Here is a 40,546-nt window from a genome sequence, read left to right as displayed (position 1 = left end):
TCCCCCAATTGGGGCGCGCCCGGTTTCAGTGGGGGCCCGATCCGCCTGCCCGCGGGGGCCGCCTCCGCTCGCCTGTGGCCGGCCCCCGCGGCTTCCCCGCGGGCGGGGGCCCCGGGCGTCTGCCCGGGCCCCACCACGTCTTACTCCTTGGGCTCGACGTAGCGCGGGAACACCGGCTCCGGCGCGGGCAGGTCGATACCGGGGACAAGGGGAGTGGCGATATCGGCGAAGGTGCGCCCCTCCTGGGCGAGCAGGTCCAGGATCTTGGCGGCCGAACCCGGCATCACCGGCTGCACCAGGATCGCGACGATGCGTACCACCTCGAGGGTGACGTAGAGGACCGTGGCCATCCGGGCCAGGTCTTCCTCGGTGCCCGACTTCCGCAGCGCCCACGGTGCGTTGGCGGAGAAGTAACGGTTGGTCTCGCCGAGGGTCAGCCAGATGGCCTCCAGCGCGAGATGCATCTGCTGGGCGTCGTACTCGGCGCGGCACTTGTCCAGCAGAGCGTTGGCGCGATCGAGCAGGGCGCGGTCGTCCTCGGTGCACTCACCGGGCGCGGGGGCCTTCGCGTCGCAGTTCTTGTTGACCATGGTCAGGCTGCGCTGCACCAGGTTGCCGAACTCGTTGGCCAGATCGCTGTTGATCCGGCCCGCGATGGCGTCGTTGCTGTAGCTGCCGTCCTGGCCGTAGGAGATCTCGCGGAGCAGGAAGAAGCGCACCTGGTCCAGGCCGTAGGTGGACACCAGCGCGAGCGGGTCGACGACATTGCCCGTCGACTTCGACATCTTCTCGCCCTTGTTGTACAGGAACCCGTGCACGAAGACGCGGTCCGGCAGCTCGATGCCGGCCGACATCAGGAACGCGGGCCAGTACACCGTGTGGAAGCGGGTGATGTCCTTGCCGATGATGTGCAGGTTCGCCGGCCAGAACTTCTGGAACTTCGCCGAGTCGGTGTCGGGGAAGCCGACGCCGGTCAGGTAGTTGGTGAGCGCGTCGACCCACACGTACATGACGTGGTCGGGGTGGCCGGGCACCGGAACGCCCCAGTCGAAGGTGGTCCGCGAGATCGACAGATCCTTCAGTCCGGCCTTGACGTAGCTGACGATCTCGTTGCGCCGGGTCGCGGGCGCGATGAACTCGGGGCGCTCCTCGTAGAGCGCCAGCAGCTTGTCCTGGTACTCCGAGAGCTTGAAGAAGTAGTTCGACTCCTCGGTCCAGGTGACCGGGGTCTGGGTCTCGGTCGAGACGCGGGTGCCGTCGTCGAGGAGGGTGGTCTCCTCCTCGGTGTAGAAGGCCTCGTCGCGCACCGAGTACCAGCCCGAGTAGTTGCCCAGGTAGATGTCGCCGTTGGCGAGCATGCGCTCCCAGATGGCGACGCTGGCGGCCTTGTGGTCCTCGTCGGTGGTGCGGATGAAGCGGTCGAACGAGATGTCGAGCGCCTTGTCCATCGCCTCGAAGACGTCGGAGTTGCGGGCCGCGAGCTCCTGCACCGGAATGCCCTCGGTGGCCGCGGTCTGCTGCATCTTCTGGCCGTGCTCGTCGGTGCCGGTCATGAAGAACACGTCATAACCGTCGAGTCGCTTGAACCGGGCGATCGCGTCGGTCGAGATGTACTCGTACGCGTGCCCGATGTGCGGCGCACCGTTCGGGTACGCGATGGCGGTGGTGACGTAGAAGGCGGGCGCCTCGGCGCCTTCAGATGCGCTCATGATGCGAACTACTGTAATCCGCGTGCCAAACACGAATCGTCCGGCTCCGCCTGTTCCGCCCCCGCTCGCGCCGCTGATCGATGCGCATACCCACCTCGATGCCTGTGGTGCGACCGATGCCGAGTCGACCGCGGTGATCTTGGACAGGGCTGCCGCGGCAGGTGTCGGGCACGTGGTGACGGTCGCCGACGACCTCGCCGCGGCGCAGTGGGCGGTCGAGGCGGCGAACTGGGATCCGCGGGTCTACGCCGCCGTAGCGCTGCATCCCACGCGGGCGAACGCGCTGGACGACAAGGCCAAGGCCGAGCTGGAACGCCTGGCCGCCGACCCCCGGGTGGTCGCGGTCGGCGAGACCGGTCTCGACTACTACTGGCCGGGCAAGCTCGACGGCTGCGCCGACATCGAGACCCAGATCGAGGGTTTCCGCTGGCACATCGACCTGGCCAAACGCGTCCGCAAGCCGCTGATGATCCACAACCGCGAGGCCGACCACGACCTGCTCACGGTGCTGCTCGACGAGGGCGCGCCGGACACGGTGATCTTCCACTGCTTCTCCTCCGACGCGACCATGGCCGAGGCCTGCGTGGCGGAGGGCTATGTGCTCAGCTTCTCCGGCACGGTCAGTTTCAAGAACGCGCACGAACTTCGCGAGGCGGCCCAGCTGGTGCCCGACGATCAGATCCTGGTCGAGACCGACGCGCCGTATCTGACGCCGCACCCGTATCGCGGTGCGCCGAACGAGTCGTACTGCCTGCCGTACACGGTGCGCGCGCTGGCTGAGGTTCGCGAGCAGGACCCGGCGGAGCTGGCCGAGATCACCACCGCGAACGCGCGACGGCTGTACCGCATCCGCTAGTCCGTTTCGTCTGATCGGTAGGGGGCTGGACGGCAAACGTGATTCGGCTCACTTTCTCCTGCCCAGGTTGTTATCTACCAGCGATGTCTATACCGAATCGTGATCTGCGATCCCGCTGATCGGGCGCATCGGTGTTGTCTGGCGCAAACCTTGTCGTTATCGTTCTGTAATCATGTCGGCTTTTGCGCGGATCAACTCGTCACGCTCGCCGCTGCTGTACGCGGCGGTGGCGGCTTTGCTGTTGACTCTCCTGGTCGGCGCCTCGATGGCCATCGTGAACCACAAGACGGTCGCTCTCGTCGTCGACGGTGAGCGCACCGAGCTCACCACCATGGCCCGAGATGTGCGTGCCATCCTGGCCGACGCGGGCTACGAGCTCTCCGAGCACGACGAGGTGAGCCCCGCCGGGCGCGCCAAGGTCGGCGACGGTGCCACTATCACGCTCCACCGCGGCCGGGAGATCACCATCACCGTCGACGGCACCGAGCGCAAGGTGTGGACCACCGGCACCACCGCGGGCGACGCGCTCGCCCAGATGCAGATCCCGTCCGACACCCACGTCGTGCCGACCCGCACCGAGAAGCTGCCGCTGGCCGGTGCCGCGCTCAGCGTCTACACCCCGCGCACCGTCTCGCTCGTCGACGGCGTCGCCGACCCGGTCGACGTGCGCCTGGCCGCCCCGACCGTCCGCGAATTCCTCGCCGCCGCAGGCATTCCGCTCAAAGACCAGGACTTCGCCGTCCCGGCCGCCGATGCCCCGCTCACCGACGGCATGCAGCTCACCGTCACCCGGCAGCGGATCGAACAGCGCACCGAGACCCTGCCGCTCGATCCCACCGAGCTGGTGATCGAGGACGTCACCATGAACATGAGCCGCACCGTGGTCGAGAACCCGGGCGCGCCGGGCCTGCACGAGGCGACCTTCGCGGTCACCATGACCAACGGCGTCGAATCCAGTCGCGTGCAGACCAACTCCAACGTCATCACCCCCGCCCAGCCCAAGACCATCCGCAAGGGCGCCAAGCCGGGCACCGAGGTCCCCCCGGTCCGCGACGGCGCGATCTGGGACGCACTGGCCCGCTGCGAGTCGACCGGCAACTGGGCGATCAACACCGGCAACGGGTACTACGGCGGCATCCAGTTCGACCAGAGCACCTGGGAACGCCAGGGCGGCTTGAAGTACGCGCCGCGTGCGGATCTGGCCACCCGCGAAGAGCAGATCGCCATCGCCGAAGTGACCCGCGCCCGTCAGGGGTGGGGCGCCTGGCCGGCCTGCACGGGGCGTCTCGGCCTGAGCTGAATCTTTGGAGCGCTGGCGCGCTCGAGTTCGCGGCCCCCTAGTCCCGGCCGGACCCTCCTCGGGGTCGGGTCGTGCGGGGCTGGGAGTGCGGTCATGGCGGTCTTCAGTCGTGGCGCGGGGCTGGGAGTGCGGTAGGTCGCGACTTCGCGGTGCGCTCGGCGGGTCGGGTTGACCAGGTGGCCGTGCAAGGTACCGTGCACTCGGTTTCGCCGGGTCCGCTTGTGCTCGTGCGGTGGTCTCGGGTCGTCGACGAGTCGAGGGTGGTTGTGATGCTTGGGGTTTCGGCCTGGCGGTGGGCGGCTGCCACGGTGGTGCTGGACGCGATCGACGATCGGGTCGCGGATCTGAGTCTGGGACAACTGCTCTCGCGTTCCCTCTCCGGAAAACCGTTGCGCTCGGCCATGGCCGACTACATGTCCGTCCCGACCAGCGGCTACGACGCGCCGAGCTGAACCAAGCGATGATCGCCGCCATCGATGAATTCCTGGCCCGGGCACGCTGATCGGCCCGAAAGGTGACCCCCTGATGCCGAAGACAATGAGCCGCGCTGTGATCGCGGCCGCCATCACCGCTGCCGCCCTGGTGACCGCCGCCCCCGCCGCGGCGGAACCGGGCAGCGTGCTCGCCACCGAATCGCGGCCCGTCGGCTGGCACGGCCTGGCCCGTGGCTCGGTGATCGAGTACACGACCACCGATTCGGCGGGTGCCGAGCGTCCGGCCAGCGGCGCGCTGTTCCTGCCCGAGGGCGATGCGCCGGCCACCGGCTGGCCGGTCATCGCCTACGACCACGGCACCCTGGGTTCGGGTCCGGGCTGCGGCGGCCAGGCCGATCCCGAACTCGCGCCGCTGCCGGTCAATCGTGCTGCCGAGAACCAGCTGATCGCGCGCCTGGTCGAGCAGGGCTACGCCGTCGTCGCCCCGGACTACCTGGGCCTCGGCCGATTCGACACCGGCCCGCACCCGTACCTCGAGGTCCGCAGCGAGGCGACCGCCACCATCGACCTCGTGCGCGCCGCCAGGGCGGCCAACCCCGACCTCTCGCGCACCTGGACCGCCGTCGGCGCCTCGCAGGGCGGGCACGCCGCGCTGAGCACCGGGTCCGTGCAGCGGAGTTACGCGCCCGAGCTCGACTTCCGCGGCATCGTCGCCGTCGACCCCGCCTCCGATGTCGAGAAGGTGCTGCCGCTGCTCGGCCCCGCCTTCCCGGAGATCGAGGGCACCGCGGGCCTGACCGGCTTCACCGTGAGCATCCTGGCCGGCCTGCGCGCCACCCACCCCGAGGCCGAGGTCGACTCCTACCTCACGCCGAAGGGCAAGCAGATCCTCGACGCCGCGGGTGGACAGTGCATCGACACGATCGTCGCGAACGTCAAGGGGCTCGCGTTCGGCGACCTGGTCGCCCGGCCGCTGTCGGACGGCCCGCTGCGAACCGCGCTGACCGAGTACATGACCGTGCCGACCAGCGGGTACGACGCGCCGATCCTGTTGCTGATCAACGCGACCGACACGATCGTGCCGTCCCCGCTGCACGCCGCCCTGGTCGCGCAGTTCGCGGCGGGCGGGGTCGACTTCCAGACGGTGACCGGATTCGGTCAGCACACCGTGCTGAGCCGGCGGATGTGGGATGCGCTCGACGGATTCATCGCGCGTGTGAACGCGACGCCGCCACGGCGCTGACCGCTGAATAGTGGAGGAGCGGAACGGTCGCTGATCTGTACACTCGTCCAGGACGTATGTTGCCTGGTGGAGAGCTGGATCCGTTGCCGAAGACACCGATGCGCGCGGCGGTCCTCGCCGCTGTCACCGTGAGCGCGCTGCTCGCCGCAGGATTCGCCCCCGCGGCGGCGGAAGCGCCGGGCGCGATCATCTCGGTGCAGCCCGAACCCGTGGGCTGGCACGGGATGGCTCGCGGGTCGGTCGTCGAGTACTGGATGACCGACTCGGCGGGCACCCCGCGCCCGGCCAGCGGCGCGCTGTTCCTGCCCGAAGGCGACGCGCCCGCCACCGGCTGGCCGATCCTCGCCTACGACCACGGCACCTCGGGCTCGGGTCCCGGCTGCGGCGGCCAGGCCGACCCCGAGCTCGCGCCGCTGCCCCTGCATCGCGGCGCCGAGGACGCGTTCATCAAGCGGTTCGTCGACCAGGGCTACGCCGTCGTCGCCCCCGATTACCTCGGCCTCGGCCGCTTCGAGACCGGCCCGCACCCGTACCTCGAGGTGCGCAGCGAGGCCACCGCCACCATCGACCTGGTCCGTGCCGCCCGCGCCGCCGACCCCGACCTGTCGCGCACCTGGAGCGTGTTGGGCATCTCGCAGGGCGGGCACGCGGCGCTGAGCACCGCGCACGTACAGCAGAGTTACGCGCCCGAGCTGGACTTCCGTGGGACCGTCGCCGTCGACGCGGCCTCCGATGTCGAGAAGGTGCTGCCGTTCATCGGTCCCGAGCTGCCGGAGCTCCCGGTGCTGTCCTCGGCCACCTCGTTCGTCGTCAGCATCCTGGCCGGGCTGCGTGCCACCCATCCCGAGGCCGACGTGGACTCCTACCTGACGCCGCTGGGCCGCTCGCTCGTCGACGCCGCGGGGGACCGGTGCCTGGACGAGATCATCGCCTCGGCGCGGGGTCTGTCGGCGCGTGATCTGCTGGCGCGCCCGCTCGCCGGGCTGCGCGACGTGCTCGCCGCCTACATGACCCTGCCGACCAGCGGATATGACGCGCCGATCCTGCTGACCATGAACGTCACCGACACGATCGTGCCGTCCCCGCTGCACGCGGCGCTGGTCGCGCAGTTCGCGGCCGACGGCGTCGACCAGCAGGTGGTCCCCGGCAACGGACAGCACGGGTCGATCTCGCCGGAGCAGCGCGCGGCGATCGACGCCTTCCTCGCCCGTGTCCATGCCGCCCCGCCACAGCGCTGAGCTGCTCGATCGGCCGGGTTGGTAGGTTCTAGCGGTGCCCGAACCAGAGATTCCCGCGCGCGGTAGCGCCGCACTGCTCGGTCCCGCCGAGGTGCGGACGCTGGCCGAGCGTTTCGGCGTCCGGCCGACCAAGCAGCTCGGGCAGAACTTCGTGCACGACGGCAATACGGTGCGCCGCATCGTCGCGGCGGCCGGCGTCGGCGCCGAGGACACCGTGCTCGAGGTCGGGCCGGGTCTCGGCTCGCTGACCCTGGCGCTGCTCGATGTGGTCGACCGGGTGGTCGCGGTCGAGATCGACCCGGTGCTGGCCAACTATCTGCCGGAGACCGTCGCCGATCGGGCCCCCGCCCTGGCCGACCGCTTGCAGGTGGTCGAGGCCGACGCCCTGCGGGTGCGCCCCGACCAGCTGCCCGTCATGCCGACGGCGCTGGTGGCGAACCTGCCGTACAACGTGGCTGTCCCGGTGCTGTTGCACCTGCTCGCCGTGCTGCCGAGCATCACGGTGTCGCTGGTGATGGTGCAGGCCGAGGTGGCCGACCGGCTCGCGGCCGAACCGGGTAGCCGGGTGTACGGCGTGCCGAGCGTCAAGGCCGGTTTCTTCGGCAAGGTGCGCCGGGCGGGCGCGGTCGGCACGCAGGTGTTCTGGCCGGTGCCGCGCGTCGAGTCGGGCCTGGTTCGTGTCGATCGCTACGCCGAGCCGCCGTGGCCGATGGACGAGGCGCATCGCCGTCGCGTGTTCGAGGTGATCGACGCCGCGTTCGCACAGCGCCGAAAGACGTTGCGCGCGGCTCTGTCCGGCTGGGCAGGTACACCCGCGGAGGCGGAGCGCAGGCTGGTGGCGGCGGGGATCGCGCCCACCGCGCGGGGCGAGACGCTGGATACGGCCGCTTTCGTCCGCCTGGCGGCGCAGAGCTGAATCGCGGGTTCCGGCACGGGAACCCGCAGTACACCGGCTGTTCATCGGTCCACGGAATTGCGGCCTGTGAAAGCAATTGTGGACAACCGGTTTTCGCCGCTCCCGGAGTTGATCATGGTCTGTGGGCCGCGTGCCCGGTAGCGGGCGAATATCCGCTCCGTCGCGCTCGTCGGCACAGATGTGGATGACGCTGTGGATGATTCGCGGCGCCCGCGCGGTGGATGAACCGCTGGTGAACGCGCGTGCGGCCCGCGCCGAGGGCGCGGGCCGCAGATGACTTCGCGGTGGTGGGGTCAGCGCGCGAGCTCGTAGCCCGCCTCGTCGACGGCGGCCGCGACATCGGTCTCGGACAGCTCGCTCGCGCTGTCGACGCGGACGAGACCGCTCGCGAGGTCGACGTCGACGCTGGTGACACCGTCGATCTTGCCGATCTCCTGCTTGACCGAACTCACGCAGTGTCCGCAGGTCATCCCCGTGACGGTGTAGGTGGTGGTGGCCATGGCCGACTCCTTCGCTGTTCGATCATACGGTCCTGGGGTATGCCCCCGGCACGTATGAACATACCCCCCATGGGTACCTTGCGCAACCCGGTCTCGCGTCGGTGTGTGTGGGATCGCTTGTCCCGGTCGATCGAGCCGGGCATTCAGCGTGCGTACTCGTCGGTGTAACCCGTTACGCTTGGTGATCGTGCTGTCAGTTGTGCCCAGCCCGGTCGTCGTGCGCGCGCCTTCGAAGGTGAACCTGCATCTCGGAGTCGGTGATCTGCGCCCGGACGGCTATCACGATCTGACCACCGTCTTCCAGGCGCTGTCGCTGTCCGACGAGCTCGAACTCGCACCGTCGGCCTCGCTGACCGTGCGGGTCAGCGGCGAAGGCGCCGCCGAGGTGCCCACCGACCGGACCAACCTCGTCTGGAAGGCCGCGGTGCGGCTGGCGCATCTGGCCGGGCGCGCGCCCCTGGTGGAGATCGCGATCGCCAAGGGCATTCCGGTGGCGGGCGGTATGGCGGGCGGCAGTGCCGACGCCGCCGCGACGCTGGTCGGCCTGAACGAGCTGTGGGACCTCGGCCTCGGCCGCGACGAGCTCTCCGCGGTGGCGGCCGAGCTCGGCAGCGATGTGCCGTTCGCCCTGCACGGCGGCACCGCACTCGGCACCGGCCGCGGCGAACGGCTGCTCCCGGTGTTGTCCCGCAGCACGTTTCACTGGGTGCTCGCACTCGCCAAGGACGGCCTGTCCACCCCGTGGGTGTTCCGCGAACTCGACCGGCTGCGCGCCGAGGGCGATCCGCCGCGCCTGGGCGACCCGCAGAAGCTCATGCAGGCGCTGGCCGCGGGCGATCCGCAGACGCTCGCGCCGCTGCTCGGCAACGACCTGCAAGCCGCGGCGCTGTCGCTGAAACCGGAACTGCGGCGCACGCTGCGGGCCGGTGTCGGTGCGGGCGCGCTCGCGGGTCTGGTGTCGGGGTCGGGGCCGACCTGCGCGTTCCTATGTGACACCGAGGAAGCGGCGATCGCGGTCGCGGCAGAACTGGCGGGCGCCGGGGTGTGCCGCAGTGTGCGGACCGCGAGCGGCCCGGTGCCCGGCGCGCGCGTGCTCGACACCGAGGCCCACGGCAAGCGCTGACCGGCGGTCCTGCGAGGTCACCGAGCCGGCCGGCGTTGACAGGTGACGTCGCCGATTCGGTGGCGGGATCGGCTGATGATGTCGGCGCGGCGGTCGACCTGGTTCGCGTGGTTGTCGCCGTGGCCCCACCTCGTTCGTAGCGCAAGGCGGAGCGGACCGGACCGGCTACGACCGGGGCAAGTAGGCTCGGACGGCCGGATAGTCACGCGGAAGGCGGGCGAGCAACACCCATGTCCAACCTGATCAACCTTGAACAGGTCTCCAAGAGCTTCGGCGTCAAGCCGCTGTTGGACGACGTCTCGCTCGGTGTGCACGCGGGAGAGCGGATCGGGGTGGTCGGTCTCAACGGTGGTGGCAAGACGACGCTGCTCGAGGTGCTGACCGGTCTGGAGGCGCCCGACAGCGGCCGGGTGAGCCGCGTGGGCGGCCTGCGGATGGCCGTGGTCACCCAGCGTGGCGTGCTGCCCGACGGCGCCACCATCGGCTCCATCGTACTCGCGGGCCTGTCCGACGATCTGTCGACCGCCGACATCGCCGAACACGAGTGGGCCGCCGACGCGCGCATCCGCTCGGTGCTCGACGGCATCGGCATCGCCGACCTCGGCCTGGACACCCCGGTCACCAACCTGTCCGGCGGCGAACGCCGTCGCGTCGCGCTGGCCGCCGCGCTGGTGCGCGACCTGGACCTGCTCGTCCTCGACGAGCCCACCAACCATCTCGACATCGAGGGCGTGCAGTGGCTGGCGCGGCACCTGGTGGATCGGCGCACCGCGCTCGTCGTCGTCACCCACGATCGCTGGTTCCTCGACACCGTCGCCACCCGCACCTGGGAGGTCGTCGGCGGCAAGGTGGAGACCTACGAGGGCGGCTACGGCGACTGGATCTTCGCCCGTGCCGAACGCGCCCGCCAGGCCGACGCCACCGAGTCCCGCCGCCAGAACCTGGCCCGCAAGGAGCTGGCCTGGCTGCGCCGCGGCGCCAAGGCCCGCACCTCCAAGCCGCGCTACCGCGTGGAGGCTGCCGAAGCGCTGATCGCCGATGTGCCGCCGCCGCGCGATTCGGTGTCGCTGGCCGCGTTCGCGCGCAAGCGGCTGGGCCGCGTGGTGATCGAACTCGAGGACGCCACCCTCACCACCCCTGACGGCCGCGAACTGGTCGGCGACCTGACCTGGCGGCTCGCACCGGGCGAGCGGGTCGGTCTGGTCGGCGTCAACGGCTCGGGCAAGACCACGCTGCTGCGCGCGCTGGCCGGTGATGCCGAACCCGCCACGGGCAAGCGCGTCCAGGGCCAGACCGTGCAGATCGGCTGGCTGCGCCAGGAACTCGACGATCTGCCCACCGATATGCGGGTGCTCGAGGCGGTCCAGCAGATCGCCCAGCGAATCATGCTCGGCGACAAGGAGATCTCGGCGGGGCAGCTGGCCGAGCGGCTCGGTTTCACCCCCGCCCGCCAGCGCACCCCGGTCGGCGACCTCTCCGGTGGTGAACGCCGTCGCCTGCAGCTCACCCGCATCCTGATGGCCGAACCCAACGTCCTGCTGCTCGACGAGCCGACCAACGACCTCGACATCGACACCCTGCAGCAGCTCGAGGACCTGCTCGACAACTGGGCGGGCACGCTCGTGGTCATCAGCCACGACCGCTACCTGGTCGAGCGCATCTGCGATTCCACCTGGGCCCTGTTCGGCGACGGCAAGCTCACCAACCTGCCCGGCGGCATCGACCAATACCTCACCAAGCGCGCCACCCTGGCCACCTCGGCCAAGCCGGCCACCGCGAAACCGGCCGCAGCGACGACGGATTCGGCCGACCGCCGCGCCGCCCGCAAGGAACTGTCACGCCTCGAGCGCACCATCGCCAAACTCGACGAGCGCGAACAGAAACTCCACGTCGCCCTCGCCGACGCCGCCACCGACCCGGACAAGCTGGTGAAACTCGGCGGCGAACTCAAGGAAGTCGTCGCGGAAAAGGAAGCCGCCGAGGAACGCTGGATGGAACTCGCTGAGCTGGCCGAGAGCTAAGTCGCGGTTTCTCGGCTGTCGCCGATGACTACGGGTAGGCAGGTCTGGACGAAGTCGGCGCCGAACTCGGTGAGCAGGATGCTGCGGTAGCTCACCTTGGTGCCGAAACCGCGCTTCATCGCGTCGCGGACCTGCTCCTGTGCCTCGATTAGCTGGTAGCGGCTGGGGTTGCCGACCGGTTCGCGGGTGAACTCGATGAGTCCGAGCCTGCGCAGGTTGGGCAGGTACTGCGGGACGCGGTTCGGGAAGCGCAGGCCGGCATGCTCGCCGATCAGGGTCAGGCCGCTGATCAGGCGTTCACCGCCGAACGCGCGCTGACGCCCGGTGCGGACGTCGAGTGCGGGCTGCGGACCGTCGACGTGCATGAACCGCAGGATCCGCGCCTCGTCCGGGGTGATCTCGGCGAGGATGCCGGGGTAGGCGGGGTGCGTATCCGGCTGGGACGCATGGGTACTGGCGGACAAGCGCAGCAGGTTGGCGCCCTGTTCGCGCAGGGTCGGCGTGGCGGGGTCACCGTGGTGCTCGGCGCCGGTCGGCAGGCCGAGCGCGTGCCGGAGCCGGTCGCGCACTTCGCCTTCGGCTTCGGCGAGGACTTCCTTGGGCGGGTTGCCTGCGATGCTGCCGCGCAGCACGGTGACGGTCACCCCGAGCGCGGTGTCGAGGGTCCACAGCGTCACGCCCGAGGCCGCGGTGAGCGCGACCCGCGCGACACCGGTCGCCGCCCGCACTGTGCGCACCGGCGAGACGGGCAGCACGCCGCGTCTGTCGCCGGTGGTTTCGATCGCCGGTACCGGCCGTCGCACCAGCTCGGTGGACGGGGTCCCGTCGTCTACATCCATGTCGTCGCTACTCCTGTTCCGAAGACCAGGATGTGAGCGTATCCGGCGAGCAGCCCCAGCGCGCCGCCATGGACGAAAAGCAACCATTCGTCCTGTTTGATGGCCGAACGCAGCATGTCCACGAAGTCGTGCGGCGAAAGTGCGGACATTTGCCGGGCGATGTATTCGTTGACCTGCCTGCCCTGTTGGACGTTGAACGCGGGATCGGCGAAGGCCATCGGGGCGATCGTCATGGCCTCGGCGGTGATCGTGGACTGCAGCGAATCGTATTCGCGGCTGCCGAGCATGAATTTCACCGCGGGCCTGGCCGGGCCGAGCGCGCGATCGGCGGCCGGGCGCAGGGTGTCCTCGAGCATCTGCAGGGTGCGGTCCGAGCGCGGACCGTTGAGCAGCTCGTCGCCGATATTGGCGACGGTGACGACCTCGGTTGAGACGAGTTCGGCGTAGCCCGCGGTGATCTCGGGCTGGCGCTTGATCAGCAGACCCTGCCGCCACGGGCACCACCACTTGGGCAGCGCGGGGGCGAAGATCATGTTGATGCCGACCCAGTTCACCACCCAGCCGATGATGATGCCGCCGATCGGCAGCACGATCAGCGGCGAGAGGCCGGTGGTGTGCAGCGCGAGGACGAGCAGCAGGCCGCAGGGCGCGCCGAAGTAGAAGCCGAAGTTCTGCATGAACCGCAGTTCCTTGGCGCCGAGCACCTGGAACAACTGGTTGAGCAGTTGCGGGCGGGCCTGGAAGTAGCGGATGACCATCTGCTTGACATCGAGCAGCTGATCGATGTTGGTGCCGAGCTCGATGGTGAGTTCGCGCAGGATCTCCGGCAGCTGCGAGCGCACCCGCTGATGCACCATCTCGCGCACCTGGGTGGGCAGGTTGTACCAGAGCTGTGGGTGCTCGCGACGCAGGATCACCTCGACGATGTCGCTGATCTGCGCGTCGGCGACTTCGGCCAGATGTTCGGCCAGCTTCTCCGGATCGAGCTCGCGGTAGAAGTCGGAGACACTGCCCAGCTTGGACAGTCCCTTGTCGACGGCGATGCTGGCCATCTTGTCGGCGCGCGAGGGCACGATGCCCTGCCAGCCGATCCGGCCGTCATAGCTGAGCAGCGGCAATACCTGGATCCGCTTGGGCAGGTACGGGAAGACCGCGCGGAGACCCGGCAGCTTCACGCCGTAGAACTTGATCGGCTGGAACAGCATCAAAATGCCGGTCCAGTTGGTGATGTAACCGATGATTCCTGTGAAAAGAGGAATGGTCACAATCTCGAGCAGGAGTGTCGGGTGTAACCCGAACACACTCTCCAACAACGACACCCTCCTGCCGTAATCCGGTGACCACCTCCTTCACCGGCAACCAAAATTAGCACCCCCATGGCGTGGTGACCCTACTGTGAGGTGCGGAACTGGGTCCATTCGTCGTGCGCCAGGCCACAGGGTAGTGTCTGAGACATCAGTCACAGAACCTGTCCCGAATGCCGTACTCGCCCTGGCGAGTCGGAACAATGAGCACCACCACAGTTGGTGACAGGCCACAATCGGCGCGTTCAGGGGGCGCGCTGCGTATGCACTGTGCCTGAAGCGTGGTCGGGCAATAATCTGTGAGCGAGAAGTTCACATGGCGAGACTTCGGAGTAGGACGTGACAGACGACAGGACCGGACAGGACCTGGCCCGTGCCGGTACCCGCGCCGTCGAGCGCAGCTCGGATGTCGAGCAGCGACAGATCAGCAACGAAGCCCGGTTGATCCGAGGCGTGTTCCGCGCCGCGGGTCTGGCCGCGGGCACCGCGGTGCGCGGCAGCCAATGGGCCGTCGGCACCACCTATGAGGTGACCAAGGAACTGGCCCAGGCGGCTCTGGACGGCGAGTCCTCGGCCGATATCGCGGAGCGCACCGGCAATGCGCTGCGCTCCATCGCGCGCAGCGCGCTCGGCGTCACCGAGGGGTCGGTGCGCGAGATCGTCAGCTACGTGCCGACGCCCAACGGGTCGACTCAGCAGGCCATCACCGTCGGCCCCTACCTGCGCTCGGCCAGCACCGAGGACCTGCGCCGCCGTGGCGACGCACTGCTGGCCCGCTCGGCCGACGTGTACTTCACCGAGGACGTGCACCCGGCCTACGACCGCATCCTCGACGAGATCGCGCCCGACGAGGCCCGCATCCTGCGGTTCATGGCACTCAACGGTCCGCAGCCCTCGGTCGACGTGCGCACCAACCGTCCGCTCGGCATCGGCTCGGAGCTGGTGCAGGGCGACCTGACCTCGGTGCCCGAGCAGGCGGGCGTGCGCTACCCGGACCGGGCCCGCTCCTACCTCATCAACCTCAACCGCCTCGGCCTGACGTTCACCTCCGACGACCCGGTCGTGCTGAGCCGCTACATGGTGCTCGAAGTGCAGCCGGTGGTCGAGGACGCGCTCAAGAAGGCGGGCCGCGCGCCCAAGATCGTGCGCAAGAGCCTGCGGCTCTCGGAATTCGGCGAGGACTTCTGCCGCACCTGCTTCACCATCGGGTAGCTGAGACAGCGCGGGGCGCCGGCGCCGGAGGTCACGCTCCGGTGTCGGCAGTGATAGCGATCTGATACAGATCGGGCACTGCGCGCGTTTCGGTGGGATCGTGGAGGAATGGAGCAGGGGTCCGGATCACCGAACGACGTGCGAGTCGACGATCCTGTCGCGCCCGCATGGGTGCGGCCGGGGCCGTTGCTACCCGGAGGCGACGAACCACTGGTCGCCGGGCCGGAGATGGGGGAGGACCTGATGGCCGAGGAGTTGCCTGAGGGCGCCCACGACGAGCAGCAGCCGGAACCGATCGTGCGGCCCCCCGATCATCCCGACGACCTCATCGCGATCAGCCGGCTCAAGTTCCGCTACCTGCGCGCGCTGGACACCAAGTCCTGGGACGAGTTCGCCGACACGCTGATCCCCGAGGCGACCGCGACCTACAGCGAATACCTGCAGTTCGAATCGCGTGAGGCCTTCCTGGCCTTCCTGCGCAACACCCTCGGACCGCACGTCATCACCGAGCATCGCTGCGATCATCCGGAGATCGATGTCGACGGCGACACCGCGACCGGCACCTGGTACCTCGCGGACACGGTGATCATCCCCGAGCACAACATGTGCCTGCGCGGCGCGGCCTTCTACACCGACCGCTACGTCCGCTGCGAAGACGGCCACTGGCGAATCTCGCATACCGGCTACGAGCGCACCTACGAGGTGGTGCTCTCGCTCAGCGATCTGCCCAGTCTGCGGCTGACTGCGAGCCGCTGGGGCATGATCGCGCAGGAGAATCACATCTCCTCGGTGGAACGCAACCCCGGACCGGCCGCGTAGCGCCGACTCAGACAGTTGACCAGTTAGTCGGCGGTGGCGACGAGGGGCTCCATCGTGAGCTTCGGGTGTTCCTTCTCGATGTACTGCAGCCGCCATTTGTCGCTGAACAGGGCCAGGATCGCGCCGTCGGTGCGGGTGAACACCTCGACACCGCGCTGGCGATCCAATTCCGGCGCCGACTCGGCGTCGGTGCGCCGGGCCAGGGTGAAGGGGAGGAAATCCAGCTGGGTTTCCACATTGAACTCTGCCTGCATGCGGGCGGTGACCACCTCGAACTGCATCGGGCCGACCGCGGCGAGCACCGGCGAGGCGTCACCGCGGGCGTCGTTGCGCAGCACCTGGACCACGCCCTCGGAGTCGAGCTGGTCGATGGCCTTGCGGAACTGCTTGTACTTGCCCGCGCTCTGCGCGCGCAGCGTCGCGAAATGCTCGGGGGCGAAGCTCGGGATCGGCGGAAACTCCACCTTCTTGTCCACGAACAGGGTGTGGCCCGGCGCGAGCGCGGTCGCGTTCACCAGGCCGACCACGTCGCCCGGGTAGGCGGTGTCGACGGTGGTGCGCTCGCGGCCGAACACCGTCAGCGCGTACTTGGTGGCGAACGGGCGACCGGTCTGCGCGTGCGTCACGACCATGCCGCGCTCGAACTCACCCGACACGATCCGCATGAACGCCAGCCGGTCCCGGTGCGCGGTGTCCATGCCCGCCTGCACCTTGAACACCACCGCGCTGAACGGATCACCGGTCGCGCGGTCCTTGCCCGCGACGTCGGCCCGCGCGCCCGGCGCCGGCGCCAGCGCGACCAGCGTCTCCAGCAGCTGGCGCACACCGAAGTTCAGCATCGCCGACGCGTAGATCACCGGCGAGGTCTGACCGGCCAGGAACAGTTCCTGGTCGTGGTCCTGCCCGGTCGCCGACAGCAGCTCGCTCTCCTCGGCCGCGGTCGTCCACGCCTCGCCCTCGCGCGCCTCGGCCTCGGCGGGCGTCAGCGATTCCTCCGGCGCGATCGTCGCGCCACCGGCGGTGCGGGTGAAGTGGATGTACTCGCTCGCCTCGCCCTCGGGACCGCGGCGTAGCAGGCCGCGGAAGTCGCCCGCGATGCCGACCGGCAGGAACAGCGGGGTGGGGGTGAGGCCGATCCGCTCGCTGATCTCGTCGAGCAGCTCCAGCGGCGCCTGGCCGGGGCGGTCCCACTTGTTGATGACGGTGATGACCGGGATGCCGCGGTGGCGGCAGACCTGGAACAGCTTCAGCGTCTGCGGCTCGAGGCCCTTGGCGGCGTCGATCAGCATGACCGCGGCGTCGACCGCGGTGAGCACGCGGTAGGTGTCCTCGGAGAAGTCGGAGTGGCCGGGGGTGTCGACCAGGTTGATGACATTGTCGACATCGGACCCGGCGGCACGGTAGTTGAACTGCAGCGCGGTCGAGCTCACCGAGATCCCGCGCGCCTTCTCCATCTCCATCCAGTCCGACACGGTCGACTTGCGGCCTGCCTTGCCGTGGATCGCGCCCGCCTCGGAGATCATCTTGGCGTGCAGCGCCAGCGCCTCGGTCAGCGTCGACTTACCCGCGTCGGGGTGCGAGATCACGGCGAACGTGCGGCGGCGCGCGACCTCGGCGGGTAGTCCGCGCGGGGTGGGGGCGGCGCTATCTCCGGACTCGGTCAACGCAGAACCTTTCGCAGTGGTCGGCAACCAATCCAGCCTAAAGGTCGCCGGTCCGGCGAGGTCGGCGGGGTGTTCTGCCGAACCGACCCGGTTTTTCGGGGCGATGTCGATGCGGTATGGTGGTCAGGTTGTCTCGGCGAGGGTGAGTTGCCCTTAGTGGTTGTGCTCACCGTGATCGACGCGGCTCGGCCTTCCCGGTCGTCCTCGTTCGTTCTTCGCCCGACGAGTAGACGTTGACCCCTTAGATGGGTCGCCACAATGACCAGCCCGGAAGAGCCGTAGGAGCGCATTCAGTCATGTCCGACGTGAACCAGATCGAAGCCGCCGTCCGCACCGAATTCGGTAAGGGCGCCGCTCGCCGTACCCGTCGCGACGGCAACGTGCCCGCCGTGCTGTACGGCCACCAGGCCGAGCCGCAGCACCTGAGCCTCAACGCCAAGGCGTTCGCCGCCATCCTGCGTGAGCACGGCACCAACGCCATCCTGAACCTCGTCGTCGACGGCAAGCAGCAGCTCGCGATGACCAAGTCGGTCGTGGTCCACCCGATCCGCCGCTACATCGAGCACGCCGACCTGCTGATCGTCAAGCGTGGCGAGCGCGTCACCACCGACGTCAACGTCGTGGTCACCGGCGATGCCGCCTCCGGCACCCTGATCACCCAGGAAGCCACCAGCCTGTCCATCGAGGCCGACGCGCTGAAGCTGCCCGAGTCGATCGAGATCTCGGTCGAGGGCATCGAGGCGGGCACCCAGATCCTGGCCGGCTCCGTCGAGCTGCCCGCGGGCGTCGTCCTCGCCGGTGACCCGGAGGCGCTGATCGTCAACGTGATCGCCGCGCCGTCCGCCGCGCAGGTCGAGGGCGAGGGCGAAGGCACCACCGCCGAGGAGCCGGCCGCGGAGACCGCGCCCGAGTCCGAGTCCGAGTAAGACTCCTGCACTACGGTTCGGCCGATGACCGAATCTTCCGGGCCCGCACTCGTGGTGGGGCTGGGTAACCCCGGCCCCGAATACGAGCGCACCCGCCACAATGTGGGCTTCCTGGTCGCCGACGTGCTCGCCGAGCGCGTCGGCGGCCGTTTTGCCGTGCACAAGAAGTCCGGCGCCGACCTGCTGCAGGCGCGGCTGGACGGGCGCCAGATTCTGATCGCGAAGCCGCGTACCTACATGAACCTGTCCGGTCGGCCGGTGGCCGCGCTGGCCAAGTTCTTCTCGGTGCCCGTCGACCAGGTGATCGTCATCCACGACGAGCTCGATCTGCCGTTCGGCACGATCAGGCTCAAGCAGGGCGGCGGCGAGGGCGGGCACAACGGCCTGCGGTCGATCTCGCAGGCACTGACCACCAAGGAATACCTGCGCACCCGGATCGGCATCGGCCGTCCGCCGGGGCGCCAGGATCCCGCCGACTATGTGCTCAAGCCGTTCGCGGCGCCGGAACGCAAAGAGGTTCCGGTGATCGTCGAGCAGGCCGCCGACGCGGTCGAGCTGCTGTTGAAGGTCGGTTTGGAAACAGCGCAGAACTCCCTGCACTGAATCTTTGGAGCGCTGGCGCGCTCGAACCGCCGCTGCGCGGCGGCCCCTCCTCGAGGTCGGGGAGTGCGGGCGGCCGGGCAGCGACGGTTCGGTCCTACCTCAGGTGTACCGCGGTGGCCGCGCGGCGCAGCTTGCCCGACGACGTCTTCGGCAGCGCGCCGGGGCCGAGGACCGCGACCGTGCGCGGGCGGGCGCCGACCTCGGCGAACACCTCGTGGACGATCTCGCGCTCCATCCGCTTCACCTCGTCGGGTGCCTGGTAGTCGTTGGATTCCACCACCACCGCGAAACTTTCGCGCTTCTCGCCCGCGTCCAGCCGCACCGCGACCGCATTGCCGGGACGCACACCGGTCACGCGCAGCGCGGCCCGCTCGATATCGGTCGGGTAGATGTTGCGGCCGCCCATGATAATGACGTCCTTCATCCGACCGCACACCACGATCATGCCCGCGTCGGTGAAGTAGCCGATGTCGCCGGTGTCGAGCCAGCCCTCGGCGTCCTGGGCGGGCCGGAACCCGTCGACCGTCACGTAGCCCGAAGTCACCGCGGGGCCGCGCAATTCGATGATGCCGACCGTGCGAACCGGCAGTGGCTGCCGTTCGGCGTCGACGACCCGGCCCTCCAGATCGTCGACGAGGTGGCCGAGCGTCGGCAGCCTGCGCGGGGTGCCGTGGTGGCCGTCCTCGGCGACCGGCACCGCCTTGCCGACGGCTTCGAGCAGATCCGCGTCGATGACGTCGAGCACCATGCCGTGGCCCGGGTCGGGGACCGAGACGGCCAGCGTGGTCTCGGCCATGCCGTAAACCGGGGTCAGCGCCATCGGGTTGAGCCCGAAGTGCTTGCCCGCCTCCGCGAGCGCGATCATCGTGTCCGGGTCGACCGGTTCGGCGCCGTTCCACATGTAGCGCACGCTGGACAGGTCCATCGACCCCGGCTCGGCCTGCCGCAACCGCCGGGCCAGCAGCGAGTAGGCGAAGTTCGGTGCCGCGGTGACGGTTCCGCGGTACTTGTCGATCAGCTCCGCCCACAGCAGCGGCCTGGCCAGGAAGTCCAGCGGGGTCACGCAGACCACCTCGGCGCCGAATTGCATGGGCACGCTGAGGAATCCGACCATGCCCATGTCGTGGAACAGCGGCAGCCAGCTGATCATGACGTCGTCGTCGAGCTGGAACTTCACGCGATTGAACATCGCGTGCGCGTTGACGTTGAAGTTGCCGTGGGTGATCCGCACGGCCTTGGGTGACCCGGTCGACCCAGAAGTCAACTGCTGCAGGGCGATATCGGCTTCGGTGGTCGGCACCGGATCGGTATCGGCGCCGGAGTGCAGGTCCTCGATCCTGACCACGGTGATCCCGCGTTCCAGCAGCACGGGTTCGGCGGCGGCGAACGGCGCGCCGAGCACGACGGCCTTGGCCTCGATCATGCCGAGCACGGTTTCGGTATCGCGTACCCAGACCGCGAGATCGGTGCGCGGCGTGGGCTGATGCAGCATCGTGATGGAGGCGCCACGCATCCAGATGGCCTGGCAGACCGGCGCGATGTCGACGGGCAGCCCGGCGAGCACGCCGACCGCGTCACCGTGCTCGATCCCGGCGGCCGCGAGACCACCAGCCATTCGCCGCGCCTGGCGATGAATTTCCCCCCAGCTCTGCCGCAGCGGCGCGTCCGGTTCCCCGGTGACCAGCCCCCGTGGGCTGGTCAGCGCTGTGGCAAACATTTCGTCGGTGAACCTGCTCAACGTCGGACTCCCTTTACGCCAACGATCGGTTACGGCCGTGCTCCCAACAGAAAGATCCCCGCCCGCCCAACGGGTGTTAACCCCGACTGACACCCGAGCACCCTCGCCGATCAGTTCTCGGCGGCGAAGGTGGCAGCGTAGCGGTCCACATATGGTCTACCCGATAGTGCGGTAATTTCCCGCATCAGCTGATCAGTTGCCACTCTGACCTGGGCGCGACGAACCGCTGCCGGATAACGCCGCGCCGGCTGGATACTGATGCGCACCTTGGTGAAACGCAACAGTTTCCGACCGCACGGGTTCATGCGGTCGGTTCCGTCCAGCACCACGGGCACCACCGGCGCCCCTGTAGCCATGGCAACGCGTAGCGCCCCGGTACGACCACGATAGACCTTGCCGTCGACCGGCCGCGCCCCCTCCGGTGAATTGCCCAGGCGCAGCCGTTGCCCCGACGAGGACCTGTCCGGCTAGCGGGTGATGTCGGCCAGCGCCGCGACGAAGCGGTCGAGCTCCTCGGTGCTCACGAAGTAGTGCGGGGAGGCGCGCACGATCGCGGGCAGGCCGCGGGCGGTCATGTCGAGCAAGGCGGAGCTCGCGTGGCTGACGGTGACAGTGACGGCGTGCTCGGCGAGGCGATCGCGCAGCTGTACGGGATCGTGTCCGTCGACGGTGAACGAGACGATGCCGCTGTGCTCGGTGCCGAGGTCGCGCACGGTGACCCCGGCCAGCTCGGGCAGGGTCTTGCGCAGGTAGGCCGCGCGTTCGGCGACGGCGGCGTAGACCTCGTCGGGGCCGAGGGTGAGCAGGTAGTCGACGGCCGCGCCGAGGCCGAGACGGGCGGCGACGTTGAATTCCCAGAATTCGAAGCGGGACGCGTCCGGGGCCAGACGATATTCGCCCTCGCTCACCCACTGGGCACTGTGCAGGTCGAGCCTGCCCGGTTCCATCGTCTGCGCCAATTCCCTGCGGACGTAGAGGAATCCGGTGCCGCGTGGCCCGCGCAGCCACTTGCGTCCGGTAGCCGAGAGCGCGTCGACGCCGAGCGCGGCGACATCGATCGGGAGCTGGCCGATCGACTGGCAGGCGTCGAGCAGCACCAGCGCGCCCGCCTCGTGGGCGATCCGGGTCGCCTCGGCAACGGGATTCACCAAGCCGCCGTTGGTGGGCGCGTGCTGGAGCGAGACCAGCCGCACTCGCTCGTCGAGCATATCCGCGAGCGCGTCGGTGTCGAGGCGGCCGGTGTCGTCGCTGGGGATGTGCTCGACCACCGCGCCGGTCTGCCGGGCGCGCTGGAGGGCGGCGATCGCGTTGCTGGCGTAGTCGGCGCCGGAGATCAGGATGCGGTCGCCGGGGCGCAGGGGCAGCGAGTAGGCGAAATCGGCCCATGACCGGGTAGCACTGTCGCCGAGCGCGATGGTGTCGGCGGTCGCGCCGATCAGGGTGGCGATCGAGGACTTCACCGCGGCGAGATCGTCGAGACGTTCGTTTGCTGCGCGATAGCCACCGATCTCCGCTTCCCGGTGCAAGTGGCCGATCACGGTGTCGGTGACCACCCGCGGCGGCAGCGAGGATCCGGCGCTGTCGAGGAATACCTGTCCAGTGGCAAGTCCGGGGGTGGCGGCTCTGATCGCGGCGAGATCCATCATGGTGACGACCATAGCGTCCGGAGCCGTTCCGCATTTGGACACTTTTCCTGTCGGTGCCCATCGCTACTCTGGAATGAGTCGGTTGCACGAACACGCGGATTCCCCCGGCAGTACACAGCACGCGGAGGTTGGCATGGCGGTCACTCTCGAACGTTCTTCGTGGCCTGATTCCGCCACTGACCAGGGCGAACTATCGTCTCGGGCGGCGGCGGAGGCCTATGTCGGCGGTGTCTGCTTCAAGCTCGGACCACCCACCCTGATCGGCGCCGAACTGGAGTGGCTCACCGCCGGGCCCACCGGTGCGCGCCCTTCGCTCGAGCTGATGGCGCTGGCCCTCGGGCCACACGCGCCCACCTCGATCGCCCCGGCTTCGGCCGCGGCCCCTCTCCCCGGCGGGAGCCTGGTCACCTTCGAACCGGGTGGTCAGATAGAACTTTCCAGCGCCCCGTTCGCCGACACCGCGGCGCTGACGCAGAATCTGCGCGCTGATGCGGCCCGTTTGCGGGACCTGCTCGCCGCCCACGGCATCGGCATCGTCCCCGCCGCCGCCGATGCCGATCGCCCGGCCGAACGCTTGCTTCGCCTCCCTCGCTACGCCGCCATGGAACGCCGGTTCGCCGGTGTCGGCCCGTTCGGCAGCCTCATGATGTGCAACACCGCAGCCACCCAGGTCAGCGTGGACGCCGGCGCCGATCCCGACGAGGTCAGGGCGCGCTGGACGGCGCTCTACGTGCTCGGACCGGCGCTGATCGCCGCCTTCGCCTGCTCGCCGGTGCTGCACGGCGCACCGCAGGGCGAGTGGGCCTCGCAGCGGATGCGCACCTGGCTGCGGCTCGACCCGTCCCGCACCCGCCCACCGGTCGCCGACTGGGCCGATCCGATCGCCGCCTACGCGCACTGGGCGCTGGACGTACCGCTGCTGTGTGTGCGCTGCACCGAGCGCGATGCCGACTGGTCGCCGCCACCGGGTGCCACCTTCGCCGACTGGCTGGCGGGCGCACTCGACGACGAGGTGGGCCGCAGGCCGGGCACCGCCGACCTCGACTATCACCTGACCACCCTGTTCCCGCCGGTCAGGGCCGCGGGCCACCTTGAGGTCCGCTACCTCGACACCCAGCCCGGCGACACCTGGACCACCCCGATCCACCTCGTCGACGCGCTGTTGTCGACACCGGCGGTGGTCGCCGAGGCGACGGCCATCGCCGCCCCGACGGCGGGGGAGTGGGTCGGCGCCGCGCGCACCGGCCTGCAGGACCCCCAATTACGCCGAGCGGCAGTCGATCTGCTCGAACTGGCCGAGCAACACGCCCGGTCGGTCACCGCGGCACAGGAATTGGCGCTCGCCGCCCGCCGATGCCGGTCCGGCCGCAGCCCGCTCGCCGTGACGCATCCGGCACGCAACGGATCGTGACGATCCCGCCGCCCCCGATGTCGTTGTCGCCCTCTTCGTTCGGAGCTGATCCCGTGACTCCTTCCGCCCCCACCGACCACAGCAGCCGCGATCGCATGCGCGACCGGATCGCCGAGGTGCTGCAGCGGGCCCGCCGCCGCACCGCCACCCTCACCGACAGCGTCGACGAGGCCGACCTCGTCGCCCAGCATTCGCCGCTGATGAGCCCGCTGGTCTGGGACCTCGCGCACATCGGCAATCAGGAAGAACTGTGGCTGGTCCGCGATGTCGGCGGCCGTGAGGCCGTCCGAGCCGATATCGACGAGCTCTACGACGCGTTCAAGCACGCTCGCGCGAACCGTCCCGCACTGCCGCTGCTGAATCCCGATCAGGCGCGCGGCTACGTCGGCACGGTGCGCGAAAAGGTCTGGGATGTCCTGGGTTCCAGCGCACTGTCCGGTGATCCGCTGGTGGACAACGGCTTCGCGTTCGGCATGATCGCCCAGCACGAACAGCAGCACGACGAGACCATGCTCGCCACCCACCAGCTGCGCCTCGGCGCACCGGTGCTGTCCGCGCCGCCCGCGCCCACCGCGCCCACGCTGATCGGCGGCGAAGTGATCGTTCCCGCAGGCGAATTCCTGATGGGCACCTCCGCCGACCCGTGGGCGCTGGACAACGAACGCCCCGCCCACCCGGTGCACGTGCCCGGCTTCGCCATCGATGTCGCGCCGGTGACCAACGAGCAGTACCTGGCCTTCATCGCCGACGGCGGCTACGAGCGGCCAGAGCTGTGGTCGGATCGGGGCTGGGCGCACCGGCAGGAGGCCGGGCTCGTCGCACCGCAGTTCTGGGAGCGCGACGGCGCGCAATGGACGCGCCGGGCCTTCGGTGTCCGCGCGCCGCTGCGGCCGTGGCAGCCGGTGGTGCACGTGTGCTGGTTCGAGGCGGAGGCCTATGCGCGCTGGTCGGGCAAGCGATTGCCGACCGAGGCCGAGTGGGAGAAGGCGGCCAGGTTCGATCCGGTCACCGGCGCGTCCCGCCGCTATCCGTGGGGCGAGGACACACCGGACGAGCGCCTGGCCAATCTCGGCCAGCGGCATCTCGAGCCCGCCGACGTCGGCGCGTACCCGGCCGGTGTGTCGGCGACCGGTGTGCACCAGCTGATCGGCGACGTCTGGGAGTGGTGCGCTTCGGGTTTCGAGGCGTACCCCGGGTTCCGCGCGTTCCCCTACCGCGAGTACTCGGAGGTCTTCTTCGGCGGCGACTACCGCATCCTGCGCGGCGGCTCGTTCGGCACCGACGAGGTCGCCTGCCGCGGCACCTTCCGCAACTGGGACCACCCGATTCGCCGCCAGATCTTCGCCGGGTTCCGGCTGGCCCGCGACCTGCGCGAGGACGAACGCTGATGAACGGGCGCAACGTCGGTCGTTTCCGGCCCGTACGGCGGGCGGGCGACCGCTGATGTGCAGGCACCTCGGATACGTCGGTCCGCCGGTGACAGTCGGTGAGCTGGTCGTGCGTGGCCCCCACTCGCTCTACCGGCAGTCCTGGGCGCCCACCGACATGCGGGCGGGCGGCACGATCAATGCCGACGGTTTCGGTGTCGCCTGGTGGCGCCGGGCCGAGGTGGGCGTCGACGGCGCGCGCGACGCGGTCACCCGCTACCGCAACGCCGCGCCCATCTGGACCGACCCGGCCGTGACCGAGGTGCTGGGGCAGCTGGAGTCGCGCGCGGTGCTCGCCGCCGTCCGGTCGGCCACCGTCGGCATGCCGGTGGAGCGAGCAGCCTGTGCGCCGTTCGTCGATGAGCACTGGGCCTTCAGCCACAACGGTGTCGTCCCCGACTGGCGGTCGACACTAGCGCTCGTACTCGCCGACCTGGACGAGATACTGGCCTCCGCATCAGGATTCGGTGCGCCCGCCGGTGCGTTTCAGGCCGGGGGAAACGGTGCGGTGCCGTCGGGTTCGTCTGCCGGGTCGTTTTCTGGCGGGGAGAAAGCCGGTGCAGCACCGCCCGTCGATTCGTTGCGGATCCGCGCCGATGCCACACCCCTGTTCGGTTCGGCCGCGGCACTGTTGCATGCCGAGTCACTCACCGACTCCGCGGCACTGTGGGTGCTGCTTCGTGGTCTGCTCGGGGCGATCGACCCCGGTGGCCCGGTCGCCGACGCGGCCGATGCGCTGCGACTGCTGACCGCCGCGGTCCTGCGGCACCAGCCGAATGCCCGCTTGAACCTGTTGCTCGGCAACGGGACCCAGCTGTGGGCCACCACCTGCTGGCACTCGCTGTCGGTCCTCGTCGCCGACGACTACACCGTGCTGTGCTCCGAACCGTACGACGCCGATCCACGGTGGCAGCCGGTCGCCGATCGCCGGCTGGTGATCGCCGGCCCCGGCCACTGCACCATCACCGCTCTCGAGCTTCCCGTCACCGAAAGGGTCCGTTCATGACCGCGCCGCTGCTGGACATCCACCTCACCGACGACGATCTCACCGCGGCCTTGCGCACCGACGCCCGCACCGGCCTCACCGCCACCCCGAAATCGTTGCCGCCCAAATGGTTCTACGACGCGCGCGGCAGCGAGCTGTTCGAGCGGATCACCGAACTGCCCGAGTACTACCCGACCCGCACCGAGCGGGCCCTGCTGCAGCGGGTCGTCGGCGAGATCGCCGCGGCCGCCCGCCCCGATGTACTGGTGGAACTCGGGTCCGGCTCAGCGGCCAAGACCCGCCTGCTGCTGGACGCGCTCACCACCGAAGGCTCGCTGAAAACCTATGTACCGCAGGATGTCTCGGCCTCAGCGTTGCGCGGTGCGGCGACCGAGATCGCGGCCGAGTACCCGAACCTGGCCGTGCACGGCGTCGTCAGCGACTTCACCGACACCCTGCACAATCTGCCGCGCGGTGGCCGACGGATGATCGCTTTCCTCGGCGGCACCATCGGCAACCTGGTGCCCGCCGAGCGCGCGGAGTTCCTGGCAGGCATCAACGAGGTGCTCGAACCCGGCGAGCTGCTGCTGCTCGGCGCGGGCCTGGTGATCGATCCGGCCGTCCTCGTCCCCGCCTACGACGACGCCGCCGGTGTCACCGCCGAGTTCAACCGCAATGTCCTGCACGTGCTCAACCACCGCCTCGGCGCCGACTTCGACCCGGCCAAGTTCGAGCACATCGCGTTGTGGGACGCCGAGAACGAGTGGATCGAGATGCGCCTGCGCGCTACCGAGGCGATGACCGCCACCGTCGCCGACCTGGACCTGATCGTCGGCTTCGCGGCGGGCGAGCAGATGCGCACCGAGATCTCCGCCAAGTTCCGGCCCGACGGCCTGCGCGCGGAACTGGACGCCGCGGGCTTCACCACGGCACACACCTGGACCGATCAGGACGACCGATTCGCCCTGGTCCTGGCCGAACGTCGCTGAGCGGTCGCGCTACAGGTCGAGCTCGTCGGCGAGGTATTCGCCGGCGGTGAGGTTCTCGTCGCCCTCGAGGTCGCGTTCGACGCTTTCTTCGCCGTTGATCGCGTCGTCGTCGTAGAGGTCACCGTCGACGCCGTCGTCGCCGACTATCCGGACGGCGGCGACCTCGGCGGGGCGTTCGTCCTCCTCGACGGCCTGGCGGGCGGCGCCGTTCTCGGTCCACTCCTCGCTGACTTCCTCGTTGATGCCGAGGAAGCCGTCGGCGTCGGCTTCGTGATTGCGGATCACGTAGTCCTCCGGCGGGTCCTCGACGTACCGCTCGTATGTGACGATGTCGTCGGCCTGACGATCATCGCCCATGTCCATGTCCAGCGGGTTTTCACGGCTCATAAGGCCAGTATCGGCCTCCTTTCGGCGTCAGTCACCGTAGCCACGCCCGGTGGTCAGTGCTCGACGCCCTCGAAGACGCCGGTGAACCACTCGACCAGCGGCCGCAGTTCGGTCCACGCCCGCCGGATCTCGGTGGCCGCCGCCGGGGTGGTCAGCCAGTCCGGCGCGCCGAACTCGCGGCTCGCGATGAGCGATTTGTGCCGAAGCAGCTCGATGCGGGGGTGGTCGATGGAGTAGCCCTTGGGCTTGGTCTTGAGGCGGTCGCCACCGATGGTGTAGCCCGCCGCGGTCGCCGCGGCGAGGATCGCCTCGAGTTCGGCGCCGCGGACGTCGTCGTCGATGGTGGCTCGCAATGTCGCCAGCGCCGCGGGCGACATCTGGTAGCAACCGCCCGCGACGAACAGTCCCGCCGCACCGATCTGCACGTACCAGCCGACACCGGGCGCCGTGCCGGCCACCGCGCCCTGATGGTCCTTGTACGGCGTCTTGTCGGCGGAGAAGCGGACATCGCGGTAGGGCCGGAAGATCTTGGCCTGCCCGAACTCCGGTTCGAGTTCGGCGGCGAGCGCGGTCATCGGCGCGCGCACCGCCTCGTCGTAGGTCTGCTTGTGCGCGGTCCAGAATGCTTTGGAATTATCGGCCTCGAGGTCCTCGTAGAAGTCGAGGGCGGCCAGCGGGAACCCGGTGAAAGCGTCCATCGGTGCAGTATCGCCCGTCGCCGGTCAGATGCTGCCGACCGCCACCACGAACAGTACGACGACGAGCGCGGCCAGCGCCGCGACGACGCCGTTGGCGATCGCCGCCCACTTACCCATCTGCTCGCCCTTGGCGTGCCCGACGAGCCCGAGCACGATCCCGGTCGGCGCGGTCACCAGGATCGGCAGTCCACACAGCATCGCCCCGCCGAGCACCGACGCCGCCACACAGCAGAAGCTGATGATCGACCAGATGGGTGTGTCGTCGGCGTACCCGTAGCGCCGCATCGGCATGGGCTGATAGGGCAGCGGTCCCGGATACCGCGGCGTGCCGTAACCGACCTGGCCGGGAACGGGATATCGCGGCGGATAGACCGGTGCGGGCGGGGGCGGCGGATACGGCGGCAGCTCGACCGGCGGCGCCGGACGCTCGATCCCGGCCCACGGCGCCTCGGCCCGCGCGGGTCCGGGCGCGGGCGGTGGCGGCAGTTCGGTGGGCGGCAGGTTGTCGGTCCACATCCGCTGGGTGGGCTCGGGTAGCACCGGCGCGTCCTGCACCCGCGGCGCCACCTGGTCCTTGCCCAGCTCGACCGGCCTTTCCGGTTCGGTACTCATGTCCCCCCTGCCACGTCCCGACTTACAGGACCACCATGCCTCGAGACCAGCCGGCGCGCCACGTCCGAAGACAAGCGCACCGACTGATCTCACGAGAACATGGGTAACTCACCGGGTACGGGCCAACCCAACCACTCCCAAAGGCTTGCCGCGTCCCCAACCCACCCCGCACCTCAGTCTGGCCAAAAGTCGCGGGGAGGCGGTTAGGCGTTGCCGTTGAACAGGCCGGTGACCGAGCCGTTCTCGAAGACCTCGCGGATGGTGCGCGCCAGCAGCGGCGCGATCGACAGCACGGTCAGCGTCGGGAACTTCTTCTCCTCGCTGATCGGCAGGGTGTTGGTGATGACGACTTCCCTGGCACCGCAGTTGGCCAGGCGCTCGGCGGCCGGATCGCTCAGCACGCCGTGGGTGGCGGCGATGATGACATCGCCCGCGCCGGCTTCCTTGAGCACCTTGACCGCGCCGGCGATGGTGCCACCGGTGTCGATCATGTCGTCGATCAGGACGCAGGTGCGGCCCTCGACGTCACCGACGACGCGGTTGGACTTCACCTGGTTGGGCACCAGCGGGTCGCGGGTCTTGTGGATGAACGCCAGCGGCGTGCCGCCGAGCGAGTCGGCCCACTTCTCGGCGACCTTCACGCGGCCGGCGTCGGGGGAGACGACGGCTAGGTTGTCCGACTGGTAGTTGGTGCGGATGTACTCCGAGAGCTGCACCAGCGCGTGCATGTGATCGACGGGGCCGTCGAAGAAGCCCTGGATCTGGTCGGTGTGCAGGTCGACGGTGATGATGCGGTCGGCGCCCGCGGTCTTGAGCAGGTCGGCGACGAGGCGGGCGGAGATGGGCTCGCGGCCGCGGTGCTTCTTGTCCTGGCGCGCGTAGGGGTAGAACGGCAGCACCGCGGTGATCCGCTTGGCCGAGCCGCGCTTGAGCGCGTCGATCATGATGAGCTGTTCCATCAGCCACTGGTTCAGCGGCGCGGGGAAGCTCTGCAGCACGAAGGCGTCCGAACCGCGCACCGACTCCTCGAACCGCACGAAGATCTCGCCGTTGGCGAAGTCACGCGCGGTCTGCGGGGTGATGTCGACGTCCAGCTCCTTGGCGACCTGCTCGGCCAGCTCAGGATGTGACCGGCCGGCGAAGAGCATCAAGTTCTTCTGGTTGTCGATCGAGAACGCGGTCACTGCTGTTTGCCATCCTTTTGCTCGATTGTCTGATCAGACGTCTCGTTTGCCGCGATGGCATCCGCCGCCGCGCGCGCCGCAGCGGTTCCTGGACGGTAACGCTGCACCCAGTTCTCAATGATGCGCTGTGGCCCACCCGACACGGCCAGTGCCCCCGGTGGAACGCTTCTACGCAGCACAGTACCCGCTCCGGTATAAGCGCCGTCACCCACGGTGACCGGCGCGATGAACATGGTGTCGCTACCGGTCCGCACGTGGGAACCGACCACAGTGTGATGTTTGTTGACGCCGTCATAGTTCACAAAGACGCTGGAAGCGCCGATGTTGCTGTGCTCGCCGATCGTCGCGTCGCCGACGTAGGTCAGGTGCGGCACCTTCGAATGCGCACCGATCGTCGCGTTCTTGGTTTCGACGAAGGCGCCGAGCTTGCCCGCGTCGCCGACGACGGTGCCCGGCCGCAGGTAACTGAACGGGCCGATAGTCGCGCCTTCACCGATCTCGGCGCGCTCGCCGTGTGTGCGGATGACGCTCGCGCCCGTGCCGACGACGACGTCGGTGAGTGTGGTGTCCGGCCCGATCTCGGCGTCCTCGCCGATGTGGGTCTCGCCGAACAGCTGGGTGCCGGGGCGCAGCACGGCATCGCGCCCGATCCGTACGCTCGCGTCGATCCAGGTCGTCGCGGGATCGATGATCGTCACGCCGGCGCGCATGTGCCGTTCGAGGATGTACCGGTTGAGGGTGGCGCCCGCCTCGGACAGCTGCACCCGGTCGTTGACCCCGGTCACCTTGTTGGAGTCGATGAGTCGCGCGCCGTGCACCGGGTGCCCGGCCTCGCGGGCGAGCCGCAGCACGTCGGTCAGGTAGAGCTCGTGCTGGGCGTTGGCGGTGGACAGCCGCCCGATCATGGTGCGCAGCACGGAGGCGTCGAAGGCGTAGACGCCGGAGTTGACCTCTTTGATCTTGGCCTGGGCAGGCGTCGCGTCGGCGTGCTCGACGATCTCGGCGACCTGGCCGTCGGCGTCGCGCACGATCCGGCCGTAGCCGTTGGCGTCCTCGGGGACGAAGGTCAGCACGGTGACGGCGGGCCGTTCGGCATAGCTGCGGTGCTCGTCGAGCAGCGCGGAGAGGGTGTGCCCGTCGAGCAGCGGCACGTCGGCCGAGGTGACGAGCAGGTCGCCGTCGAAGTCCGCGGGCACCGAGCTCAGTGCGCACTGCACCGCGTGGCCGGTACCGAGCTGCTCCTCCTGCACCGCGCTGACGATCTCCCGCCCGAGTTCCTTGCCCACCTCGGCGACGGCGGCGCCGACCTTGTCGCGATCGTGGCCGACCACGGTGATCAGGTAGGTCGGATCGATCTCGGCGGCGGCGTGCAGCGCGTGCGAGAGCATCGACCGACCGGCCAATGGGTGCAGCACTTTCGGGGTCTTCGACCGCATTCGCGTCCCAGCACCTGCTGCGAGAACGACGACGGCGGTCTGCGGTGGCATGGATCTCCCTCGGCTGCCTGTCAGCGAGTGTGCTGTGGCGGGTTCGGTCGGTGATGGTGCGGGCCGACGATACGTCACTGTGTCCGTGTGCTCCGCCGCCAGGACTCGAACCTGAACTATCTGAACCAAAATCAGAGGTGCTGCCATTACACTACGGCGGATCGCTACACCAGTGGGCGGTGAGAGCCCACCACTGTGCTACGGCACGGCCATGATCCTCGCACAGATACCGCCTCCCCGGAAATTTTGGCTTGCCCGCCTCTCCGGAAATTTTGGCCAGACTGAGGTGCAGGGTGAGCTCGGGACGCGGCAAGCCTTGTCGAGGTGGCTGGTGAGCCCGTACCCGGTGAGTTACCCATGTGCTTGCGAAGTCAGTTGGTCGGGATGCGATGAGCGCTGTGGTTGCACGGTCTGGGACAGTTGTGGTGATGGTCCAGGGGTAGAGAGGCGTGCAGCTTTGTCTTCTAGCGAGTCGGCCCGCATGTCGAGGCCGAGGATGACCGGCACCCAGCGGCGGCAGCAGCTGATCGAGATCGGTCGCGCGTTGTTCGCCGAGCGGGGGTATGACGCGACATCGATCGAGGAGATCGCGCAGCGTGCGCAGGTGTCCAAGCCGGTGGTCTACGAGCATTTCGGCGGCAAGGAGGGGCTCTACGCGGTGGTCGTCGACCGCGAGATGTCGATGCTGCTGGACATGATCACCTCCTCGCTCACCCAGAATCGCTCCAGGGTCCGGCTCGAGCAGGTGGCGCTGGCGCTGCTCACCTACATCGAGGAGCGCACCGACGGCTTCCGCATCCTGGTGCGCGACCAGCCCGCCGCCAATGCCGACGGCCGCTATTCGAGCCTGCTCAACGAGGCGGTCAACCAGGTCGCGCACCTGCTGGCCGGCGATTTCGCTCGACGTGATCTCGACACCAGCCTCGCCCCGCTCTACGCGCAGGCACTCGTCGGCATGGTGTCCACCGCCGCGACGTGGTGGCTCGACGAGCGCGAACCACCGAAAGAAGTGGTCGCGGCGCATCTGGTCAATTTGTGCTGGAACGGATTGAGCCACTTGGAAGCCGAACCGGGGCTCAGCTCCGAATGGAATACCGGGCAGGCAGGCGGATCGGCGGGGTAACCGGACGATAGCGCCCACTGCCACAGCGAATCCAGGATTCGGCTGCCGGATAGCCGCCTGGTGGTACGGTTCACCCATCCTTTTGGGTGCTGCCGGGCGGTAAGTCGATCAAACTTCGGGATGTCGGTCTACTTCAGGATGGCTGGATTATTGGATGACAGGCGGATCTGATGGCTAGGCAAGCGCGCGCGGAGATCACCCGCGACTCCGTCCTTGCTGGCGCTGCCGATGTCTTTCTCCGTTTGGGCTACGCCAACGCGAGCCTCAGCGAAATCATCGCGCAGTCCAATGTGACCAAGGGCGCCTTGTACTTTCACTTCGGCTCCAAGGAGGAGCTGGCCAGGGCGGTGGTCGATCAGGGCAACGAGCGCCTGGTCGGCTCGTGCCAGGGATTCTTCGATTCCCGGGTACCCGCGCTGGAGGCGTGCATCGGCATCACCTACGTGGTGGCCGACCTATCGATGAACGATCCGATGGTCGGGGCGATGCTCAAGCTCAACCATCAGATCGGCGACTATCGCGGTGCCCAGGGCGACAACATCGCCAAGGTCTGGAGTGAGACGTACCGGGTGCTGGCCGAGCGCGCCATCGCGCAGGGCGACCTGAACGCCGACCTGGACGCGGACGTGGTCGGCCTGCTGCTGCACGAGCTGACGGCGGGCGTGCACATCGTGGCTGTCGGCACCGAGTCGATGGATCAGATGGCGGCCAGGATGGAACGTGCCTGGCACTTCCTGCTGCCCTCGATCGTGCCGACGGAGAAGCTGTCGTACTTCCGTGAGTTCGCCGCCCGCCGCCTGCGCCGCTACGTGCTCTAGACGCTGCGGTCGGTGGCGAGCACCGCGCGCACGTCGGCCTCGTCGCCGGTGGTCTCGATCCTGACCTCGTTGCGGCCGAACGCGTGCAGCAACAGCTCCGACGGCTTGCCGGTGAGCACGACCTCGGCGCCGGGTGCCTTGTGCGCGGTGATCCGGTCGCCGTCCGGCGTCGCCAGCACCAAGGCGACGGGTGACTTGCGGTAGGCGGCACGGGCGACCGTGCGCAGCGCCGACCACAGCCGCGCCTCGTCGCCCGCCGCCAATTCCCGTGGCGTCCAACCGGGTTCGGCGCGGCGGACGTCCTCGTGATGGACGAACATCTCGGTGAGGTTGGCGAACGCGTCGACCGGCCGCAGCGGTGACCACCAGGGCGGTCCGGTGCGGACCAGCTCGGCGAGTTCGGCGAAGGGCTGCTGCGCGATCTTGTCCTGGGTCGCGTCGAGGTATCCGGCCAGCGGCCGCACCAGGATGCCGAGCGAGGCATCCGGCCTGCGTTCCCTGACCACCAGATGGGCGGCCAGGTCGTGCACCGTCCAGGTACCGCACAGAGTCGGGGCCGACGGCCCCGCTTCGATCATTGTCGCCACCAGGGCGTGGCGTTCCCGCTGAGCCAGACTCACGACCTCGACGGTACGCGGGTACGGCGGGAATCGCCTCGTCGGGCGTACGCCGTGCGCGGACGGCGGCCGTCGCCGGTCGGGGCAGGAGGCGTGCGGGAAGGTGTCGGTGCCGGTGATTAGACTCGACCCGGAACATCCCGTCTGCGTATCAGGAGCGTTCATGTCCTCCCTTCGTCCTCCGCTCGCCGGTCTGGCTGAGGCGGCTGGGGGTGACGCCGCGCTGCGGACGGTTGCCGACCTGGTCGGCAAGTCCGGGGTGGAACTGGTCGCGCCCTCGGCGGTGCGCCCGTTCGTCGCCGGGACGATCGCGGCCCAGCAGCCGCTGGTCGTGGTGACCGCGACCGGCCGCGAGGCCGACGATCTGACCGTCGAGCTGGCCGAGATGCTCGGCCCGTCGGTGGCGCTGTTCCCGTCCTGGGAGACGCTGCCGCACGAACGGCTCTCGCCCGGCCCCGACACGGTGGGCCGCAGGCTCGAGGTGCTGCGCAGGCTGGCCCATCCCGACGACCCGGTCTACCCCGAGCCGTTGCGCGTCGTGGTGACCACGGTGCGCTCGCTGATGCAGCCGATGACGGCGGGTCTCGGCGATATCGAACCGATCGTGCTGCGAGTCGGCGCCGACTACGACTTCGACGCCTTGCTCGCCCGCCTGGTGGAATTCGCGTACACGCGGGTCGACATGGTCGGCAAGCGCGGTGAGTTCGCGGTGCGCGGCGGCATCCTCGACCTCTTCCCGCCGACCGCGGATCACCCTGTGCGCGTGGAGTTCTGGGGTGACGAGATCACCGAGCTGCGCCCGTTCTCGGTGGCCGATCAGCGCTCGCTGAGCGAGCACACCATCGACACCCTCGTCGCGCCGCCCTGTCGCGAACTGCTGCTCACCGAGCCGGTGCGCGAACGCGCCGCCGCCGTCGCCGCCGACAACGCGGCCGATGCCGCCCTGGTCGAGATGCTGGACAAGATCGCCGAGGGCATCCCGGTCGACGGCATGGAAGCCCTGCTGCCGGTGCTCGCGCCCGGCAAGCTGAGCCTGCTCACCGAGGCGCTGCCCGCGGGCACCCACCTGCTGCTGTGCGATCCGGAGAAGATCCGCACCCGCGCCGCCGATCTCGTGCGCACCGGCGAGGAATTCCTCGAAGCATCATGGACCGCCGCGTCTTTCGGTAGCGACGCGCCGCTGGGCGCGCACGGTCTTGACCTGGCCGCCTCCGGCTACCGCAGCCTGCCCGAACTGCACACCAGCGCCGACGAACTCGGGCTGCCGTGGTGGACGCTGAGCCCACTCAGCTCCGGTGACCCGGTCGAGGTGAACCTGCCCGTGCTGGCCGGTCCCACCGCGCGCGGGTCCGAGGAACTGGTCGCCACCATGTTCGCGTCGCTGCGCGCGCACGTGGCCACCGGCGGCCGCGCGGTCATCGTGGTGACCGGACACGGTACGGCGCAACGCATTCTGGAACGGCTCGCCGACGCCGAGGTGCCCGCCGCGGCGCTGGCGGCGGGCGCGGTGCCGGAACCGGGTGTGGTCGGTGTGCTGTGCGGTTCGCTGCACGACGGCCTGATCTTCGACGACGCGAGCCTGGTGGTCGTCGCCGAATCCGATCTGACCGGCAACCGGGTCACCGCACCGACCGAGGGCAAGCGGCTGCCTGCCAAGCGCCGCAACCAGGTCGACCCGCTGGCGCTCACCGCGGGCGACATGGTGGTGCACGACCAGCACGGCATCGGCCGCTTCGTGGAGATGATCGAGCGCACCATCGGCGGGGCGCGGCGCGAGTACCTGGTCATCGAGTACGCGCCGGGCAAGCGTGGTCAGCCGGGCGACCGGCTGTTCGTGCCGATGGAATCGCTCGACCAGCTCTCCCGCTACGTCGGCGGCGAGCTGCCGAGCCTGTCCAAGCTCGGCGGTTCGGACTGGGCGAACACCAAACGCAAGGCGCGCAAGGCAGTTCGCGAGATCGCGGGCGAGCTGGTGCAGCTCTACGCGGCCCGCCAGGCGGCGCCGGGTCACGCCTTCGCCCCGGACACACCGTGGCAGCAGGAGATGGAGGACGCGTTCGCGTTCACCGAGACCGTCGACCAGATGACCGCCATCACCGACGTCAAGGCCGACATGGAGAAGGCGGTCCCGATGGACCGCGTGGTGTGCGGCGACGTCGGCTACGGCAAGACCGAGATCGCCGTGCGCGCCGCGTTCAAGGCGGTCCAGGACGGCAAGCAGGTGGTCGTGCTGGTGCCGACCACCCTGCTGGCCCAGCAGCACCTGCAGACGTTCACCGAGCGGGTCGCCGGTTTCCCGGTGACGGTGAAGGGCCTGTCGCGGTTCACCGACGCGGCCGAGTCCAAGGAGATCATGGCCGGGATGGCCGACGGCGCGGTCGACATCGTGGTCGGCACGCACCGGCTGCTGCAGACCGGCGTGCGCTGGAAGGACCTCGGCCTGGTCGTCGTCGACGAGGAGCAGCGTTTCGGCGTCGAGCACAAGGAACACATCAAGGCCCTGCGCACCCACGTCGACGTGCTCACCATGTCGGCCACCCCGATCCCGCGCACCCTGGAGATGAGCCTGGCCGGCATCCGCGAGATGTCGACCATCCTCACTCCGCCCGAGGAACGGCACCCCGTCCTCACCTATGTCGGCGCCTACAACGACAAGCAGGTCACCGCCGCCATCCGCCGTGAGCTGATGCGCGACGGCCAGGTGTTCTACGTGCACAACCGGGTGTCCTCGATCGACAAGGCGGCCAAGAAGATTCGTGATCTGGTGCCCGAGGCGCGCGTCGTCGTCGCGCACGGGCAGATGAACGAGGACCAGCTCGAGCGCACCGTGCAGGGGTTCTGGGAGCGCGAATACGACGTGCTGGTCTGCACCACGATCATCGAGACCGGCCTCGACATCTCCAATGCCAACACCCTGATCGTGGAACGCGCCGACTCCCTCGGCCTGTCGCAGCTGCACCAGTTGCGCGGCCGTGTCGGCCGGTCCCGCGAGCGCGGCTACGCCTACTTCCTGTACCCGCCGGAGAAGCCGCTCACCGAGACCGCCTACGACCGCCTGGCCACCATCGCCCAGAACTCGGATCTGGGCGCCGGCATGGCCGTGGCGATGAAGGACCTCGAGATCCGCGGCGCAGGCAATGTGCTCGGCGCCGAGCAGTCGGGCCATGTGGCCGGCGTCGGTTTCGACCTGTATGTGCGCCTGGTCGGCGAGGCTGTCGAGGCGTATCGCGCGGCCGCCGACGGCAAGCCGATCGTCACCGAGGAGACCAAGGAGGTGCGCATCGACCTGCCGGTGGACGCGCACATCCCGCCCGACTACATCGCCAGCGACCGGCTGCGGCTCGAGGCCTACCGCAAGCTCGCCGCGGCACAGGACGATTCGGCGCTGGCCGCGGTCGTGGAGGAGCTCGTCGACCGGTACGGCCCGCTGCCGGTGGAGGTCGGCAGGCTGGTGTCGGTGGCCAAGCTGCGTCTGCTCGCCCGCGCCTACGACGTGTCCGAGATCGTGGTCACCGGAACGACACTCAAGATCGCGCCGCTGAATCTGCCCGATTCCAAACAGCTGCGGCTCAAGCGGCTCTACCCCAGCGCGACCTACCGCGCGGCCAGCGGCCTGGTGCAGTTGCCGCTGCCGCGGGTCACCGACAGTGTCGGCGCCGACCGGGTGCGCGATGTCACCGTGCTGCAGTTCGTCGCCGATCTGCTGCTCGCGCTGGACGGCAAACCGCAAGGCATGGTTGATCTTTCGGTGCCGACCGAAGCGACGCCCGGCTGATGGGCGGCGAGGTCACACAGGAGGCGGCCGACACCGCCGTGGTGGCGGCCGGGCTCGCGGGCGCGGTCGAGGTGATGGACCGGCTGTGGCATTTCGGCGGCTGGGAGACCACCCAGACCCACGACTCGCTGCGGCCCTACCTGCTCGAGGAGACCTACGAACTGCTCGACGCCATCCAGGCGGGCGACTGCGAGACCATCAAGGAAGAACTCGGCGACCTGCTGCTGCAGGTGCTGTTCCACTCCCGGATCGCCGAAGCCGCAGGCGAGTTCACCGTCGACGAGGTGGCCGCGACGCTGGTGGGCAAGCTGGTCCACCGCAGCCCGCACCTGATCGATGCCGACCTGCCCGCGGGCACCTCGGTGGCCGACAAGATCGCCGCCCAGGAAAAGGCATGGGAGGAACGGAAATCCGCCGAGAAATCGCGGCGCTCCTGCCTGGACGGGATCGCCATGGCCCAACCCGCCCTGGCGCTGGCCGAAAAGGTGCGCTCGCGCAGCGCCAGAGCCGGTCTGCCCGAGGATCTGGTCCCGGAAGCGCTGCGCGTAGTCGAGCTCGGCGGCCCCGATTCCGCCGAGGAACGCCTGCGTAAGGCCACCCTGGACTTCGCCACCACCATCCGCGCCGCCGAGGACGCCGCGGAATCCGCACGTGGCGAACGTCTCCCGTTGACGGCGCCGGAATGGCGCGCCTACTGGCCTGAATAGTTACCGGTCAGCTAATCGGATCGTTCGCGCAGGTGACGGCTGAGACGTTGCTGAGATCTGCCGGACAATCCGACGCGAGCCAGCGAGCAAGTGGCACACCGAATTAGACTCGGGGGTGCGCTCGCCGTTCGCGGCGTGCCACGTGGTGTCCGACGATCGTCGAGGTGAGGTAGATGGCAACAGAAGTCGATCCGGTAGAGCAGGATTACGCGACCGATCATCCCGAGCTCGACGTGTTGCCGGTGTGGCCGCAGGAGACGATCGCGGTGCTGGTCACGACCGATCCCGCGCCGCACGCGATTCCCGTGTCGTGGCCGGTGCGCGCGGGCGACCGGCGGATCCTCATCAGCCTCAAGTCCGATCGCGGCTCGCTTGCCCGGCTGCGGGCCCAGCCCGAGGTAGCCCTGCTGATCCTGGGCGGCGGCAATGTCGCGCTGTGCGCGCGCGGACGGGCGAAGGTGATCGCCGAGCAGATGCCGTCGGCGGACGACTACACCGCCGTGCAGCTCGACGTGGACGTGATCGACGACCATCGGCAGTCGGCCTTCGCGGTGGACCGTGGCATCCAGCGCACCGTGCTCGACGAGTCCGAACTGCGTGCGTTGGAGGGCCGGGTCGAAACCCTGCGGACCTGGGCAGAGAAAGGGAACTGATATGACTGTCACGCTCGCCAAGGGCGGCAATGTCTCGCTGTCGAAGCAGACCGACAATCTCACCAAGGTGGCGGTGGGTCTGGGCTGGGACGTGCGCACCACGACCGGCGCCGATCACGACCTCGACGCCAGCGCGCTGGCGACCGGGGCCAACCTGAAGGTGCTCTCCGACCAGCACTTCATCTTCTACAACAACCTGCGCTCGCCGGAAGGCACCATCGAGCACACCGGCGACAACCTGACCGGTGCGGGTGACGGCGACGACGAGGTGATCAATGTCGACCTGGCCGCCACGCCGCCGACGATCACCAACATCTTCTTCCCGGTGTCGATCCACGACGCGCAGGCCCGCGGCCAGTCCTTCGGCCAGATCCGCAACGCCTACATCCGCGTCACCGACGCCAACACCGGCGTCGAGCTGGCGCGCTACGACCTGTCCGAGGACGCCTCCACCGAGACCGCCATGGTCTTCGGCGAGCTGTACCGCCACAACAACGAGTGGAAGTTCCGCGCGATCGGCCAGGGGTACGCCTCCGGCCTCGCCGGTATCGCTCGCGATTACGGCGTCAATATTTGATGCGGGCCGGGGCCCGCGTGTTCGCGGCCCCTTGTGTCCCGCCGGTCAGGCACCGTTGCTTGCTCCTTCGTCGCCTACGCAACGGCACCTGACCAGCGGGACGGCCGCGAACCGCCGCTGCGCGGCGGCCCCTCCTCAGGGTCGGGGCGTGCGGGGCGCTAGTGCGATTGGGCGGCGGGTACGCGCACTGCCCGTGCCGTACTCGCCTGATCCAGCAGGGCGAAGTACTTTCGGAGCATAAGCACCGCGGTGGTGGCCAGGCCCGCCGTGAGGCCCCACCACACGCCTGCCGCGCCCAGATGCAGCGGGAACGCGAACAGCAGGGCCGCGGGCAGGCCGACACCCCAGTAGCCGACCAGTGACAGCCGGAAGCCCGCTGAGGTCTCCTTGAGCCCGCGCAGCAGGCCGGTGCCGATGTTCTGCGCGGCGTCGAAGAACTGCAGCACGATGCCGATGAGCAGCAGGGTGTGCGCGATCGCGATGGTGTCGGTATCGGAGGCGTCGAGGAACGGCGCGAGCACGAGATCCGGGGCGACCACGTACACGACGCCGGTGACCGCGGCGAGGATGCCCGCCTGCCGCAGCGCCAGCCAGGCCAGCGCCCTGGCATGGCCGAACTCGTCGCGCGCCACGGCATGGCTGACCAGGATCGATGCGCCGTGCGAGAGCCCGATCGCCACCTGGAACACGATGTAGATGATCTGGTAGACGACATTGTGCGCGGCCAGCGCGGCCGGTCCGAAGCTGCCCATCACCAGCGCCAGCACCGAGAACATGCCCGCTTCCGACCCGTAGGTGAGCGCGATGGGGGTGCCGAGGCGCAGTTCCTCGCGCACGGTCGCCCAGCGCACCGGCCACGGCGTGGACGGCAGCGTCGGGCCGAGTCGTTCGTCGTGGCGCACCATCGCCCAGAACACCGCGAAAGTGATCAGGAAGACCAGCGAGGTCGCGATGCCGACGCCGGTGAGCCCGCTCGCCGGAATCCCCGCCCAGCCGTGGATGAAG

General features: G+C 69.2%; 37 protein-coding genes and 1 tRNA gene (1 of these 38 running past the window's edge). 22 read left to right on the top strand and 16 right to left on the bottom strand.

What is annotated here, in order from left to right; genetic code table 11:
* Positions 1-140: 140 nt before the first annotated feature.
* The gene (metG, locus tag ACFVAV_RS01840; RefSeq protein ID WP_379028507.1) at positions 141-1,709 is read right to left on the bottom strand and encodes a methionine--tRNA ligase; all 1,569 of its coding nucleotides are present in this window, start codon (positions 1,707-1,709) and stop codon (positions 141-143) included.
* A 1-nt stretch (position 1,710) separates the two neighbouring features.
* On the opposite strand from metG, the gene ACFVAV_RS01835 reads away from it, so the two are divergent.
* The 6 genes from ACFVAV_RS01835 (at position 1,711) to rsmA (ending at position 7,696) form a co-directional block, all read left to right on the top strand.
* Positions 1,711-2,565, top strand: a complete 855-nt coding sequence (locus ACFVAV_RS01835) for a TatD family hydrolase (RefSeq protein ID WP_379028505.1) — start codon at positions 1,711-1,713, stop codon at positions 2,563-2,565.
* Positions 2,566-2,737: 172 nt separating this feature from the next.
* Entirely contained in the window at positions 2,738-3,865 is a 1,128-nt protein-coding gene (locus ACFVAV_RS01830; RefSeq protein WP_379028503.1) for a transglycosylase family protein, read from the top strand.
* Positions 3,866-4,134: 269 nt separating this feature from the next.
* Positions 4,135-4,317, top strand: a complete 183-nt coding sequence (locus ACFVAV_RS01825) for a hypothetical protein (RefSeq protein ID WP_379028501.1) — start codon at positions 4,135-4,137, stop codon at positions 4,315-4,317.
* A 73-nt stretch (positions 4,318-4,390) separates the two neighbouring features.
* The gene (locus tag ACFVAV_RS01820) at positions 4,391-5,542 is read left to right on the top strand and encodes a lipase family protein (RefSeq protein ID WP_379028499.1); all 1,152 of its coding nucleotides are present in this window, start codon (positions 4,391-4,393) and stop codon (positions 5,540-5,542) included.
* An 83-nt stretch (positions 5,543-5,625) separates the two neighbouring features.
* Positions 5,626-6,780: an alpha/beta fold hydrolase gene (locus ACFVAV_RS01815; protein ID WP_379028495.1), complete on the top strand. Its 1,155-nt coding sequence runs from the start codon at positions 5,626-5,628 to the stop codon at positions 6,778-6,780.
* 34 nt (positions 6,781-6,814) lie between these two features.
* Positions 6,815-7,696, top strand: coding sequence for a 16S rRNA (adenine(1518)-N(6)/adenine(1519)-N(6))-dimethyltransferase RsmA (rsmA, locus tag ACFVAV_RS01810; RefSeq protein WP_379028493.1), 882 nt, complete (start codon positions 6,815-6,817; stop codon positions 7,694-7,696).
* A gap of 293 nt (positions 7,697-7,989) precedes the next feature.
* Here the strand turns inward: rsmA and ACFVAV_RS01805 are convergent, their stop codons facing one another.
* Entirely contained in the window at positions 7,990-8,196 is a 207-nt protein-coding gene (locus tag ACFVAV_RS01805; RefSeq protein WP_378850747.1) for a heavy-metal-associated domain-containing protein, read from the bottom strand.
* A 187-nt stretch (positions 8,197-8,383) separates the two neighbouring features.
* Here ACFVAV_RS01805 and ACFVAV_RS01800 point away from each other — a divergent pair, with 187 nt between their 5' ends.
* Both ACFVAV_RS01800 and ACFVAV_RS01795 read left to right on the top strand, forming a co-directional pair.
* Complete coding sequence (locus tag ACFVAV_RS01800; RefSeq protein ID WP_379028491.1) at positions 8,384-9,319, top strand: 4-(cytidine 5'-diphospho)-2-C-methyl-D-erythritol kinase; 936 nt, start codon at positions 8,384-8,386, stop codon at positions 9,317-9,319.
* Positions 9,320-9,549: 230 nt separating this feature from the next.
* Positions 9,550-11,340 carry an ABC-F family ATP-binding cassette domain-containing protein gene (locus ACFVAV_RS01795; protein ID WP_379028489.1) on the top strand — a complete coding sequence of 597 codons (1,791 nt, stop codon included), beginning with the start codon at positions 9,550-9,552 and terminating at the stop codon, positions 11,338-11,340.
* On the opposite strand, the gene ACFVAV_RS01790 is transcribed toward ACFVAV_RS01795, so the two are convergent.
* The gene (locus tag ACFVAV_RS01790; RefSeq protein ID WP_379028488.1) at positions 11,337-12,179 is read right to left on the bottom strand and encodes an Abi-alpha family protein; all 843 of its coding nucleotides are present in this window, start codon (positions 12,177-12,179) and stop codon (positions 11,337-11,339) included. The two genes, ACFVAV_RS01795 and ACFVAV_RS01790, sit on opposite strands and share 4 nt — an antisense overlap.
* The gene (locus ACFVAV_RS01785; protein ID WP_229739659.1) at positions 12,170-13,444 is read right to left on the bottom strand and encodes a hypothetical protein; all 1,275 of its coding nucleotides are present in this window, start codon (positions 13,442-13,444) and stop codon (positions 12,170-12,172) included. The genes ACFVAV_RS01790 and ACFVAV_RS01785 overlap by 10 nt, the downstream gene beginning before the upstream one ends.
* A gap of 378 nt (positions 13,445-13,822) precedes the next feature.
* Here ACFVAV_RS01785 and ACFVAV_RS01780 point away from each other — a divergent pair, with 378 nt between their 5' ends.
* Both ACFVAV_RS01780 and ACFVAV_RS01775 read left to right on the top strand, forming a co-directional pair.
* Positions 13,823-14,695 carry an Abi-alpha family protein gene (locus tag ACFVAV_RS01780; RefSeq protein ID WP_379028485.1) on the top strand — a complete coding sequence of 291 codons (873 nt, stop codon included), beginning with the start codon at positions 13,823-13,825 and terminating at the stop codon, positions 14,693-14,695.
* 228 nt (positions 14,696-14,923) lie between these two features.
* On the top strand, positions 14,924-15,514 hold the full coding sequence (locus tag ACFVAV_RS01775; RefSeq protein WP_379029900.1) for a nuclear transport factor 2 family protein: 591 nt from the start codon (positions 14,924-14,926) through the stop codon (positions 15,512-15,514).
* Between the two features lie 23 nt (positions 15,515-15,537).
* On the opposite strand, the gene ACFVAV_RS01770 is transcribed toward ACFVAV_RS01775, so the two are convergent.
* A complete protein-coding gene (locus ACFVAV_RS01770) occupies positions 15,538-17,178 on the bottom strand; it encodes a peptide chain release factor 3 (RefSeq protein ID WP_379028483.1) in 1,641 nt (546 codons plus the stop codon).
* A gap of 296 nt (positions 17,179-17,474) precedes the next feature.
* Between ACFVAV_RS01770 and ACFVAV_RS01765 the strand changes: the two genes are divergently transcribed.
* Both ACFVAV_RS01765 and pth read left to right on the top strand, forming a co-directional pair.
* The gene (locus ACFVAV_RS01765; RefSeq protein WP_379028481.1) at positions 17,475-18,104 is read left to right on the top strand and encodes a 50S ribosomal protein L25/general stress protein Ctc; all 630 of its coding nucleotides are present in this window, start codon (positions 17,475-17,477) and stop codon (positions 18,102-18,104) included.
* A 24-nt stretch (positions 18,105-18,128) separates the two neighbouring features.
* Positions 18,129-18,707 (top strand): aminoacyl-tRNA hydrolase, encoded by a 579-nt coding sequence (gene pth / locus ACFVAV_RS01760; RefSeq protein ID WP_379028479.1) that lies wholly within the window; start codon positions 18,129-18,131, stop codon positions 18,705-18,707.
* A gap of 94 nt (positions 18,708-18,801) precedes the next feature.
* Here the strand turns inward: pth and ACFVAV_RS01755 are convergent, their stop codons facing one another.
* The 3 genes from ACFVAV_RS01755 to ACFVAV_RS01745 all read right to left on the bottom strand — a co-directional run bounded on the left by ACFVAV_RS01755 (position 18,802) and on the right by ACFVAV_RS01745 (position 22,091).
* Positions 18,802-20,445 carry a fatty acyl-AMP ligase gene (locus ACFVAV_RS01755; protein WP_379028477.1) on the bottom strand — a complete coding sequence of 548 codons (1,644 nt, stop codon included), beginning with the start codon at positions 20,443-20,445 and terminating at the stop codon, positions 18,802-18,804.
* A 110-nt stretch (positions 20,446-20,555) separates the two neighbouring features.
* Complete coding sequence (locus ACFVAV_RS01750) at positions 20,556-20,771, bottom strand: hypothetical protein (RefSeq protein WP_379028475.1); 216 nt, start codon at positions 20,769-20,771, stop codon at positions 20,556-20,558.
* 141 nt (positions 20,772-20,912) lie between these two features.
* A complete protein-coding gene (locus ACFVAV_RS01745; protein WP_379028473.1) occupies positions 20,913-22,091 on the bottom strand; it encodes an aminotransferase class V-fold PLP-dependent enzyme in 1,179 nt (392 codons plus the stop codon).
* 133 nt (positions 22,092-22,224) lie between these two features.
* On the opposite strand from ACFVAV_RS01745, the gene egtA reads away from it, so the two are divergent.
* The 4 genes from egtA to egtD all read left to right on the top strand — a co-directional run bounded on the left by egtA (position 22,225) and on the right by egtD (position 26,903).
* Positions 22,225-23,502, top strand: a complete 1,278-nt coding sequence (egtA, locus tag ACFVAV_RS01740) for an ergothioneine biosynthesis glutamate--cysteine ligase EgtA (RefSeq protein ID WP_379028471.1) — start codon at positions 22,225-22,227, stop codon at positions 23,500-23,502.
* Between the two features lie 95 nt (positions 23,503-23,597).
* A complete protein-coding gene (egtB, locus tag ACFVAV_RS01735; protein WP_379029898.1) occupies positions 23,598-24,890 on the top strand; it encodes an ergothioneine biosynthesis protein EgtB in 1,293 nt (430 codons plus the stop codon).
* An 88-nt stretch (positions 24,891-24,978) separates the two neighbouring features.
* Entirely contained in the window at positions 24,979-25,935 is a 957-nt protein-coding gene (locus ACFVAV_RS01730; RefSeq protein ID WP_379028469.1) for a class II glutamine amidotransferase, read from the top strand.
* The gene (gene egtD / locus ACFVAV_RS01725) at positions 25,932-26,903 is read left to right on the top strand and encodes an L-histidine N(alpha)-methyltransferase (protein ID WP_379028468.1); all 972 of its coding nucleotides are present in this window, start codon (positions 25,932-25,934) and stop codon (positions 26,901-26,903) included. Before ACFVAV_RS01730 ends, egtD begins: the two co-directional genes overlap by 4 nt.
* A 9-nt stretch (positions 26,904-26,912) precedes the next feature.
* Here egtD and ACFVAV_RS01720 read toward each other — a convergent pair whose 3' ends face one another.
* The 6 genes from ACFVAV_RS01720 to ACFVAV_RS01695 all read right to left on the bottom strand — a co-directional run bounded on the left by ACFVAV_RS01720 (position 26,913) and on the right by ACFVAV_RS01695 (position 31,432).
* A complete protein-coding gene (locus ACFVAV_RS01720; protein ID WP_379028466.1) occupies positions 26,913-27,290 on the bottom strand; it encodes a hypothetical protein in 378 nt (125 codons plus the stop codon).
* Positions 27,291-27,343: 53 nt separating this feature from the next.
* Entirely contained in the window at positions 27,344-27,988 is a 645-nt protein-coding gene (locus ACFVAV_RS01715) for a DUF2461 domain-containing protein (protein WP_379028464.1), read from the bottom strand.
* 24 nt (positions 27,989-28,012) lie between these two features.
* Positions 28,013-28,600 (bottom strand): hypothetical protein, encoded by a 588-nt coding sequence (locus ACFVAV_RS01710; protein ID WP_379028462.1) that lies wholly within the window; start codon positions 28,598-28,600, stop codon positions 28,013-28,015.
* 203 nt (positions 28,601-28,803) lie between these two features.
* Positions 28,804-29,784, bottom strand: coding sequence for a ribose-phosphate diphosphokinase (locus ACFVAV_RS01705; RefSeq protein WP_379028460.1), 981 nt, complete (start codon positions 29,782-29,784; stop codon positions 28,804-28,806).
* Positions 29,781-31,271, bottom strand: a complete 1,491-nt coding sequence (gene glmU / locus ACFVAV_RS01700) for a bifunctional UDP-N-acetylglucosamine diphosphorylase/glucosamine-1-phosphate N-acetyltransferase GlmU (protein ID WP_379028458.1) — start codon at positions 31,269-31,271, stop codon at positions 29,781-29,783. The genes ACFVAV_RS01705 and glmU overlap by 4 nt, the downstream gene beginning before the upstream one ends.
* A gap of 90 nt (positions 31,272-31,361) precedes the next feature.
* Positions 31,362-31,432, bottom strand: a tRNA-Gln gene (locus ACFVAV_RS01695).
* Between the two features lie 335 nt (positions 31,433-31,767).
* On the opposite strand from ACFVAV_RS01695, the gene ACFVAV_RS01690 reads away from it, so the two are divergent.
* A complete protein-coding gene (locus ACFVAV_RS01690) occupies positions 31,768-32,394 on the top strand; it encodes a TetR/AcrR family transcriptional regulator (RefSeq protein ID WP_379028456.1) in 627 nt (208 codons plus the stop codon).
* Positions 32,395-32,564: 170 nt separating this feature from the next.
* Positions 32,565-33,212, top strand: coding sequence for a TetR family transcriptional regulator (locus tag ACFVAV_RS01685; RefSeq protein ID WP_379028454.1), 648 nt, complete (start codon positions 32,565-32,567; stop codon positions 33,210-33,212).
* Here the strand turns inward: ACFVAV_RS01685 and ACFVAV_RS01680 are convergent.
* The gene (locus ACFVAV_RS01680; protein WP_379028452.1) at positions 33,209-33,832 is read right to left on the bottom strand and encodes a TIGR03085 family metal-binding protein; all 624 of its coding nucleotides are present in this window, start codon (positions 33,830-33,832) and stop codon (positions 33,209-33,211) included. The two genes, ACFVAV_RS01685 and ACFVAV_RS01680, sit on opposite strands and share 4 nt — an antisense overlap.
* Before the next feature lie 160 nt (positions 33,833-33,992).
* Between ACFVAV_RS01680 and mfd the strand changes: the two genes are divergently transcribed.
* The 4 genes from mfd (at position 33,993) to ACFVAV_RS01660 (ending at position 39,541) form a co-directional block, all read left to right on the top strand.
* On the top strand, positions 33,993-37,604 hold the full coding sequence (mfd, locus tag ACFVAV_RS01675; protein ID WP_379028450.1) for a transcription-repair coupling factor: 3,612 nt from the start codon (positions 33,993-33,995) through the stop codon (positions 37,602-37,604).
* Positions 37,604-38,311 carry a MazG family protein gene (locus ACFVAV_RS01670; protein ID WP_379028448.1) on the top strand — a complete coding sequence of 236 codons (708 nt, stop codon included), beginning with the start codon at positions 37,604-37,606 and terminating at the stop codon, positions 38,309-38,311. Before mfd ends, ACFVAV_RS01670 begins: the two co-directional genes overlap by 1 nt.
* Before the next feature lie 173 nt (positions 38,312-38,484).
* A complete protein-coding gene (locus ACFVAV_RS01665) occupies positions 38,485-38,964 on the top strand; it encodes a hypothetical protein (protein WP_379028446.1) in 480 nt (159 codons plus the stop codon).
* Position 38,965: 1 nt separating this feature from the next.
* Positions 38,966-39,541, top strand: coding sequence for a TerD family protein (locus ACFVAV_RS01660; protein ID WP_189026033.1), 576 nt, complete (start codon positions 38,966-38,968; stop codon positions 39,539-39,541).
* 158 nt (positions 39,542-39,699) lie between these two features.
* Here the strand turns inward: ACFVAV_RS01660 and ACFVAV_RS01655 are convergent, their stop codons facing one another.
* Positions 39,700-40,546, bottom strand: the 3' portion of a protein-coding gene (locus ACFVAV_RS01655) for an MATE family efflux transporter (RefSeq protein ID WP_379028444.1). 569 nt of this gene lie beyond the right edge of the window; the window shows 847 of its 1,416 coding nt (coding positions 570-1,416); its start codon lies beyond the right edge, outside the window; it ends in the stop codon at positions 39,700-39,702.

This window comes from Nocardia sp. NPDC057663 (assembly GCF_042799895.1).
In the GTDB taxonomy this organism is placed as follows: Bacteria; Actinomycetota; Actinomycetes; order Mycobacteriales; family Mycobacteriaceae; genus Nocardia.
Note: the sequence above shows the minus strand (reverse complement) of the source record. Positions and strands in the feature narration are given on the sequence as shown.

Excerpts from the sequence above, each read along its gene's own strand:
- metG (WP_379028507.1), bottom strand. The coding sequence starts at position 1,709 with ATGAGCGCATCTGAAGGCGCCGAGGCGCCCGCCTTCTACGTCACCACC.
- ACFVAV_RS01835 (WP_379028505.1), top strand. The coding sequence starts at position 1,711 with ATGCGAACTACTGTAATCCGCGTGCCAAACACGAATCGTCCGGCTCCG.
- ACFVAV_RS01830 (WP_379028503.1), top strand. The coding sequence starts at position 2,738 with ATGTCGGCTTTTGCGCGGATCAACTCGTCACGCTCGCCGCTGCTGTAC.
- ACFVAV_RS01825 (WP_379028501.1), top strand. The coding sequence starts at position 4,135 with ATGCTTGGGGTTTCGGCCTGGCGGTGGGCGGCTGCCACGGTGGTGCTG.
- ACFVAV_RS01820 (WP_379028499.1), top strand. The coding sequence starts at position 4,391 with ATGCCGAAGACAATGAGCCGCGCTGTGATCGCGGCCGCCATCACCGCT.
- ACFVAV_RS01805 (WP_378850747.1), bottom strand. The coding sequence starts at position 8,196 with ATGGCCACCACCACCTACACCGTCACGGGGATGACCTGCGGACACTGC.
- ACFVAV_RS01795 (WP_379028489.1), top strand. The coding sequence starts at position 9,550 with ATGTCCAACCTGATCAACCTTGAACAGGTCTCCAAGAGCTTCGGCGTC.
- ACFVAV_RS01790 (WP_379028488.1), bottom strand. The coding sequence starts at position 12,179 with ATGGATGTAGACGACGGGACCCCGTCCACCGAGCTGGTGCGACGGCCG.
- ACFVAV_RS01775 (WP_379029900.1), top strand. The coding sequence starts at position 14,924 with ATGGGGGAGGACCTGATGGCCGAGGAGTTGCCTGAGGGCGCCCACGAC.
- ACFVAV_RS01765 (WP_379028481.1), top strand. The coding sequence starts at position 17,475 with ATGTCCGACGTGAACCAGATCGAAGCCGCCGTCCGCACCGAATTCGGT.
- pth (WP_379028479.1), top strand. The coding sequence starts at position 18,129 with ATGACCGAATCTTCCGGGCCCGCACTCGTGGTGGGGCTGGGTAACCCC.
- ACFVAV_RS01745 (WP_379028473.1), bottom strand. The coding sequence starts at position 22,091 with ATGATGGATCTCGCCGCGATCAGAGCCGCCACCCCCGGACTTGCCACT.
- egtA (WP_379028471.1), top strand. The coding sequence starts at position 22,225 with ATGGCGGTCACTCTCGAACGTTCTTCGTGGCCTGATTCCGCCACTGAC.
- egtB (WP_379029898.1), top strand. The coding sequence starts at position 23,598 with ATGCGCGACCGGATCGCCGAGGTGCTGCAGCGGGCCCGCCGCCGCACC.
- egtD (WP_379028468.1), top strand. The coding sequence starts at position 25,932 with ATGACCGCGCCGCTGCTGGACATCCACCTCACCGACGACGATCTCACC.
- ACFVAV_RS01720 (WP_379028466.1), bottom strand. The coding sequence starts at position 27,290 with ATGAGCCGTGAAAACCCGCTGGACATGGACATGGGCGATGATCGTCAG.
- ACFVAV_RS01715 (WP_379028464.1), bottom strand. The coding sequence starts at position 27,988 with ATGGACGCTTTCACCGGGTTCCCGCTGGCCGCCCTCGACTTCTACGAG.
- ACFVAV_RS01710 (WP_379028462.1), bottom strand. The coding sequence starts at position 28,600 with ATGAGTACCGAACCGGAAAGGCCGGTCGAGCTGGGCAAGGACCAGGTG.
- glmU (WP_379028458.1), bottom strand. The coding sequence starts at position 31,271 with ATGCCACCGCAGACCGCCGTCGTCGTTCTCGCAGCAGGTGCTGGGACG.
- ACFVAV_RS01690 (WP_379028456.1), top strand. The coding sequence starts at position 31,768 with ATGACCGGCACCCAGCGGCGGCAGCAGCTGATCGAGATCGGTCGCGCG.
- ACFVAV_RS01685 (WP_379028454.1), top strand. The coding sequence starts at position 32,565 with ATGGCTAGGCAAGCGCGCGCGGAGATCACCCGCGACTCCGTCCTTGCT.
- mfd (WP_379028450.1), top strand. The coding sequence starts at position 33,993 with ATGTCCTCCCTTCGTCCTCCGCTCGCCGGTCTGGCTGAGGCGGCTGGG.
- ACFVAV_RS01670 (WP_379028448.1), top strand. The coding sequence starts at position 37,604 with ATGGGCGGCGAGGTCACACAGGAGGCGGCCGACACCGCCGTGGTGGCG.
- ACFVAV_RS01665 (WP_379028446.1), top strand. The coding sequence starts at position 38,485 with ATGGCAACAGAAGTCGATCCGGTAGAGCAGGATTACGCGACCGATCAT.
- ACFVAV_RS01660 (WP_189026033.1), top strand. The coding sequence starts at position 38,966 with ATGACTGTCACGCTCGCCAAGGGCGGCAATGTCTCGCTGTCGAAGCAG.